Raw genomic sequence first — 40,980 nt, forward strand, 5'->3', positions numbered from 1 at the left:
CCAACTATTACAAGCTCACCATCTATTTCAGAGTCAGCATTGTATCAAAACTTTTACACAGGATTATGGACTTGACTCTTAGGACACTATTATAACCCAATCGTGTCCTAAGCTCTACTTTTATTCTAGTTAGTTCGTATGCCCCATCTTCCGTTGCACAAATTTAACAATTTCTACAATTGGAATGATGGCAAAGGCCGTTGCGAAAACTTTCAACCATTGATAGGTATCCAGATGGGCAACTCTAAATAAACTATTAAACCCAGGAACAACAATAGTTACGGCTAAAAGAACAGCAGAAGCTAAAATTGCCCAGTTAAAGGTTTTATTTTTGAAAAGTCCCACTTTAAAGATGGATTGATGGATTGATTTTACGTTGAAAGCATGGAATAACTGAATCAAGCCCAAGGTTGCAAAGGTCATGGTTAACGCGTCGGCGTGCATCAATTCTCCAGTATGCCCTGGTGCTGGGAATAAGAGGGCCATTTTATAGATGAATAAAGCTAAGGCTCCTTGTAAGATCCCTTGATAAACCACACTAGACATTACCCCACCAGAGAAGAAGTTGGATTCACGACCGCGTGGCGCGTGTTTCATCACGTCTTTTTCCGCTGGCTCCAAGCCTAAAGCAATGGCTGGGAAAGTATCGGTTACTAAGTTAATCCACAATAAGTGAACCGGTAGTAACGTGTCCCAAGCAAGCATCGTCGCGATAAATAAAGTTAAAACTTCGCCGAGGTTGGCTGACAATAAATATTGAATCGTTTTTTGAATGTTGGAGAAAACTTTACGGCCTTCTTCCACCGCTACGACAATTGTCGAGAAGTTATCATCGGCTAAGACCATATCAGAAGCGCCTTTAGAAACTTCCGTCCCAGTAATCCCCATACCAATTCCAATATCAGCAGCTTTAAGCGCTGGTGCATCATTCACGCCGTCCCCGGTCATGGCCACCACTTTACCAGCTTTTTGCCATGCTTTGACAATCCGCACTTTGTGTTCTGGTGAAACCCGTGCGTAAACGGAATAGTGGGTAACTTTTTGAGCAAATTCTTCATCACTTAATTCATTTAATTGGGCACCAGTTAACACTGCGCTATCATCGCCTGGTTTAATAATGCCTAAGCGTCCGGCAATGGCTTCAGCGGTATCCCGGTGGTCCCCAGTAATCATGATGGGGCGAATGCCGGCATCTTTAGCCACGCGTACTGCTTCGGCGGCTTCTTTCCGCTCAGGGTCAATCATCCCTACAAGGCCGGCAAAGATTAAATCTTTTTCGATAGCTTCAGAAGTCATTTCCGTTGGCTGTTGATCGGCGATACGATAAGCCATCGCCAACACGCGCCAAGCTTGTTTAGCCATTTGCGTATTGCTGGTTAAAATTTCTTGTCGTTTGCTAGCGGTCAAGGGAACTACTTCGCCGTTTAAATCAATTTCATTACAGCGAGCAATCAAAACATCAGGGGCGCCCTTAGTAGCAACCAAGAAGCGACCATCTGCCAAACGATGAATCGTCGACATTAACTTCCGATCAGAATCAAAAGGCACTTCAGCAATCCGTGGTTCAGCTGTTAATTTATCTTGTAAGGGATAATCGTGATCCATGGCGTATTGAATCATGGCCGTTTCTGTTGGGTCACCGATTAAACTTCCATCTTGTGCTAGTTTGGTATCATTAGCAAAAGTCATAACTTTTAAAGCCATATTCTCTTCAGAGACACTTTCATTTGCAGGAACTAATTGATCGTTAGTGTATAAACCTTCCACCGTCATTTGGTTTAAGGTTAAGGTACCAGTTTTATCCGAACAAATAATATCTGTTGAACCTAATGTTTCCACGGCTGGTAACTTGCGGACGATAGCGTTTCTCTTGGCCATTTTTTGCGTCCCCAAAGCTAAGATGATGGTAACAATAGCCGGCAACCCTTCTGGAATTGCGGCTACCGCTAAAGAAATCGCCGTTAAAAGCATTTCAATGGCGTCACGCCCTTGAAAGACCCCTACTGCAAACATGACTGCCGCAATAATTAAAATGACCCACGTTAAAAATTTACCTAATTGGTTTAAGTTAGCTTTTAAAGGCGTTTGGGTTTCATCAGCTTGCGCTAACATGCCAGCAATTTTCCCAACTTCAGTCGCCATTCCGGTTCCAACAACAACTCCGACACCACGACCGTACGTCACGTTAGACGTCATGTAAGCCATGTTGATGCGATCACCAATTCCGGTTTCTTGATCTTCTAAGACAATTAATTCTTTTTCAACCGGGACAGATTCCCCAGTTAAAGCCGCTTCTTCAATCTTTAAGCTAGCTGCTTCAACTAAACGTAAATCAGCAGGTACTACATCGCCAGCTTCCAATAAGACGATGTCTCCTGGGACTAACTCATCACTTTTTACCGTAACAATGTGACCATCACGTCGCACGCGGGCATTCGGTGAGGCCATTTCTTTTAAGGCTTCAATCGCTTGTTCTGCTTTAGCTTCCTGAATTACCCCAAAAACAGCGTTAACAATTACTACTAACAAAATAATAATTGCATCGGTTATTTCGTGACCGACAACCGCACTAATCACTGCCGCGACTAATAAAACTAAAATCATAAAATCTTTAAATTGGTCAAAAAATTTCGCCAAAAGCGTTTTTTTCTTGCCTTCGTCTAACGCATTTTTACCGTAATCGGCTAAACGTTGTGTAGCTTCGGTTTCCTTTAATCCTTCCTTAGATGTGGACACAGCTTTTAGGACGTCTTGTGTTGACATCGTATAAAAGGTGTCATGAACTTGTTGCTTCTTTTCCTCAGACATGATAGCCCTCCTAGTTTTTTTCTGACTCCACAAGTAAAAAAAAAGCGACTTGTGTACGTCATTGTTGACAATACATAAGTCTCACCGATTAAGACAACACCAGGAAAGGTTTCCACGATGATGATGTTGTCGCAGCGTTGCTGCCAGTTACTCCCCTATGAAAAAAATTCTTACACGTTTATTATACAGAAACATTTTATCAGAAACAATCTTTTTACTAAAAAAGAAACAAAACTTTTTCAGTTTTGCTTCTTTTCGTTATTAACCAGCTGGGTTCAGCCAAAAATTAGTCAATTCTCCCCGCTCCATGCCAGCGATAAATTTTTGTCGCACGTCTGGGTAAGTTGCCGCAATTTGACTAACGAAGTGTTTGACTTCTTCGCGTTTTGTTTTTTTATCTACGGGGCAAGGATTAAAAATCACTGGAATATTTTCAGCAGCCACAAATTGGCACACCGTTTGTTCTTCCAAATAAATTAACGGCCGAATCAAAGTGATATCCGTCTTTGCTAAATAACTTTTCGGTTCAAAGGAGGCCAAGCGCCCGTGAAACAAAAAATTCATAAAGTAAGTCTCAATGGCGTCATCTAAATGATGTCCTAGCGCCACCTTGCTACACCCTAGCTCTTTAGCGCGGCGATATAAAATCCCCCGCCGCAATTTAGCACATAGTGAACACGGGGAAGATTCTTGTCGGATGTCAAAAATTACTTCGGCAATATTCGTGGGAACTACTTCTAACGCATAGCCTAACTTTTGGCAAAAATCTTTGAGAGGCGTTAAGTCCATTCCTAAACCCATATCTAAACAAATGGGTACGATTTCAAACGTGTACCCTAAGCGCTCTTGCTTTTTTATCGTATCTAACCAAGACAATAAACTGGTAGAATCTTTGCCACCACTCAAGCCAATCGCTACTTTTTCGCCAGGAGCAATCATTTGATAATTTAAAATCGCGCGTCTAATGGGATTGTAATAGCGTTGATTTTCTTTACTCAAAGTTTACTCCTTTCCATCTTTAAAAAAGTCCAGCGCCGTGGCATATTGTTTGCCACTGACCGTATCATACTGAATTAATTTGTAGGTTTCATAAAGTTTTTCAGCGTCTGCATCAAAAGGATATTCACTAGCAAACGTCGTTCCCGTGTAATACATATTGCTTTCAAAGGCTGGCATTTTTTCCTGCAAAGCTTGTAGAAAAGCGTAAAAACCTGTTTCTTTGAGACCTGCTTGTTGCATCAGCTCACTAGCAAAGTAAAAAGGACTGGTGGTGACGTTGTGATCGTCACTGTCCACTAACTGCCCTTGGCTATCGAAAAAGAGAAATTCCGTGAGGTGCAAGTTAGCTGTCTCATTAGCAGCTTGAATAGCATCGCTATAAATACTCGGCAAATGGTCGCCCCAAAAAACCACGAGGGTTCGCTGATCACTGGTCTCCAGTTGGGCTAAAAAGTTCTGTAAAGCAATTGCGGCATAATGCACATCTTGATAATAATTTTCCATGGAAGTATTAGCCGGCGTCGTCGCAAAATCTAAGGTGTCATATTTACCACTATAAGGCATATGAGTTTGCATGGTAACTAAGTGGATAAATTGCGGTGTCGTACTGTCCAATTGGTCTAAGACTTGTTGATAAGCTGACGCATCCGAAATATATGGATTATTTTCTAAGGTATCGTCATAGTCAATCGTCTCTTGGGAGATAAATTGATCAAAACCTAAAACGTTGTAGACATCTTGCCGTTTATACATGGAGGTATTGTACGGATGAATTGCGGTCGTCTCGTAGCCGCGTTCAGCTAGTAGCGAAACAATGCTGGGAAAACTTTTAAAATTCGTCAGCAATTGCGTATAAGGGGTGGTTAATTGTGGATTAAAAAGCTCCATCCCAAAACTCGTCAAGGCTTCAAATTCAATATTAGCCGTGCCACCCCCATAGCCTGGGGACAACATCTGACCCGAATACGTTTGTTGAGCGACTTCCCGATATGGCGTTAAAGGATCGCCATCAATCGTAAACCCCTTTAAGCGCGTCCCATCGGAAAAGCTTTCTGACATGACAAAGACGATATTCGGCGTATCTTCACCACTAGTGAGGGTATCATTGTAGCTGGCCGCTTTTTTTTGGTAATCCGCCACAATGTCCGTCATGGTTTCTTTTGAATAATCCGCCGGCTGGTCCATGGCGGGCACATTCAAGTTAAACAAAAAACCACCCACAAAGCCAACGTTGTAATAGTTCATCTTTTGCGAATAAGGAATCCATAACGCACTGCGGTCGTAGGCTTTTTTCAAAAGATTACCGCTTTGATTAAAGTTGCCGGCATAAAATAAAGCAAAGCCGCTTAATAACAAGCCAGCAAAACGCAAAATTTGGATTTTTTGTCCTAGCTGAAAACTTAAAATAAAACGCCAAAGGGCAAAAAAGACTGCTAAGACAATTAAAAGAGCACCTAAAACAAAAAGTGGTGTACCCCCCATATCTTTTAGGAGACTCCACTGGGTTACCATTTTCAAATCATCGGGGTAAACTGGTTCCATCCGGTATTTCATTTTTAAATAGGTGGCAATGCCTAGTAAAAAGACACTGACGAGATAAAGACTCAAGCCTCCCCAATAAGAACCTAGGATACTGATGATAAAAAGAGCAAGCATCAATAAGACGCCCGTCCCTAATAAAAATTTTTCTGTGTGCCACGATAAGGCAAACTTCAATGCCAAATCTAGCGAGCGATCATTTTGCATGTACTGTAAATACAAATCAGAAAGATAAACGCAGACAACTAACAGTAAACCCAAGACAATACTTTTGCCTTTAGTCAGTTGGACTTTCTTTTTACGAATAAACATTTTTTTTATTTTTTGCAAGTCCAGGACTCCTTGTGCTGGGAAATTTACCAACAGTTTCCCTAAAAAACAAATAAGGAAAATAGCCTAAAGACCAGCGGATATTTTCCTTATTTATCTGATGAAATTTTTATTGCCAAAAATCATCAAAGACGGTAATGGGCAAATGTCGTTTATGTTGGGTCTTTAAGTACCAATTTTCGATTTTTTTGGCAGCATTTTCCGCGATGCTCTGACCTTCCAAGTAGTCATCAATTTCTTGGTAGGTTACCCCTAGCGCTACTTCGTCAGCAATTAAAGGTTTATCATCTTCTAAATCCGCTGTAGGAACTTTTTCATAAAGCGCAGCTGGGGCTCCCAGTTCTTTTAATAAAGCTTTCCCTTGTCGTTTGTTTAAACGAAATAGCGGCAACAAGTCAGCACCGCCATCGCCAAATTTTGTATAAAAGCCGGTGACATTTTCAGCAGCGTGGTCGGTCCCAATCACGGCCCCACTATTAGCTCCCGCTACCGCGTATTGCATAATCATCCGTTGCCGCGCTTTAATATTGCCTTTATTAAAATCAGAGAGCACAACCCCGCTCTCTTTTAAAATAGTCGCTGCTGCATCGACACTAGGGCGAATATCTAACGTTAAACTTTCATCAGGTTGAATAAAGTCTAAGGCTTTTTGGGCATCTCCTTCATCCTTTTGTACGCCATAAGGCAAACGGATGGCGATGAATTTAAAGTCACAGCCTTCTTTTTGTAGTTCAGTGGCGGCGATTTGCGCTAAGCGTCCTGCTAAACTAGAATCTTGACCGCCACTAATCCCTAAGACGAAACTTTTTAAAAATTTATTTTTTTTCACGTAAGCTTTTAAAAAGTCTACACTGCGGCGAATTTCTACTGCCGCATCAATTGTTGGTTGGACGCCTAATTCCTCGATAATTTCTTTTTGTAAGGGTCTCATCCTAAGCGTCTCCTTTCAAAGTCAGATTGGCAACACCTTGCCGTACTGTTTCAATTAATTTCATCTTGTGGTTCCACAGATCCGCCGACAAGTCTACTGGATATTTTTGCGGATTCAAGTCACGTTTGTATTCATCCCACAAAGAATCGAGATTCTCTTTGGCGTACTCTTTAATCGCTGGTAGCGTTGGTAATTCATAAACGCGCTTACCTGCCAAATAAATATCTTGTAACAAAGGTCGCGCTTCAAAATTCCGCACGCGCTTATTGATGAAAGTATGCACGGGATGGAACATATAAAGCTCTTCTTCTAAGCGAGGATCTTCGTCTAACAAAGTAATGTAATCCCCTTCAGATTTACCGCCATCTTTTCTAGTGATGCGCCAAACTTGTTTTTTACCTGGCGTCGATACTTTTTCAGCGTTACTGGAAAGTTTGATGGTATCCACTAACTGCCCATCTGCCCCTTCAATAGCAACTAGTTTGTAGACCGCCCCTAATGCTGGTTGGTCATAGGCCGTAATTAATTTAGTGCCGACACCCCAAACATCAATTTTAGCTTTTTGCATTTTTAAAGATAGAATCGTATTTTCATCTAAATCATTAGAAGCGTAAATCTTGGCGTTAATAAAGCCCGCTTCATCTAGTTGCGCCCGTACTTTTTTAGAAATATAAGCCATGTCGCCGCTATCAATACGCACCCCTAAGAAATTAATTTCAGCCCCTAGTTCTTTAGCCACGCGAATCGCAGAAGGCACACCAGATTTTAAGGTGTCATAAGTATCCACTAAGAAAACACAATCTTTGTGTGTCTTAGCATAGGCCATAAAAGCTTCGTAGTCGTTACCGTAAGATTGCACTAAAGAATGGGCATGGGTCCCAGAAGCAGGAATGCCAAAAATTTTACCGGCCCGCACGTTACTAGTCGCATCAGCACCGCCAATAAAGGCCGCACGCGTCCCCCAAATGGCCGCATCCATCTCTTGGGCACGACGAGAACCAAACTCCAACAAAGGATCGTCCCCAACTACGGATTTGATGCGGGAAGCTTTAGTGGCAATTAAGGTTTGGTAATTGACGATGTTAAGTAAAGCCGTCTCCACCAACTGACACTGCGCCAAAGGACCTTCTACTTGGACAATCGGTTCACCATTAAAGACTAAATCACCTTCCACGGCTGAGCGAATCGTACAGGCAAATTTAAAATTTTTTAAGTACGTTAAAAAGTCGGCTGGATAATCCAAACTTTTAAGATAAGCTAAGTCTGACTCCGAAAATTTAAGGTTGTCAAAATAATTAACTAAACGTTCTAAACCGGCAAAAATTGCATACCCATTTTGAAAAGGTAAATCTCTGAAGTAACATTCAAAAACCGCATGTAAATTTTCGCGACCTAGTTCCCAATAAGTTTGCATCATGTTAATTTGGTATAAATCCGTGTGTAAAGTTAAGCTATCATCTGGATAATTCATCAGTCTGCTCCTTTTTTTCATCAGATTCTTTAATAATGTAGTGGGGTCGATCTTTGGTTTCTAAAAAGATTTTGCCAATATATTTACCGACAATCCCCAAAGCAAATAATTGTAAACCGCCAACAAAAAGAACAATGGTGGCTAGTGATGGCCAGCCGCTAGTAGGATCACCGAAAATCAAAGTCCGTACCACAATAACAATCATAAAAATTGCCGCTAACAAACAAGAGATTATGCCGGTAAAAGAAGCAATCGTCAAAGGAAAATCCGAAAAATTCACAATAGCTTCTAAAGAGTAGCTAAACAAACTCCAAAAACTCCACGAAGTTTTCCCCGCGATCCGTTCGCGATTTTCATAAGGCAAGTAAGTTGTGCGATACCCGACCCAAGAAAAGATGCCTTTTGAGAAACGATTATATTCTTGTAAAGATAAAATACTATCTACTACTTGCCGCGTCATCATGCGATAATCGCGCACCCCAGAAAGCATGGGGGTTTTAGAAATCTTACTCATTAAGTAATAAAACATCCGGGAAAATAAACTGCGTAAGATAGGTTCACCTTTACGGTCCATGCGCCGCGTCCCCACCACATCAAAGTGTTCCTCTTGAATCAAGCGCAACATTTCTGCGAGCATTTCTGGCGGATCTTGCAAATCAGCATCCATCACTACCACGTAATCCCCTTGCGCTTGCGTCAGGCCCGCTAAAAGACCCGCTTCTTTACCAAAATTGCGGGAAAAAGATTGAAAGTGACAACGCGGATTCGTCGCTGCTAATTTTCTTAAGACGGTTAAGGTGCCATCCGTGGAGCCATCGTCCACAAAATAATAGGCGACAGTTAACGGGAGTGACGCTTCGATTTTGGTGAGAGCTTCCATAAAATACGGTAGTGCCTCTTCTTCATTGTAACAGGGCACCACGATACTCAATTCCATCAAGGTTCCTCCTCAAGTTTTCTTATGCTCTATTTTAGCAAATTCCCGCTACTTTGCAAAAAAAACTGAATGATTTTCAGATATTTTCAATAATTTCTATTAAAAAAATTTTTTCTCTAACTTTATTTTAAAATTTCTTTCCCTAAAATTTGTAAGTCAGGCGCCAATTCGTAAACAACTGGTGTCGCATTTGGCACCATAATATTTTTTACTTCTTCATCAGGCAAATCTTCCAAATATTTAATTAAACCCCGCAAACTATTGCCATGCGCGACTAAGAGGACATTTTCACCAGCTAATAAGTGCGGCACTACGACATCATGATAATAAGGTAAGACCCGCGCAGCACAATCTGCTAAACTTTCAGCTTGCGGCAAGTCTTTAGCGTCTAAAAATTGGTAGCGGCGATCTAAATAATCGTTGCTGCCTTTCGGTAAGGCCACCCGATAACCGCGACGCCACGCTTGCACCTGTTCATTCCCGTAGCGAGCCACCATTTCCTCTTTATTTACACCCACGAGGGCGCCATAATGTCGTTCATTTAAACGCCAAGTATGTTCTACAGGTATCGCCAATTGATCCAGGGCACTTAGCACCCGATTGGCGGTTTGAATGGTGCGGGTCAAAAAAGACGTCCCGCAAAAATCGACACTTAACTGGCGCTCCTTCATTAATTTTCCTGCCGCATAAGCTTGCTGCTTTCCTTTGGCGGTTAAAGGCATGTCCAGCCAACCGGTCCAATAGTTTTTCATGTTGGCTTCACTTTCACCGTGGCGCATTAAAATTAGTTTCACTGGCTCGCACCTTCATTTCTTTTCATCTTTGTTCAGACTTAAACAAAATTAGTATACTACAAATTTTTTAATAAAAGAACGCCAATCGCCGTCCATTTTCTTTAATGTCATGACAGTTAACTAATTTATAAAAAAAGACTCCGTCGTTAAACGGAGCCGTAAAGGTTAATTTTACATCATGCCCATGCCTGGGTCCATACTTGGAGCAGGTGCTGCTGGGGCAGCTGGTTCTGGTTTATTGGCTACGACGGCTTCTGTCGTTAAGAGTAAAGCAGCAACACTAGCGGCATTTTGTAAAGCAGAACGTGTCACTTTCGTTGGGTCCACGATACCAGCGGCAATCATGTCCACCCATTCACCATTAGCGGCATTAAAACCGGTGCCTAATTCAGCACGTTTTAATTTGTCAATGATGACGGAACCTTCGTAACCAGCATTTTCAGCAATTTGACGAACAGGTTCTTCTAAAGCACGGACGACGATTTTCACGCCGGTTGCTTCGTCACCTTCAACGTCAAGGGCGGCAACTTTATCAATCACGTTGACTAAAGCAGTTCCCCCACCGGCAACCATACCTTCTTCAACTCCGGCACGAGTAGCGTTTAAGGCATCTTCAATACGCAATTTCATTTCTTTTAATTCAGTTTCGGTTGGTGCACCGACTTTAATTACCGCAACCCCGCCAGCTAATTTAGCCAATCGTTCTTGTAATTTTTCCCGATCAAAATCAGAAGTTGTATCTGCAATTTGTTTTTTGATTAAGCTAACGCGGTTGGCAATCGCCTCTTTGCCGCCAGCACCTTCCACGATTGTCGTATTATCTTTATCCACAACAACTTTAGCGGTAGTCCCTAATTGTTCAAGGGTCGTTTCTTTTAATTCTAAGCCGAGGTCTTCAGTAATTACTGTCCCGCCAGTTAAAATAGCGATATCTTCTAACATGGCTTTACGACGATCGCCAAAGCCTGGTGCTTTAACGGCCACAACGTTGAAAGTTCCCCGTAATTTATTTAATACTAAAGTCGTCAAAGCTTCCCCATCAACATCATCAGCGATAATCAATAAAGAACGACTTTGTTGTAAAATTTGTTCCAACAATGGCAAGATATCTTGGATGTTAGAAATCTTTTTATCCGTAATCAAGATGTAAGGTTTTTCTAAAACAGCTTCCATCTTTTCGTTATCCGTTACCATGTATTGAGAAAGGTAGCCGCGATCAAATTGCATCCCTTCCACCACTTCTAATTCTGTTTCCAAACCTTTGGATTCTTCAATCGTAATGACACCGTCGTTTCCAACTTTTTCCATGGCATCGGCAATGTAATTCCCAATAGCTTCAGAACCAGAAGAAACAGCACCTACTTGAGCGATTGCTTCTTTAGAATCCACGACTGTCGAAATTTTGTGCAATTCTTCAACAGCAGTTTTCGTAGCTAATTCAATCCCCCGACGAATGCCTAAAGGATTAGCCCCGGCAGTAACGTTTTTCAATCCTTCCCGGACAATAGCTTGGGTTAAAAGCGTCGCTGTCGTGGTCCCGTCACCGGCAACATCGTTGGTTTTAGAAGCTACTTCGGAAACCAGTTTAGCTCCCATATTTTCAAAATGATCTTCTAATTCAATTTCTTTAGCAATCGTTACCCCATCATTGGTAATTAAAGGCGAACCATAGGATTTCTCTAAGACCACGTTACGGCCTTTAGGTCCTAAGGTTACTTTAACGGTATTCGCTAAGGTATCGACCCCGCGCAACATTGCGGCACGAGCGTCTTCTGCAAATTTAATTTCTTTTGACATAATTTTTTCACCTCATAAGTTTTTTAAAAATTATTCCACAATCGCGATGATATCTTTTTCATGAAGGATTAAAAATTCTTGGCCTTCATACTTCACTTCCGTACCGGCAAATTTTTCAAACATCACGCTATCGCCAACTTTTACGGAAAGTGGAGCTTTTTCACCATTTTCTTTCGTTAAACCGGCACCAACGGCAACAACTTTACCCGTTTGTGGTTTTTCCTTAGCGGCTGAAGCTAAAACGATTCCGCCAATTGTTTTTTCTTCTTCTTGTGCCACTTCAATAATGACACGATCTCCTAATGGTCTTAACACATGAATCCCTCCATCAAAGTTTTTCTAGCACTCTTAATCGTTAAGTGCTAACTGACAATATTTATAATAACATGTTTTAAAGAGAATGCAAGAATTTTGAATGGATTTTTAGCAGACAAATCTTGCGACTGCTAATTCTCCCTTTTAAAAATTTATGGTATACTGCTAACAAGAACGGAGGATGCTTATGTCCCTAACAAAATATGCTTTTTTTAATACTTTAACGTACGGTTTGGCGCTTTTTGGTCCTGCCTTACTGCTGACGCTTTTGCATGAATTTTTTGGTATCGCCTACAGCTGGCAAATACCGCTGATTTTGGTAGCTTATTGCCTAGGTGCTGGCTTGATGCTGGGGTTTATTCCACGATTAAAGACGCCATTAAAGGTTGAAGAAAAAGCGGTGAACAGTTCCAATAGAAAAGCCATTGTCGAAGGCTTAATCGGGATTGCCATTGTCATTTGTGTTCAAGGTGTGGCCAATGTTATCGAAATGTCCATCACTGGGCAGGCTCCTTCATCTGCCAATACTGATCAAATTATGGCGATTATCAAAAGTAATTTATTATTTACCATTGTGGTGAGTATCGTTGGCCCCATCATGGAAGAACTTTTTTTCCGGCGGACCCTTTTAGGATTGTTTGGCAACTACTTCGGTTTTTGGCCCGCAACAATTTTATCTTCTTTTTTATTTTTTCTAGCCCATCAAGATGGTCACTTTCTCGTTTACTTTGCCATGGGTTTAACGTTATCTCTTTTGTATCGGTCGACGGGAAAAATTACTACCTCCATCATCGCCCATTGTGGTATGAATACTTTTGTCATTCTCATGCAGCTTTTGTTACTGCCTTACTTAACGTGATAAAGATAAAAAACGACCAACTGACGACAATTTGTCAACAGTTGGTCGTTGCTCTTTAATTCACATAATGGTGTAAAAAGTAAATCAAGGTTTGCAACTCGTTGGTTAAGTCAACGTTTTGCACTTGCACATCTTTTGGCGTAACTAAGCGGACTGGCGTAAAGTTCATAATCCCTTTCACACCGGCTCTAACCAAACTATCCGTTACGGTTTGCGCATTTTCAGAGGGAACAGTTAAAATTGCAATTTCAATTTGCTGAATTTTAATTTGCTCCACCATGTCTTCCATAGGATAAACGGGAATACCATCGACAATGCGTCCTACTAAATCTTCCCGCACATCAAACGCACAAGAGACCCGAATGGAATTGCTGCGATGGAAGCGATATTTCAAAAGAGCGCTCCCTAAGTTCCCCACCCCAATTAAGGCGACATTGGTCAGCTCATCTTCACTTAAGGTCTTGGCAAAAAATTCAATTAAACTTTCCACATCGTAGCCGTAGCCCCGTTTGCCTAACTCACCAAAGTAAGAAAAGTCGCGACGAATCGTGGCACTGTCTACTTGCACGGCTTCTGAAAGTTCAGTGGATGAAACTTTTTCTTTACCGGCATTTTGTAAAACTTTCAAATATCTATAATATAAGGGTAACCGTTTCGCTGTGGCTTTGGGAATGATCTCGTTTTTCAACTTCCCGCCTCCTTAATCATTTTTCACAATCGTTACGCCCTCAATGATAACAGTATCCCTAGGCTTGTTGCAAGCTTTTCGCTTCAACTTGTGATTTTTTTCAGTAATTATTTTCTTCTTTTTTAAGAACAATATGGTAGACTACTAGAGAATACTTCAAGGAGGATTCCCATGATTATTTTACAAGCAGCAAACGTCGCCCGTTATTTCGGTGCAGACGTCTTATTTGAAAACATCCAACTGGACATTGATGAAAAAGCGCGCATCGCTTTAGTCGGTCGCAACGGCGTCGGCAAAAGTACGCTTTTAAAAATGATTACCAAAATTGAAACACCCGATGCTGGGGAAATTATTCAAAAAAAAGGACTAACGATTGGTTACTTAGCACAAAATACAGGTTTAAACAGCAATGGTACTGTCTATGAAGAAATGTTAGCAATCTTTGAACCGTTACAAAAAATGGAAGAACGAATTCATCAATTAGAACACTTGATGGCTCGCCCCAAAGAAAATCCGGATGAGTACCAAGCTTTGTTGAAAGAGTATGATCAGCTGCAACACGACTTTAAGGAGCAAAATGGTTATGGCTATGAGGCCGAAATTCGATCAGTACTCCACGGCTTTGCCTTTGATGAGCATTTTTATCACCAAAAAATTTCGGACTTATCCGGTGGTCAAAAAACCCGCCTCGCTTTAAGCCGGCTACTCTTATTAAAGCCAGAACTCTTAGTCCTTGATGAACCCACTAACCATCTAGACATTGATACCTTGACCTGGTTAGAAGGCTATTTGCAAGGCTACCAAGGAGCCCTTTTGATTGTTTCTCACGACCGCTACTTCTTAGACAAGTTAGCTACTGAAGTTTACGAGTTGTCTCGCCAGAAAATTACGCGCTACAAAGGAAACTATTCCAAATACTTAGATTTAAAAGCGCAACGCTTAGCTAGTGATTGGAAAGCCTACGAGAAACAACAAACAGAAATCGCTAAGTTGGAAGATTTTGTCGCCCGTAACATGGTGCGAGCCTCAACGACAAAGCGCGCCCAAAGTCGGCAAAAAGCGCTAGATAAAATGGACCGCTTGGATCGTCCCAATGGTAAAGAAAAATCGGCTAATTTTTTATTTCAAACAAAAGTCGTTTCTGGTAACGTTGTCTGCCAAGTGGAAGACGGGGCCATTGGTTACGATGGGCAAATTATTGCCGCTCCCATCAACTTGGATATTCGGCGCCAGGAAGCCATTGCTTTAGTGGGACCCAACGGAATAGGTAAGTCTACGCTCCTCAAAGGGATTACCACCGAGCATCCTTTATTAGCTGGTAGTGTGAAAATTGGTAGCAACGTCGAAATTGGGTATTACGATCAAGAACAAGCCCAGCTGAATAGTCAAAAAACCGTGTTAGCTGAGTTATGGGATGAACATCCTACCACCCCGGAAAAAGATATTCGTAGCGTTTTAGGTAGTTTTCTTTTTTCTGGCGACGATGTGCAAAAGCCCGTAAGTTTGTTATCGGGTGGTGAAAAAGCACGGCTAGCTTTAGCCAAACTAGCAATGCAAGCAGAAAACTTTTTAATCTTAGATGAACCTACGAACCACTTAGACATTGATAGTAAAGAAGTTTTAGAAAATGCCTTGATTGATTATGAAGGCACCTTGCTCTTTGTTTCTCATGACCGCTATTTCATTAACCGTATCGCCTCAAAAGTTGTAGAACTTTCCCCGGATGGCAGCAAAGTGTATCTGGGAGATTACGACTATTACTTAGAGAAAAAACAAGAAGAAAAAGAAATTGCCGCTTTACAAGCAGCAGCAACGATCACAACGACAACACTCCCTAAAAAGAATTTTCAATTGGATAAAGAGCAACAAAAGAAAGTCCGCAGTCTCACCCGACAAATTGAAAAAATTGAAGCAGACTTAGCTGTGCTAGAAACAGAGCTAACTCAAGTCAAAGAAGAAATGAGTCAGCCTGCTGTCGCCCAAGACCACACGCAACTTTTAAGCTTGACGGCAACGATGGAAGAACTAGAAACGCGCCAATTAGAACTTTTAGAATTATGGGAGAGCACTAGCCTAGCATTAGAAGAAGTTGAAGCAGAATAATGAAAAGAACAGCACCTTGACGGAACAAGTTAGCCGCCAAGGTGCTGTTCTTTTTTATGATTCTAGTGCTTTTGCTACCCGTTTGCGAAAATCTTCTTTGCCGTAAAAATCCGCGGCCAGCAACTCTGGAAAAATTTCGGCGAAAAAATACGTCACGCTAGGTAACTCATGATACTTTTGAATCGTCGTCACTGATTCAATAAACATCTCTGCAAAAACTTTTTCCGGATTATTTTTAGTGATTTCTTCAAACGACTCATAAAGTAAATCGACTTTATCTGCCACTGCCAGTAATTTTCCTTCCAAGGTTTCGTCTTTCCCATCACTTAAGCGCCGCCGATAAATCGCTTGTAATGGCAAAGGAATTTCTTCTTGGATAAAAGTTTCGGTCATTTTAGTTTCCACTGTCTGTAACATGTCCCGCAGCTGTTGGTTAGCGTATTTCACCGGCGTTTTAATGTCGCCAATGAAACGCTCTGTGTAGTCGTGATTCAGCGCTTTTTCATATAAAATTTTCCAGTCCACTTTATGCCCGGCAAGTTCTTCTAAATCCCCCAGCACTTGCGCAATGGTGGCTACCCGAAAAGAATGGGCCGCAACCGTGTGTTCCGTAAATTTGAAAAAGCCTGGCGCGCGATTAATTTTTTCTAGGTTGTTGGTTCCTTTAATAAATTCGTTTAAGCCCATGGTTTCCGCCTCCTGAAAAATTTTTTTTAAAAAAAGAGAAGGTTTGCCCTTCTCTTTTACCAAGCAAGCTTAGCTACGAGTAGTTCCGCTACTTGGTTTAAATATTTTTTATCTATTTCATCATAACTATTCGTAACCCCGGCATCTAAATCCAACACGCCGAGTAATTGTTCACCGCGATACATGGGAACGACAATTTCTGAACGCGCGCGGGAATCACAGGCAATGTAATTGGCATGTTGGGTGACATCATCTACGATTAGCGTTTCATTTTTAGCTGCTGCCTCACCACAAACGCCTTTACCTAAAGCAATGCGGGTGCAAGAAACGCTTCCTTGAAAAGGTCCTAAAATTAATTCGCCGTTTTCGTATAAATAAAAACCACTAAAAATTGTCGCCGGTAATAAATCGCGAAGTGCCGCCGATGCATTCCCTAAACTAGCAATGGGATGTTGTTCCATCTCTAAAAGTCCCGCTAATTGCAATAATAATAATTGGTAGCCGGCTTCTTTTTCACTTGTTGTTGCCACTTGAATCCCTCCTATTGGGAGAAATTATAGCGAAAAAAAGGGCGCTTGGCTAGTCATTCCCCTCAGAAATTTCTTTCTGCACTTTTTCTGCTTGTAATTCCTGATCATATTTACGGGTCACCGGTAAAAGCCATGTTAATAAACCACAAAAAAGTGTGCCGCAACCCGCCAAAATAAAAATTTTTTCCACACCAATTTGATCAGCTAAAGGACCGGCAAAAATTAAGCCAACAGGACCAGTGATGCTCATTAAAGAATTTAATACCCCTAAGACCCGACCTAAATGATTTGGGGGATAACTTTGCTGAATCATCGCCATCAATAAGGTATTAAAAAAAGGCGTTGCAATACCAGCCAAGGCGTTCAACAAAATAAAGTAGTGAAAGCCAGTCGCGTTGGGGGTCAAAAAACCACTTAAAGCAATAGTAACGCCAATCACCAAGTACGCTAGTAAAATAGGTTTCATTCGGTCACGCCAATTGCCAAACAAACCAATGACCGTCCCCCCCGCTAACATACCCACCGCGTAAACAACTTCAATTAAACCAGCTTGTCCCACGGTACCACCAAAGTAACTCATGGTCATTAAAGGATACAAGCTCGCCGCCGGCATAAAAATTAACGTAAAAAGCGCACCAATGAGCGTGATGTACCACAAGCCTTTTTTCCCTTGCAACTGCGCTAAGCCAAATTTAGTATCCCGCAACAAATGAATTTTTTCACCTTCTGATAAGACGCGGGGGATTTTGACTAAAAGCATTAGACTCACACCCAAGACAGCCCCCAAGACATCTAACAAAATTAAGAGATTCATGGGCATTAAGGCAAATAAAAATGCGCCTAAAGCAGGAGCAATGACAAAGTTTGCCGAATTGACCATCCCCAGTTGCCCATTGACGCGGGTCAGTTCATCTTCTGGGACCATGGTAGAGACGCTGGCTTGAATCGTGGGCATTTGAAAGGTCTGGGCTACGGAACGGACAAAAAGTGAAATAAAGACGAGCCATAAAGGAAAAGAAGCGGCTAGTGTCCCGACAATAGCTAAAATTAATGCACAACATGCCACCACCAGATCGGTGACAATTAATAATTTTTTCTTATTGACACGATCAATTAAGGGCCCCACAAAAGGACTCAAGACGACTTGGGGAATCATTCCCAAAAGTGTGGCCATACTTAGAATCGTGGCCGACCCTGTTAAGCGTGTTAAATACCAAATAATAGAATACTGCACAATCATACTGGTAATGCCTGATAAAAATTGACCACTGAGAAAAATATTAAAATTTCGCCGCCAATTGGGCGGTACCTCGACTGTTGTTTTCATAGATCTCCTCCTTTTTCTAGTGTACAAAAGGATTACACACGAGACAAGCAGGAATGCTCTTGCCATAAAAAAACTTTGTCAAGAAAATCTCTTTACAGGTAAAATTAGCTATGCTATAATAGTTCGGTGAGTGTAGTGCTCACACGATTACAACATTCCGCTGGAGTGGAACTTTATTGAATGTTGGAGAATAGGAGAGAAAAGAATGAATCCATTAATCGAAGAATTGACAAAAGAACAATTGCGGACTGACATCCCAGCTTTCCGTCCTGGTGACACCGTAAAAGTTCACGCAAAAGTTGTCGAAGGTACACGGGAACGTATCCAGTTGTTTGAAGGTGTAGTTATCAAACGCCGCGGCGCTGGCATTAGCGAAACTTATACAGTTCGTAAAATTTCTAACGGTGTTGGGGTTGAACGTACTTTCCCATTACACACACCACGTGTTGCCAAAATCGAAGTTGTTCGTTACGGTAAAGTTCGTCGTGCTAAATTGTACTACTTACGTGCCTTACACGGTAAAGCAGCTCGGATCAAAGAAATTCGTCGTTAATTCATATTATCTGATGAAACGAAAACCCTCGCTTGGCGAGGGTTTTTTCTTTTCTTTAAAAGCACAGGACACTGTTTGACGAGTTTACGACTTAATGTTTTAATAATGGTAAATACACAGTAAAAGGAGATTAGCATGGCTGATTTTACCCAACTAAAAAAAGAATTTGCTGCCGCCAGCGATTTTCTCATTGCTTTAGGCGATGAAAAACGACAAGCCATCATTATTCGCTTATTGGAAAATGGTTCATGTAAAGGACTACGTGTCAACGAATTAACGGAAGCTACCCAATTGTCTCGTCCCGCCATTTCCCACCACTTGAAAATTTTACGAGATGCTAAACTCGTTGATTATCAGCGTGAAGGCACCAAAAATTATTATTACCTAACCCATGAAACGTCAAAAATTGTTGAAATGAAAACCCTCTTGGAACACGTGATGGCCGCGATGGACACCGAAACAAAATAAAAACTACCGTCAACATTTTTTTGTTGGCGGCTTTTTTTCTAAATGATATGCTAAACGATAAAAGTGGTCGCTAAAACATCAAGTGAAAAAATTCTACGAGTTGTAAGCTAATGCTGTAAAGGAGGAAGAAAAATGTTGTCGGAGTTAAATCATTTAATGGCTTATATTGAGGAGCATTTATTAGCTGACCTCTCTCCTGCTCGCTTAGCCAAAGAGATTGGTTTTTCTGAATATCATTTGAAGCGGACCTTTCGTTTTATCGCTGGTCTATCTTTAAGTGAGTATATTAAACGCCGTCGTTTAGCTAAAGCGCAAAAAGAACTACTGAAAGGCGTGAGTGTCACCACTGTTGCTTTTAAGTATGGCTATCAATCAGTGGAAGGTTTTTCTCGTGCTTTTCATACTTTCACAGGGCAAAAACCTTCAGAGATTATTAAAACGCAACAACAACTTGCCTTTCCCCCTTTAACATTTTATTTAACAGTACACGGGGGTACAACGATGGAATTTAAAATTCAAGAAAAACCAGCCTTTACGTTAGTGGGTGTCACGAAACGCGTCCCCTTACAATTTAATGGCGTCAATCCTGCAATTAGTGAGCTGGCCCAAAGTATTACACCTAAACAACGAGACGAACTCCACACGTTAGACGATCTCTATCCCCATCAAGTGTTAAATGCTTCTTACGATTTTACTGAGGAGCGCTTGACTGGTGGCGGCCAACTCACGCACTTAATTGGCTTTGCTACAAGCCAAGATAATCCTTATCCTGATTTGACTAGCTATCAAGTTCCTAGTCATACGTGGGCCATCTTTCCTAGTACAGGACCTTTCCCAGTGACGTTACAAGAAACTTGGGGCAAAATTTACAGTGAATGGTTACCCACTGCTAACTATGAATTAGTAGCCGCACCAGAAATTTCTTTTACGCGCTTCAGTGAAAATCCCGAAAGCACATACAGCGAAATTTGGTTAGCGGTTAAAGAAAAATAAATAGCAGGAAGAGTTGCCCTAAGACGTAACTCTTCCTGCTATTTTCTATCTTAATTAAGCGTTGTAAGCTTGTTCAAATAAGGCAACAATGTCGGCTTGCGTTCCTTTACGCGGATTAGAAAAAGCATTGCCGTCTTTTAAAGCATTAGCGGCCATCAATTGAAAATCTTGAGGGTCTGCGCCAATGGATTTAATGTTAGCCGGAATACCCACATCTTCAGAAATTCTTTCTAAAGCAGCGATTCCTTTTTCCGCCGCTGCCATTTTTCCCAGGCCTTCAATATTTTCCCCTAAGAAAACTGCAATGTCGGCAAAACGTTCTGGACTAGCAATCATGTTCCAACGTTCAACCGTTGGCATTAAGACGGCACAGCAAACGCCATGAGGAGCATCGTATTGGCCCCCCAATTGATGAGCCATCGCGTGGACATAGCCAAGGTCAGCATTGTTAAAAGCCATCCCAGCCAGTAATGAGGCATAGGCCATATTGGTCCGAGCTTCTAAATCATGACCGTTAGCAACCGCCCGCCGTAAATATTGACCAATTAATTTAATTCCTTTTTCAGCTTGGGCGTCAGTAATGGGATTACGATTTTCAGAAACGTAGGATTCCACACAATGACACAAAGCGTCCATCCCGGTAGCCGCAGTTAGTTTCATGGGAACATCTAACATTAACAATGGATCATTAAAGGAAACTAAAGGCACATTACGCCAAGAAACCACCACAAATTTCAAATACGTTTCTTCGTTAGTTAAAACAGCGTGACGAGTAATTTCAGAAGCAGTCCCGGCAGTAGTATTAACGGCCATCAATGGGGGCAATGGATTTTCTAAAGTTTCAATCCCCGCGAGTTTCGTGACATCTTCGCCGTTAGTTAAAACAATACCAATCCCCTTCCCGCAATCGTGGGAAGAGCCCCCACCAATCGTAATAATGGAATCACATTGATTTTCCCGGTAAATTGCTGCCCCTTCCATGACATTGCGAATTTTAGGATTAGGTTCTACGCCATCAAAAAAGACATAGTTCACGCCACTTGCTTGCAGACTAGCTTCGGTTTGTTTCACAGGACCATTTTCTAAATTCCGCAAAAATTTATCGGTAACTAATAAAACTTTTTTCATCTTTAACATTTCAGCACGTTCGCCGATTTTTTCAATTACACCTGGGCCAAAAAAATTAACGCTAGGCATCATAAAATCAAAATTATTTTTCATTGCAACCATCCTTCTTATACTTTGACAAGTGCGATACTGCACTTACTTTGCGACAATTACGACTACAGCAGAAGCATACCTTTTTCTTTTAAAAAAAGCATGACACTTAAACGGCTATTTTTCGTTGATTTAAACAGGACTTTCTAGCAAAATAGGACTATTTGTCAAGATGGAGGAAAAGCGTTATACTCAGGCCAAAAGCATAGTGGTAATAAGTCAAGATAAAAATCAATAACTTTTTCCACTGTTCTTAAGAAAGTGGGTGCACTAAACTAAGCCTATGCAAATGCAACACTTTCATAGGCTGATTTCCAAAGCATGCGCAATAACAGTTTTGTTATTTCTCTGTCACGCTCCTTGGTGGCGTGTAGAGTTGGCGATTACGTAGTAGCGTATCCACCAAGCGCACTAATTTTCTTGCAGTTAAGACGATGGCTCGTTTGTGTTGATGTTTTGGTGTTTCCGCATATTTCTTTTTGTAAAAGTCTTTGTATTCGGGCAATTCCTTTTTTACCGAGTTGGCGGCTTCAACTAAGTAGTATCGGAAGTACCGATTACCTTTTTTAGATAAAGGTGTTTGTTCAGATTCTCTGTTTCCAGATTGGGACCTCTTCCAAGCTAAACCAGCGTATTTCGCTAGTTTTGTTTGGTCATCAAATCGTTCGATTTGACCAATTTCAGCAAGCATGCCTGCGGCATAAACTGGTCCGATGCCTGGAATGCTGGTGAGACACTTGTACTCGGGAATCGCCTGTACAAGATCAATAATAGCTTGGTCATAGTCTTTAATGGCTTTTTCTAAGCCGCGTATCTCTCGAGCGACGATGCCAAGAACGACATCAATTGAATCTGCCATTACTTGGCCAAGCCGATAAGAGCTACGAATAGCTTTCTTAATGGTTTTACCTAATTTTTCAGGGTCTGAGAAACGCCCATGTCCCTTCTTTTGCAAGAAAGCAGCGAAATCTTCTAAAGGCATCTCGGCCATCGTATCTAGCGTCATTTCCTCAGTCATCAAGGACAGTAGAGTAGCACTAAAGACCGAAGTTGACAGTTCGGCATCACGAAGCTCTTTTCTTAAGGTGTTACATTTATAAGAAAGATTTTCGATGAAGTGTTGCTTCGTTGTCACTAGCTGTTGAACCATTTGATAACGGGCGCGCGTTAGGCGCTGAAGCGCCATATACTTCTCTTCTCGAATGGGAGAATTAGTAAAGCGTTGGATGCGTAGGTAGTCGGCAATCATAAAAGCGTCAATTGTGTCCGTTTTATCTGTATCAAACATTTTTGTGTATTGCTTGATACGATGAGGATCTTCAATCGTGGTAATGGCACCAATGCCTTGTAAGTCATCATCAAACTGAAAATACATGGCTGGATGAAAACTGTACATGGATGTCGATTCCATGCCAATCACGATTTGGTCAAAGTGATGTTCTTTATGAAGTGAAAGAAGTTCCTCTTTCAAGTCTAAGGCACCAATTGTGTCATTGGTATACATTGTCTCTAACAGGACGACTAAGTCATCCGTGAGAAAGCAAGTGTCCAATTTTTCAGAACTAACATCTATCCCTACAAATAATTTCATAATGGAAGGACCTCCTTTCATGAATTTTGGAAAATACTTCGATACTGTGGGCTTCCCAAGATACACGCTGCGTAACCACAACCTCGTCTACAAGAATACTTTGACTTTCGTAGGGAGCCGCATTTCAATCCTTCTACTAGAGAAAAGCCCTAAGAGAGTCGAAACAGATAGTGTGTTGGCAGTGATATCAACGGTCTGGGTTGCAGGCTTCAAAACGTAGACATACTACAGGAGGTCAAAGCACAATCCCATGTGGATCCATTCCACCGACTATTGTATCTCAGAAACCACACAATATCGAAATGAGTTCCAAGTACCTTCGCTGGTTCAATAATCACCAGCTGCGCGTCACTTCGCTCCTTGCTTATCGGGCTACGCCCGGTCACTAGGGGAATTAAAGTAATAAAATCTTTTAGATTAGTTATTTATTCAATTTTCAATGAACAAGTTAAAGTGCATCAATTTGATGCTTACAAAATATATTTTACGAGGAGGTGTAGCGATGGAAAAGGACTTTGCTTTAGATACTGTGCTAGATTTAACAAAATGGGAAAAACTGCAAGAGACCATTGCGGCGACCACTCACCTTGCGCTTTTGTTAGTTGATTATCGCGGAGTTCCCGTTACACCTCATAGCCAAGTGAAGCCTTTTTGTCACTTAGCCCGGACCCATCCAAAGCTGGGGAAGTATTGTGAGAAATGTGATGTTCGTGGTGGCTTAGAAGCGGCGCGTTCTTATCAGCCTTTTATTTACCGCTGTCACTTTGACATTATTGATATGGCCATTCCCATTACGATTGAAAGGCGTTACGTCGGAGCGATTATGGCTGGGGAAATCATGTTGACGCAAGGACAGCATGAACTGGAGCAAGTGTTAAGCTTGCCTGATGTCCCGGCTGTTACGGCTTTTAAAATTGAGCATCAAGGATTATTAGACGCTTATCCCCGCATTCCTTTAGCTGACCTCAAGCAAACTGCGGCTTTGTTACAGGAATTAAGTGAGTACATCGTTAGTGAAGCCATCAAAAAAGATTATTACGTTACAGCTTATGAACAAGCTCTCCATTTCACGAAACACGCGACTCTAGCTCCTACAACCCCTTTACTTTCCCAACAATTGACACAAAGCAACCCAACTTACACAGCTAAAAATAAATTGTTACAACCGGTGATTGATGCTATTTTTGCTAATAAAGAGCAACATCTTAGCCTGCAAACTTTGGCGCCCTTGGTGAACCTTAGTCCCAATTACTTGAGTCGCCTTTTACGAAAAGAATTCGGTGAGCCCTTCAGTCAAGTCTATACTCAGCTAAAAATTGATTGGGCGCAAGAACTTTTACAAACGACAACTTTATCCATCAATGAAATCAGTGATGCCTTGGGCTTTCTTGAACCGAGTTATTTCATCCGCTCTTTCAAAAAAATAACCAAAACTACGCCTTTAAAGTGGCGCCAACTACAAACGGACAATCCAAACAAAAAAATAATCACGCCGCAAGAGTAAGTTCTTACGACGTGATTATTTTTTTAACGACTCAGCACGATATCCACGAGGGCTTGAGTCAAGCCCGCACCAAAACGATCATAGTACTTTTGAAAACGTTCATCTGAAAGATACATCGCCACCAAACCTTGGTGGGCGGCTAAAGAGTAATCAGGCCAAGAATAGGTAAGCCACTGGCGATGCAGCTGATAAATTTCTTCGGCCACCTCACTAGTCACCGCCAAATTTTCGGCGACGAATTTTTGCAACTGTTCCATTAATTTGCCTTCAATTGCTTGCATCTCTTGATAAGTAGTTAGACTCATTCCCCGCAACTTAGCGTTACTCTCATCAATTGTCGTTTCCCCATACTTAGCACGAATCTCGGCGCCAAACTTTTTCTCATTGTCGGCAATTTGTTGTTCTTTAAAAGCTGCAAATTTTGCTTCATCGGTCATTTTTTCTTCTCCTTTGTAATAACGAATAGTTTGTTCCACGGTGGCCAGCATCTGGTTGAGTACTTCTCTTTGGGCTTCCAGCTGGACTTTCTGTTGGCCCAAGACCGTTACAAAGTCAAAATTATCAGCAGCTAGAGCAACTTTTATTTGAGCTAAAGAAAAGCCCATTCTTTTAAAAAATAAAATTTGTTGCAAGCAATCAACTTCTTGGGGGCCATAATACCGATAACCATTGGCCCCCACCCGTTGCGGCAACAATAAGCCTTGCTGATGATAATAGCGCAATGTACGGGAACTGACTCCACTTAAGCGGGCTAGCTCTTCAATAGAGTATTCCAAGATACCACCTCCTATTCACAGGATAAGCCTTGACGCAACGTCAAGGTCAAGAAAAAAATTTCCCTTTTTTCACTTTAAGGTTGGCCCCATAAAAAGTCAGCGACAGTTGCATCAACTTCAGTATTTTCATGGAGTTGTGAGTGCTGAGTATTCGCTCCGACAAAAACGTGTTCTTCATAGGTCAGACCAGCATTTTTAGCAGCCGCGGCCATACTCACCGCGCTCGGCAGCGGCACATTGCCATCCCCGGCATTAGGGTCATTGGGATCAGACTCACCAGCGAGGTTTAACCATTGTAAGTTGGGGGACAATTGATTTAATTTGTGTCCTAAATCTTGAAAACGCGGTGATTCGTTGCTGGGGCCATTGGCTGCTAAACTTGCTAAGGTCTCCCCACTGGCTAAAGTTACAAACTCGTTAAACGGCGCGGCGATAGAAATAAATTTTGCGACTTCCGGCACACTGTCATCTTGAGGAAAGGTCGTTAAGTAACGTAAACTACAAACGCCCCCCATGGAATGACCCACTAGGTTCACTGTCTCTACACCCTGCGTTTTTAAAAACTTAAGACAGTTGGCTAACCATTGCGCTTGATTCCATTCATTATTTTTACTATCGGTAAATAAAACTTGGATAAAGGGATTGTTGCCGGAAAGCTCCCCTTGACTTGCCACGGTACCATCACTAGCCACCGTTAAGGTCAGTTGCAGACTCCCAGCTTCATCTTGCGTTAAGCGTTGTAACACCCCACGAAAACTCCCCACCGTACCAGCATAACCATGAATAAAAAGCGTTGGTGTGTCGGAATAAGCATACGGGGCGGCTGCACTACTAGCAGTAGTTGAACTGGTAGCCGTGGTTGTGCTAACGGACGCTTCATTTGTGTTATTCGTTGTTTTCGAAGTATTCCTCTGGCATCCTACTAAAAGTAGCACACTTACAACTAACAAACTGGTGAGATATTTTTTCATCGTTTTGCTCCTTTCAAAAAAACAGGACTCCACTTGCGTGAAATCCTGTTTTACTTTTTAAATATGGTCTACTTGATCAAAGTCTAACTCGGTAGAAGTTTCCCGACCAAACATGTTGATGTTGACTTTTAATTTTTCTTTTTCGTAATCGACTTCGGTAACTTCCCCAGCTAAGCCGCTGAAAGCACCTTCGATGATTTGTAACGTATCCCCAACACTAACTTCTAGTTCTGTCGTCCGCGTACTCATCCCAATTGATTTTAAGATTGAATTAATTTCTTCTGGTAAAAGTGGCGCTGGTTTACTGCCGGCCCCATGAGAGCCTACAAAACCAGTTACCCCTGGCGTATTCCGTACAACATACCAAGAATCATCAGTCATGACCATTTCTACTAAAACGTAACCTGGGAAAGTTTTCCGCGTGGTTTCTTTCGTTTTTCCGCCCTTAACCTCGGTGTCTTGTTCTTCTGGTACGACTACCCGAAAAATTAAGTTACTCATCCCCATACTCTGAGCCCGAGATTCGATATTCGTTTTTACTTTATTTTCATAACCTGAGTAAGTATGTAAGACATACCATTGTTTTTCAAAAGATTCCATTGGTGAACCTCCAATTTATTTGTCAAAATAAAAAAACCTCGGCGACGCACGAAGTTTTTTCAGCACATTGATTATAGCATCTTCAAAAATAAAAGGCAAAGCCCTTTATTAATTTTTAATGACTAAGCCGATTGCTTTAGTGATGACAGTATCCATCAACCAGAACATGACGGCAAATAAAATAGAAGATTCAATAACCACTAAGGTATCTTTCCGTAATTGTTTTTTGCTAGGCCAAGTCACTAATTTCATTTCGTTAAAAACACTTTTAACAAAACCAACTTTTTTTTCGCCTGTTGCTTTATCTTTAGCCATAAGTACTCCTCCTTACTTTGTTTCTTTGTGCAATGTGTATTGATTGCAGTATTTACAAAATTTATTTATTTCTAGTCGTTGATCTTTTTTACCTTCAGAGACCGATTTTGTGTAGTTTCGCGAACCACACACGGTACATGCTAAGGCGACTTTTTTGGCAGCCATGAAAAACCTCCCATTTCGATAACTTCACAAGGATAACATTACCATTAATTAAAAAAAGTGTCAATTCGGGTTTTGCTTTAAAATGAGAATATGTTAAGATGGAATCAGAAAAACTGTTTTTCATTGGAGGGAATGTCTATGCTTATTAAATCGTTGGTGATGACCAAAGATCGTTTGACCACCGTGGATGAAACGGCCACCTTACAAGAAGCCTTGGAAATTTTAGAAGAATCCGGTTTCCGTTGTGTGCCAATTCTCGACGAGACGGGAGAAATTTTCCGGGGAAATATTTACAAAATGCACATCTACCGGCATAAAGCCAACGGTGGCGATATGAATTTACCGGTAACTTATTTATTAAAAAATGCTACGAAGTTTATCTATACTGACTCATCTTTCTTTAAAGTATTCTTTACCATCAAAGAGTTGCCTTATATCGCTGTATTAGACGAAGACAATCACTTCTATGGCATTTTAACCCACTCCAAACTTTTAGGGATGCTTTCTGAATCTTGGAATGTGGGGGCTGGTAGTTATGTCCTCACCATCGCCTCTTCAGGCAAACAAGGAGATTTAGCAGCGATTGCTAAAATTGTCGCCAAATATTGTAGCATTGAAAGCTGTATCACTTTAGATATTGGTAAAACCGATAAATATCGGCGGACCCTCATGACTTTACCGACAGATGCCGATGAAGAAGTGGTGGAAAATATCAAAACGCGTTTAGAGAAAAAAGGGTTTGAAGTCGTGGACGTTGAAGACTTGCGGAATCCTGATTAAACGATTGCCAAAAAGACTCGGACAATTCGGCTGAGTCTTTTTTTGCGTCCTACTCACAAAAAAACAGACCGCCTGTTAAGACGATCTGCTTTTTTGTTCTCTTAAAATCGTTCAGCAAAATGAATTTTTTGGTTAACAAAATACATGACTGGTGCTGAAAGTGCCATAATGATAAACTCACTAATGGCTAATGAAGCATAAGTAGCCCAAAATGGTGCATCAGCAGTAATGTTAAGCATAATGGCAATCAGAAACATGCTCCCTGTAAAGAAAAGCACATTTAAACTTAAACGCAGGTAGACATTTTTAATTTTCTTTTGCAACAAGGCACTTAAACCTAATGCCAAGAAAGTTTGGCCCCCACCGAATAAGGTGTCCATTAAGCCATAACCAAAAAATTGGTTAAAAATCACGACCCCTAGCAAAACACCCCAGATTAGTTTGCGGTTAAAGACCACCACGTGATTCAAACTTTCCGATACACGAAATTGAATCGCACCACTGGCTGGCCCCACAAAACATAAAGCCACGTATAAGGCGGCGATCATGGCATTGGCCACTAAGACCATCGTTTTTTGCGTCGATTTGGTTTGTGATTGACTGACTTTCATTTTCTTTTCCTCCTCCTAGTTTTGTTAACGCAGGATGGTTGATGAACTGCGCGGATAAATCCTTATTCATTCTACCGAAAAAAAATCGTTTCGTCTACCTCCCTGACGAATTTAGCAGTCCTTGTAGGCAGGCATACCGCCAAATTTTCAGCCGCTACCGAACTTTGAGCTGCTGATTGTTAAAAAAATTCAGCAAAAAAATATTTTCAACTTTTTAATTATCAGACACTTTGCTATAATGTCCCAGAGAGGAGGTCATTATGAGTATTCATTATCATTTTATTATTAACGAGCACGCCGCTAGTGGCAATGCGAAAAAAAATGCTGAACTCATTTTAGGACTAGCAAAAGACAGTGTGACGTATACTAGCCACTATTCTGAGTATCCCGGCCATATATTAACGATTATTCAACAATTAAAACCCCAACTACGTCCTTTCGACGCTAGCTTTCATACAGACAATCCCGAAGAAGAAATTCCTTTGTTAGTGGTGATTGGCGGTGACGGCACCTTACATGAGGTGATGAACGCCTTGTACCCTGACGGTTTAAAAATTCCCGTGGCTTATATTCCCTCTGGTTCCGGTAATGATTTTTCCCGCGGTGTGGGAATTTCTCGCAATCCAAGAACAGCTTGGCAACAAATTTTACAGGCGACGACACCTAAGACGGTCCAACTTTTGCAATATCAAGAAGGCATCACGGGTAAAAGTGGTGTGGTAGTGAATAACCTAGGCATTGGCTTAGATGCTAGTATTGTTAATGCCACTAACGATTCTGCTTCTAAAAGCACGCTGAATAAATTTCACTTAGGAAACCTCGCTTATACGTTATCCATCGTGGAGCAACTTTTCCGCCAGAAAGGTTTTCCCATTACCGTCCACGCCAATGGTCATGAAGATGGTTTTAATAAAGCTTATCTTTGTACCATCACCAACCACCCTTATTTTGGCGGAGGGATTAAAATTGCACCAATGGCCGATGCGTATGAAAAAAATTTAGATTTAGCGATGATTGAAAAAGTGAATCCCTTTAGTATTATCTGGCTGATTATTTTACTCATTCAGCAAAAGCATACCCGTCATCGCCTCTTTCACCACTATAAGACGGAAAATTTACGTTTAGTCAGTACGATTCCGCAATACGCCCAATTAGATGGTGAAATTTGGTCGAAACAATCGTATGACTTTACCTTTAATGTGACAGAAGGTTTATTTTGGTTTTAACATCAAAGAAGAGCTGCCCTCCTTTAAGGAAAAGCAGCTCTTCTTTCTTTTTACTTTTATTTTGCGTAAAGTTCACTGACTGGCGCCATAATGATGCCGTTTAAGTCATTGACAATGATACTAAAAGCTCGTTCTTTTTCCATCATGCCAGCGATTAATTCGTCGGCTTGCACCCGCGTGGAAAGATCATTACCACGGGAAATATCTTCATCGGAAAATTGAGCTCCCGTCATTTGTTTTTCTTGTAACATCATTTGAAACGCCCGGAACTCTTCAAAAAGTTCGTTGCTCTCTTTATTAGCCGTTACTTTTTCATGGGCTTCCTTCAATGTTTTAAACTCGGGTGTATCTCGTAATTCTCTTTCTAATTGGTGGGCCGTATCGTAGATATTGGTCACGTGAGTCACTCCTTAGATATTTTTTCTAACTGTTAATAAGTGTAGCATTTTTTGCGACAGATGAAAATCTTAATCCCCCAGTAAGCCATCGAAAAAGTTTTTCACTGAGTCTGTCGCTTTATCAAAGCCCTCTTTCAAGCGGCCCCCCCAGTAATCTGCGCCTTCTTTGACTTTATCGCCAAATTCTTGCCAATTACTGTTACTATTGTCACTTGCTTCTTTTTCATTATCTTTTTGGCTAGCATCAGCTACCGCAAAATCTTGCCCGCTAGTGTATTGTAAAAGCTCATTGGCTTCATTACGGAAAATTCGGGCTAAACCACCGCTACTGCCACTAGTGGTAGCGAGATAATGATCTTCAGACGTATTATCATAGCCTAGCCAAGACGCAATCACCACGTCTGGTGTATAACCCACAATCCATTGATACTTCGTGCCTTCACCAAACGTTGTCTCGGTGGTTCCTGTTTTTCCAGCCATCGTGTAATTATCCGGTTGTGCATTGACACCTGTTCCGGATGAGAAAACACCTTGTAACATGGAGGTCATCTCTTCGGCAACTTTAGCTGTCGTCACTTGCGTCGTTTCTGGATTAGCTTGGGCCACTACGGCGCCGGTGGAGTCGACAATTTTTTTAATATAATGGGGGGTAATCCGTTTTCCTTCATTAGCAAAAACAGTATAAGCCGAAGCCATCATTTGTGGGGAGACCCCGGTGGTTAAACCACCTAAGGCTAAGCCCCAATACTTATCTTCTTCCGCTAATTTCAAACCGAATTGCTCAGCCTTTTTAAAGCCAGTTTCTAGTCCCACTTTGTGTAAGAGCCAGACGGCTGGCATATTGACACTATGGGCTAAAGCTTCATACATGGGCATCTCCCCCGTGTATTCCCCTCCGAGGTTGGTCCCATCAGGATAATATTCTTGTAACTTGTCTTCCACCATACTATCAGGTGTCATCCCCGACTCTAGGGCTGGTGTATAAGAGACAATCGGCTTAATCGTTGATCCTGGGGAAATTTTAGACATGGTGGCCCGGTTGAAGCCCAAAAAGACGTGCTCATTACGGCCCCCTACAACACCTAAGACCCCGCCAGTTAAAGGATCAATGGCGATGGAAGCCGATTGGACCATCGTGCCATCAGCGGCATCAGCCGGGAAAAGGCTACTATTATCATAAGTATTTTGCATGGAACTTTGGATATTTTGACCTAACGTCGTGTAAATTTTATACCCTTTATTTAATAAGTCACTATCAGAAATTCCATACAGATTCTCTGCTTCCCGAATCACTTCATCAAAGAACCACGGATACTTGTACCCTTTATCGGAATTAGAATAATTGTCATGGAGTAAACTGGCTACTGCAATATTTTTTTGCGCTTGCGCCTCTTCATTAGAAATAACATTATTTTCTACCATCACAGAAAGGACAGTATTGCGGCGTTCCGTGGCGTTGTCGGGATTATCAATAGGATTATAAATGCCTGGCCCTTTTAGCATCCCCGTTAAAATTGCTGCTTCACCGGCGGTCACTTCTTTAGCTGAATGACCGAAATATTTTTGACAAGCGTCTTCTACGCCCCAAACACCGTTGGCAAAGTAAGAATTATTCAAGTACATCGCTAAAATTTCATCTTTGGAATAATTTTTTTCAATTTCGATGGCTAAAAAAAGCTCCCGCGCTTTGCGGTCAAAAGTTTGCTTTTGCGTTAAGTAAGCATTTTTGGCTAACTGTTGAGTGAGGGTCGAACCGCCCCCTGTAATGTGACCACTGGTGAGAATCCCCACCGCCGCTCGGGCAATCCCTTTCAGGTCGTAACCGTGGTGTTGGTAGAAACGCTTGTCTTCAGTGGCGACGACTGTTTTTTGAATTAACGGCGAGATTTCCGTTAGTTCCACGTAAGTCCCTTTTTGACCATATAACGTTCCAGCTTGATCCTCATCTTTATCATAGACGGTGGTCACTTGTTCGAGGGAAGACTTTAAAGTAGCCACATTGGCTTGTTTGGCGAGATAAAATAAATACGCGCTAGTGACTAAGACGACTAACAAGACCGCCAGTAAAAATATTTTATGAATATGATACTTTTTCCAAATTCGTTTTCGTGCTTGGTGGATATTTTTTAAATGAGGCTTGAGCCACTGCCAAAACTGCCCCAATTTTTCTTGTAAAACTTTCATGGTAAACTCCTTTTCAACTTAGGAAATTTCTATGTTATAATTGCCTACTGAACGTAGCATAGCATGCTAGAAAACAAATGACAAAACCCTGACGAAAATTTAAAAAAAGTTTGGGGAAGCTTAAGAAAATTTAAAAGAAAAGGAGTACAACATGGAACTCACGGTACAAGTGGCAGCAAACGTCCCTGTCCAACCCATCACGGAATATTTGCAAAATGAATTATTATTACCGCGGAAAGTCCGCCACTTTTTACGTACGCGGCGTAATGTTTTAGTGAACGGGGTGAGCCAACCTTTTCATACGCTATTACAGCCTGGTGATACCTTGCAGCTAACTTTTTTAGCTAGCGACTACCCAGAAGCTCATATTCTTTTAGGAAATGCCGCCTTGGTCCACGTGCTTTATGAGGACCGAGACATCCTGATCGTCAATAAACCAGTAGGAATTAAAACTCATCCCAATGCCCCACAAGAAAATGAAACGATGCTCAACCACGTCGCTGCCTACTTAGCAGGCCAACAACAGGCTCCTTATGTCGTTCATCGTTTAGACCAAGAAACTTCTGGTGCTTTGCTTTTTGCCAAAAATCCTGTAGTCTTACCGATTTTAGGGCGCCTCTTAGCAGAAAAAAAAGTCTATCGCACCTATCAAGCTCAAGTGGTCGGCAACGTAGCAAAAAAAGAATTCGTCATTGATGCTCCTCTTGGTCGCCATCGCCACGACCGCCGCAAACGAGTGGTGGATGAAAAAAATGGTCAGTCGGCCCGCACTCACGTTACAGTATGTTACCATACGCCCCATGAAAGTGGCCTTATGTTGCAATTAGAAACCGGCCGCACCCACCAAATTCGCGTCCATCTGGCCAGTATTCAGCATCCGATAATTGGCGATCCTTTGTATAATCCCCACGCTAAAAGCGGTGAGCGCTTAGCCTTACACGCCGTGGCCCTTGACTTAACGCATCCTTTTACGCAAGAAAAAATCCACGTTGAAGCCTTACCTAGTTTATTTTAAATAAAAAGCACCTGTTCGTGGCTGTTTTGCTAACTCCTTTGTTGAGCCGCAAATGCCAAGAGCAGGTGCATTTTTTATTTAGGGATAACCAAGGCAAAGCGCTGTAAGAACTTCGTTAACTCCTTCAAGACTACTTGATTTTTTCCTTGTTGATCATTTTCTAGTTGTAATACTAGTAAGGGTTCATGGAGGCTTTTCCGTAACAAGAACCACCCCGCACCAAAGCGCCCCGTAACATTAACGCGAACGCCTTCCGCATTAGGCAAAACTTCTTGCCATTCAGGAAAATCGGCGACAAAATCAGGCAACGTATTTAAAACCTGCTCCCCTAAAGAATCATCTGCTGGGTTTTCGTAAGCATAACGATATTCGTGAGCTTCTTGTGGTTGTTTTAAATCAGCAATCAAACTGAGTAACGTCTTCTTTTCTTTTTTTAATTGCGGCAAAGCCATTAAAATTTTAGCCACCACGTAGGCGCCGTCATCGAGAAAATAGTTTTCTTTAAAGGCAGCGTGCCCGCTAGTTTCAATGGCTAAAGGGCAATAGGTGCCCGCGGCATTTAAGGCAAGCCCGCGATTAATGACATTGCGATAACCAGAAATATAGCGATCTTGCTGACCACCTAAAGTTTGAATAAAATCTTCCAAATGGGCTGACGTCGGCGAGTTTGTCACAATCGTGCCTCCCGGGTGATTTTTTAACAACAAGACACTAAGTAACGCAATTAAATTATTGCGATTAATCGCCACGCCGTCATGCGTAATGACCGCCCCACGGTCCACATCGGTATCAAAAATAATCCCCAAGTCGGCGCCTTGAGCCAAAACAGCCGCTTGAATGCTGGCAATTGCTGCTGGATTATCTGGATTAGGGACGTGATTAGGAAAATGACCATCTGGATCTAAAAATTGCGAACCTGAAGTATCGGCACCTAAGGGTTGTAACACTTTTTCGGCAAAGAAGCCCCCGGCACCATTACCGGCATCAACGATGATGTGATAGCCGGCTAAAGGTCGTTCATTTGTTAATCCGGTGCCTACTTTAATTTTACGAACTAAATCAGCGCTATATAAAGACATCAACGCACTCGTGACGACTTTAGGCATACCGCTTCCTTGCGGAGTTTCAGCTTTTTCTAAAATAAAAGCGATATCATTTTTTTCAGCACCACCTGTGGCAGTAAAAAATTTTAAGCCGTTATATTCAAAGGGCAAGTGACTAGCACTAATCATCACGCCACAATCCGCTGCTACCTCTTTAAATTGCGTTGCCATAAACAGCGCCGGTGTCGTTGCTAGGCCCACTTTTAACACCGTCACTTGCGCCGAAAAACCTAAGAGTAGCGCTTCGTATAAGCTCGGCCCGGTTAAACGCGAGTCCATCCCAATGGCAATTTTTAAATTGCCAGTTAAGTGTTTACTTTCCCGTAACCACTTTTCGATCCCCACAGCAATTTTCGTTACGGCTTCTGGGGTTAGAGTGGCGACGTGTTTTAGCGTAGTTAAGGCTACGCCGCGAATATCTGAACCATTTTGTAAACGAGTAAGTTCCATGGTTGTGCTCCTTATTTTTTGGCAATCATTTCATTAATTTTATCGTAAATAGCTTGCGCTGCTGTTTCATCTGGGGAAATTAAAAGCGCCGTATTGGTTCCTGCCAAAGTGGCGACAATTTCTGGTGAATTCAAAGCGTCAAGTAAATCAGCGATTAAGTCCGCTGTCCCCGTCGTCGTGTGGATGATGGTCATGAATTGCACGCGATCCACTTTAGAAACCATGTCTTGCATCATCTCAGTTAAGTGTTGATCTGCATCAATGGCTTGTTCTTGGTAAAGATGATAATACGTTTGCCCTTCTGCATTACGTGCTTTAACAATGCGCAGTTCGCGAATATCGCGGGAAATCGTCGCTTGGGTAGCTTGGACGCCGGCACTAGCTAAAAGATTTAGTAACTCCTCTTGGGTTTCCACCGTATTTTGCGCTACAATTTGGGTTAAGAGTGCTTGCCGATCACTTTTTTTCATGAGTATCCTCCATTTCGCTTGCATTGAGTTAATTATACCAAATTTCCCAGCAAAATTTAGTAGAAATTTTTTTGGTACTTTATTTTTTGTAAACTCCCACTTATCAAGGAACACAACTAGTATTTACTGCTTTTTTTTGCTATAATGTTCTATGAATTTCACAATCTGGACAGGTTCTTCTTAGGAAGCCTGTTTTTTATTATGGAGGAAATTATTTATGGAAGAAAAAACACTGGTGGCTAGCGCCATTTACACCCTTTTAAAAGACCAATTAGACCTAGCAACAATTGAAAATTTATTAGAACGTCCCAAAGTTAAAACCCATGGCGACTGGGCTTTTCCAACTTTCGTCTTAGCCAAAAGTTTACGACAAGCTCCACAAAAAATTGCGGCTGACTTAGCTGAAAAAATGGTCAGTACAGACTTTGAACAAGTCGTAGCAGTCGGCCCTTACTTAAACTTTTTCTTAGACAAGGGACAAGTTTCTAGTCACGTCTTACAAAAAATTATTACTGCCGGTACACATTTCGGTGATGCCACCATCGGTAATGGCGAAACCATTACCATTGACATGTCTTCACCTAACATTGCTAAACCTATTTCCATGGGTCACTTACGCTCCACTGTCATCGGCAATGCCTTAGCCAACATTACCCAAAAAATTGGCTACACTCCTTACAAAATTAATCACCTGGGGGATTGGGGTACCCAATTTGGTAAACTGATTGTAGCCTATAAAAAATGGGGCACAGCAGACGCGGTGAAAGCTGCACCAATCAAGGAATTACTACGTCTTTACGTAGATTTCCACGAAAAAGCAGAAAACCAACCAGAATTAAATGATGAAGCACGGGCTTGGTTTAAAAAACTAGAAGAAAATGATAGCGAAGCCCTCGAACTTTGGCAATGGTTCCGCAGCGAATCTTTAAAAGAATTCCAAAAAATTTACGACATGTTGGAAGTTTCCTTTGATTCCTACAATGGCGAAGCTTTTTACAATGACAAAATGGACAAAGTCGTGACGCTGTTAGAAGAAAAACACCTCTTAAAACTTGATCAAGGCGCGGAAATCGTCGACCTCAGCGCGTATGACTTGAATCCAGCCCTCATTAAAAAATCAGACGGGGCCACTCTTTACATGACTCGGGACTTAGCTGCCGCTCTTTACCGCAAAGAAAATTATAACTTTGCTAAATCTTTATACGTGGTGGGCAACGAACAATCCATCCACTTTAAACAAATGAAGGCTGTCTTAAAAGAATTAGGCTTTGACTGGGCTGATGATATCTACCATATTCCTTTTGGTTTAATTACAAAAGACGGCAAAAAATTATCCACCCGTAAAGGGAAAATTATTTTACTAGAAGAAGTTTTAAACGATGCCATCGCTTCTGCGAAAGAACAAATCCAAGCTAAAAATCCTAATTTACCGAACCAAGATGAAGTTGCGCACCAAGTCGGCGTAGGCGCCGTTGTCTTCCACGACTTGAAAAATGATCGTCTCAACAACTTCGACTTCAATCTAGAAGAAGTCGTCCGCTTTGAAGGCGAAACCGGGCCTTACGTCCAATATACTCATGCCCGCAGTGCTTCTATTTTACGGAAAGCTAACTTCACGCCAGCTGCCGACATCACCTACGCCCTCACTGACGAAAACGCTTGGGAAGTCATCAAACTTTTACAAAGCTATCCAGAAACCGTCTTGCGGGCTAGCAATAACTTTGAACCTTCCGTCATTGCTAAACATGCCATTCAATTGGCCCAAGCTTTCAATAAATATTACGCCAACGTAAAAATTCTCGTGGCTGATGAAGAACAACCAGCGCGCCTCGCTTTAGTTTACGCTGTGAAGACTTTATTAAAAGAAGACTTGCGCTTACTCGGCATTCACGCACCCGAAGAAATGTAATCGTAAAACTTTCTTAAGATTTCAGCCTTTAGTCTGATGTACGTCAGCTAAAAATCAGGTATTCTTTTCTTAAGAGCAAAAGAAAAGGAGGTTCAAAAATGCGCTTGGTTTTAAAAAATTATCGTCCATTGTGGATTGCTGGTGTCTTAGGCACCCTTTTGGTTGGGCTTGTCACTTGGCAGCTCTATTTCCACCAAACTTTTTCTGAACGCCTCTTTCTTGATGCCACCTTTCTTTTTTTGATTGGTGCCATCATTGCCTTAAAAAAATATCATCAAAGTTTCCGTAGCCAACAAGTACTCTGGTCACTATCTTTGGGGCTACTCTCTTTAGGCAGCCTGATTAGTTGGCTTGTCTTATTACCTAATTAAAAAATGATGGAGCTCTCCTTTATTGTCGAGTATACACCAAATAGGCAATCACAGTTCTACAATGTATGTAGCTGTGGTTGCCCCTTTTATTTACAAGCAATTCTAACTCTGTCTGCCCATGGTAACTAGGCCTCAAGATTTGATAAATCTGAGAGGTTGGGCACTTACCATTATGAAAGCACATAGTTAGTTAAACCAATAACAATCCACGAAATAATTAAGATAGCATTCCCAGTAAACATTATTTTTTTTGCCCTAATCGAGCTCTGCCATTCATGGTCGATAAGTCCCCAAATACTACTGATAATTAACGCTAAAGCATTAAATCCAATCCACCCTACAACAGTTCCGTAATTGCCTAACAAGAATGTAGCTTTTCCATAAAAACCTAAAGCTGCGAACCAAATCATTCCAGTAGCCATCACTTTAAAGAAACCTACCTTAGCCCCTAATGATTTGTAATCAGAGAACTTATGATTTTTAAATAAAAGAAACAAAGGATACGTAAAATTAGCGATAAAACCACCTAAAAAGATAATCAACCAACCTAATAAGCTAGCACTCTTTCCACTGACTCCATCAGCTATTGCCAACTTAGAAGTGTAATCAGCGTATGAAAAACCTATGTTTTGTGCAGCTGAACCAATACCCGAAGCTAGTGCAATTACTAACCCTAAATTAAATTTACTACGATTTAAAGTATTATTCTTTTTTGTAGCTTGCTCTCTTACTAAACCAGCTTTCGTCAAAAAGACAACTCCGCATAGCATAATACATAATCCTAGCAAAAAAAATACTAAAAACAAACTAGTCGGTTTTGAAGAATTCATAAATAGCGGGACAAGCGAACCAATTGCAGCCGAACTTCCCATTGATATTCCGTAGGTTAAACTCATGCCAATAGTATCAATAGCTTTACCAAAACCGATAGCCGTTATGCCCCAAATAAAACCACAAAATACCACAGGCAAAATTATTTCCACAGGGGTAGAAATCAGATATTCCCCAAAATTGGGTATTTCTATGGAAATCCAGATTAGTGGGACTAGAATCATGGAAACTACTGAAAATAGTGCCCAAAAAGCTTCCCAACTAAAAGGGGTATACTTTTTCATTCCTAAACCAAAGGTCCCTTGAAAAAAACCAGCGGTAATTAATACTAGTAAACCTTGAATCATTTTTCTATTCTCCAATAATAAATATTTATTTTTATTTAATAACTTTAAGTATGAGACTAAATTTTTTTGCTTAAAGAGCTTGCAATCAAGTCATGACCGAAGTCAGATGGATGCAATCCATCGATAGATAATCCTTGATACGACGATAACAAATCATAACCATTCATATATTTAATCTGTGGATATTCATTTGACTCTTGTTCTAAAATCTGTCTAAACTCCTGATTTTTTAGATTCTTCGATAAATCGTTTTCTTTACGATACAGTCCAATGCAATAAATTGGCCCCACATTACGTGTACTGCTTATAATTTCCAAAAAATTTTTAGTTTTTTGTTGAAAATATTTATTTTCCCAAGAAAGTACGTTAACTCCCAGTTCTAAGATTAAAAAATCCCATTTTTATCTCTTAGAAACTCTGCAATTTCTTTATCAAGCTGACAACTTCCTGCAAATCCAAGATTGTAATAATCCTTTTTTAATTTCTGACTCAACTTAAAAACATAGCTATTGCTACTCAATGTAGCGCTACCCCCATGTGTGATGGATGAACCATAAGCAATAAATGAATCAGGAGGATAGTCTGCTTTACTTGGCAAACGCACCAGGCCTTCTACTCCTAAATATTCGTGAGCCCAATCATAAGGTAAAATGACTCGTATTAATTCTGGATTAAACGATTGCGAAATTTTTTGCAATCCATTTTTGAACAAATATTTCTTTTTAAGGGTAATTTCACTTTCACTTAAAGAAATAATTTGATTAGACAGCTCATAAGAAGTTTGAATATCCCCTTGATATACAGTGACGATGCCGTGGTTTAGTATGTTATCTCCACCTATGTGCCTCGAAAATTTAAGCTTAACTTCTTCCGACTCCATAAAAAATCGAAGTTCTACGCCGCAAGTATTATAGGCCATCCCTTGAGCTTTTTCATTTAATTTTTCACGAATATTTCCAGGAACTCGGGATAACTTATAGCCATGTGTTTTAGGATTATAAACAAATTCTTCTACGTTGTGAAAATCAATATTGTCTTTTATCATTTTTCTCCTTTTCTTATTGAAAAAAAAGAATATAAAGAAGTGTCCTACTTCCTTATATTCTTTTTTTATTAATGATAGATAACTAAAATTTTAATTTTAACTTATTTTACAAGAAAACTCCTTATAAAATCTGCGTACCATTTGTTATTTTTTAGTGACCAATCCTATTTTGCCTTTATTAGTTATTCACAAGGTATCTTTTTAAATCTAAGGAGCTTTTGGCTATTTCATTTGCCGCTATTTCAGCAACTTTAATGGCACCTTCTTCATTCAGATGAGTGTCATCATCTACTCCATCAGGATAGTTTAGTAATTCTCCAGACTTCCCTTTTAAAAAGAATTGCTTTGTTTCTACTTGGGTGTGCCCTTCTAACCACTTTTGGGTGTCTAAAAAAGTATCTAGAAGAACAAAAGAATTTTCTTCACAAAATTTTCTAACTGCCTCAGGATAAAGGCCTAAACTATCCGGATTAAGAAGGCCATTTGCTAAATAATCACGCCGTGAAATAGGCGTTAGTAATACCGGTGTAGCACCATTTTTTTTTGCTACTTCAGTAAAAGTACGAAGATTATCTAAGTACTCACCAAATGGCTCAGTTCCTCTAGTTGGATCTTCCAGTTTCTGATCATTATGGCCAAACTGAATAAAAAGAAAGTCGCCCTGTTCTAGCTTTTCATCAATTGTTTCAAGTCGCTTTTCTGCAATAAATGATTTCGTACTTCGACCATTTACTGCACAGTTTTCAAACTTAATTTTTGAATCAAAAAAGAGAGATAACTTTTCCCCCCAACCTGTTTCGGGTCTTTTTTTTCTTGTTTAGGAGCTGCGGTTGAATCTCCTGCTGGAATGGCAACACTTATTTTGACAAATTTTATAAGGTGTACCTTTTGTGTGTCTGTTATCCGTCCGATTGCCCTTGACAATGAGCCTTCAGGGTCATGACTTCCTACGGCAGAAGCGCACTATGAAA

Annotated in this window: 39 protein-coding genes; 11 read left to right on the forward strand and 28 right to left on the reverse strand. The window is 41.1% G+C overall.

What is annotated here, in order from left to right:
- Positions 1–129 precede the first annotated feature (129 nt).
- The 9 genes from FFM57_RS06465 to groES form a co-directional block, all read right to left on the reverse strand.
- On the reverse strand, positions 130–2,763 hold the full coding sequence (locus tag FFM57_RS06465) for a cation-translocating P-type ATPase (RefSeq protein WP_371851247.1): 2,634 nt from the start codon (positions 2,761–2,763) through the stop codon (positions 130–132).
- A gap of 306 nt (positions 2,764–3,069) precedes the next feature.
- Positions 3,070–3,747 carry a PP-loop family protein gene (locus FFM57_RS06470; protein WP_137599751.1) on the reverse strand — a complete coding sequence of 226 codons (678 nt, stop codon included), beginning with the start codon at positions 3,745–3,747 and terminating at the stop codon, positions 3,070–3,072.
- Positions 3,748–3,810: 63 nt separating this feature from the next.
- Positions 3,811–5,658 (reverse strand): LTA synthase family protein, encoded by a 1,848-nt coding sequence (locus tag FFM57_RS06475; protein WP_137599752.1) that lies wholly within the window; start codon positions 5,656–5,658, stop codon positions 3,811–3,813.
- Positions 5,659–5,785: 127 nt separating this feature from the next.
- Positions 5,786–6,607 carry an NAD(+) synthase gene (nadE, locus tag FFM57_RS06480; RefSeq protein ID WP_137599717.1) on the reverse strand — a complete coding sequence of 274 codons (822 nt, stop codon included), beginning with the start codon at positions 6,605–6,607 and terminating at the stop codon, positions 5,786–5,788.
- A gap of 1 nt (position 6,608) precedes the next feature.
- The gene (locus FFM57_RS06485; RefSeq protein WP_137599718.1) at positions 6,609–8,078 is read right to left on the reverse strand and encodes a nicotinate phosphoribosyltransferase; all 1,470 of its coding nucleotides are present in this window, start codon (positions 8,076–8,078) and stop codon (positions 6,609–6,611) included.
- Positions 8,062–9,015: a glycosyltransferase family 2 protein gene (locus tag FFM57_RS06490; RefSeq protein WP_137599719.1), complete on the reverse strand. Its 954-nt coding sequence runs from the start codon at positions 9,013–9,015 to the stop codon at positions 8,062–8,064. Before FFM57_RS06490 ends, FFM57_RS06485 begins: the two co-directional genes overlap by 17 nt.
- A gap of 122 nt (positions 9,016–9,137) precedes the next feature.
- The gene (locus tag FFM57_RS06495; RefSeq protein ID WP_137599720.1) at positions 9,138–9,809 is read right to left on the reverse strand and encodes a 2,3-bisphosphoglycerate-dependent phosphoglycerate mutase; all 672 of its coding nucleotides are present in this window, start codon (positions 9,807–9,809) and stop codon (positions 9,138–9,140) included.
- 171 nt (positions 9,810–9,980) lie between these two features.
- On the reverse strand, positions 9,981–11,606 hold the full coding sequence (groL, locus tag FFM57_RS06500) for a chaperonin GroEL (protein WP_137599721.1): 1,626 nt from the start codon (positions 11,604–11,606) through the stop codon (positions 9,981–9,983).
- A 30-nt stretch (positions 11,607–11,636) separates the two neighbouring features.
- Positions 11,637–11,921, reverse strand: coding sequence for a co-chaperone GroES (groES, locus tag FFM57_RS06505; protein WP_137599722.1), 285 nt, complete (start codon positions 11,919–11,921; stop codon positions 11,637–11,639).
- A gap of 187 nt (positions 11,922–12,108) precedes the next feature.
- On the opposite strand from groES, the gene FFM57_RS06510 reads away from it, so the two are divergent.
- Positions 12,109–12,780 carry a CPBP family intramembrane glutamic endopeptidase gene (locus FFM57_RS06510; RefSeq protein WP_170999918.1) on the forward strand — a complete coding sequence of 224 codons (672 nt, stop codon included), beginning with the start codon at positions 12,109–12,111 and terminating at the stop codon, positions 12,778–12,780.
- A 55-nt stretch (positions 12,781–12,835) separates the two neighbouring features.
- On the opposite strand, the gene FFM57_RS06515 is transcribed toward FFM57_RS06510, so the two are convergent.
- The gene (locus tag FFM57_RS06515; RefSeq protein WP_137599724.1) at positions 12,836–13,468 is read right to left on the reverse strand and encodes a redox-sensing transcriptional repressor Rex; all 633 of its coding nucleotides are present in this window, start codon (positions 13,466–13,468) and stop codon (positions 12,836–12,838) included.
- Between the two features lie 171 nt (positions 13,469–13,639).
- On the opposite strand from FFM57_RS06515, the gene FFM57_RS06520 reads away from it, so the two are divergent.
- On the forward strand, positions 13,640–15,571 hold the full coding sequence (locus FFM57_RS06520; protein ID WP_137599725.1) for an ABC-F family ATP-binding cassette domain-containing protein: 1,932 nt from the start codon (positions 13,640–13,642) through the stop codon (positions 15,569–15,571).
- Between the two features lie 54 nt (positions 15,572–15,625).
- Here the strand turns inward: FFM57_RS06520 and FFM57_RS06525 are convergent, their stop codons facing one another.
- From FFM57_RS06525 to FFM57_RS06535, 3 genes are read right to left on the reverse strand one after another with little or no spacing between them, the layout of a single operon-like run.
- Positions 15,626–16,258: a YfbR-like 5'-deoxynucleotidase gene (locus FFM57_RS06525; RefSeq protein ID WP_137599726.1), complete on the reverse strand. Its 633-nt coding sequence runs from the start codon at positions 16,256–16,258 to the stop codon at positions 15,626–15,628.
- Between the two features lie 56 nt (positions 16,259–16,314).
- Complete coding sequence (gene msrC, locus FFM57_RS06530; RefSeq protein WP_503825944.1) at positions 16,315–16,788, reverse strand: free L-methionine (R)-S-oxide reductase MsrC; 474 nt, start codon at positions 16,786–16,788, stop codon at positions 16,315–16,317.
- A gap of 49 nt (positions 16,789–16,837) precedes the next feature.
- Complete coding sequence (locus tag FFM57_RS06535) at positions 16,838–18,115, reverse strand: MFS transporter (protein WP_137599727.1); 1,278 nt, start codon at positions 18,113–18,115, stop codon at positions 16,838–16,840.
- Between the two features lie 205 nt (positions 18,116–18,320).
- Here FFM57_RS06535 and rplS point away from each other — a divergent pair, with 205 nt between their 5' ends.
- The 3 genes from rplS to FFM57_RS06550 all read left to right on the forward strand — a co-directional run bounded on the left by rplS (position 18,321) and on the right by FFM57_RS06550 (position 20,129).
- Positions 18,321–18,668: a 50S ribosomal protein L19 gene (rplS, locus tag FFM57_RS06540; RefSeq protein ID WP_137599728.1), complete on the forward strand. Its 348-nt coding sequence runs from the start codon at positions 18,321–18,323 to the stop codon at positions 18,666–18,668.
- A gap of 135 nt (positions 18,669–18,803) precedes the next feature.
- On the forward strand, positions 18,804–19,136 hold the full coding sequence (locus FFM57_RS06545) for an ArsR/SmtB family transcription factor (RefSeq protein ID WP_137599729.1): 333 nt from the start codon (positions 18,804–18,806) through the stop codon (positions 19,134–19,136).
- 132 nt (positions 19,137–19,268) lie between these two features.
- Complete coding sequence (locus tag FFM57_RS06550) at positions 19,269–20,129, forward strand: AraC family transcriptional regulator (RefSeq protein WP_137599730.1); 861 nt, start codon at positions 19,269–19,271, stop codon at positions 20,127–20,129.
- A 54-nt stretch (positions 20,130–20,183) separates the two neighbouring features.
- Here the strand turns inward: FFM57_RS06550 and FFM57_RS06555 are convergent, their stop codons facing one another.
- Complete coding sequence (locus FFM57_RS06555; protein WP_137599731.1) at positions 20,184–21,350, reverse strand: iron-containing alcohol dehydrogenase; 1,167 nt, start codon at positions 21,348–21,350, stop codon at positions 20,184–20,186.
- A gap of 337 nt (positions 21,351–21,687) precedes the next feature.
- On the reverse strand, positions 21,688–22,938 hold the full coding sequence (locus FFM57_RS06560) for an IS110 family RNA-guided transposase (RefSeq protein WP_137599732.1): 1,251 nt from the start codon (positions 22,936–22,938) through the stop codon (positions 21,688–21,690).
- A 502-nt stretch (positions 22,939–23,440) separates the two neighbouring features.
- Here FFM57_RS06560 and FFM57_RS06565 point away from each other — a divergent pair.
- Entirely contained in the window at positions 23,441–24,442 is a 1,002-nt protein-coding gene (locus FFM57_RS06565; protein WP_137599733.1) for a PocR ligand-binding domain-containing protein, read from the forward strand.
- Positions 24,443–24,465: 23 nt separating this feature from the next.
- On the opposite strand, the gene FFM57_RS06570 is transcribed toward FFM57_RS06565, so the two are convergent.
- From FFM57_RS06570 to rpmG, 5 genes are all read right to left on the reverse strand, one after another.
- Positions 24,466–25,218, reverse strand: coding sequence for a MerR family transcriptional regulator (locus tag FFM57_RS06570; protein ID WP_137599734.1), 753 nt, complete (start codon positions 25,216–25,218; stop codon positions 24,466–24,468).
- 74 nt (positions 25,219–25,292) lie between these two features.
- Complete coding sequence (locus FFM57_RS06575; RefSeq protein ID WP_137599735.1) at positions 25,293–26,189, reverse strand: alpha/beta fold hydrolase; 897 nt, start codon at positions 26,187–26,189, stop codon at positions 25,293–25,295.
- 57 nt (positions 26,190–26,246) lie between these two features.
- Entirely contained in the window at positions 26,247–26,789 is a 543-nt protein-coding gene (gene nusG, locus FFM57_RS06580) for a transcription termination/antitermination protein NusG (RefSeq protein ID WP_137599736.1), read from the reverse strand.
- A 108-nt stretch (positions 26,790–26,897) separates the two neighbouring features.
- Positions 26,898–27,104 carry a preprotein translocase subunit SecE gene (secE, locus tag FFM57_RS06585; protein ID WP_137599737.1) on the reverse strand — a complete coding sequence of 69 codons (207 nt, stop codon included), beginning with the start codon at positions 27,102–27,104 and terminating at the stop codon, positions 26,898–26,900.
- Positions 27,105–27,116: 12 nt separating this feature from the next.
- Positions 27,117–27,269, reverse strand: coding sequence for a 50S ribosomal protein L33 (rpmG, locus tag FFM57_RS06590; protein WP_137599738.1), 153 nt, complete (start codon positions 27,267–27,269; stop codon positions 27,117–27,119).
- 138 nt (positions 27,270–27,407) lie between these two features.
- On the opposite strand from rpmG, the gene cbpA reads away from it, so the two are divergent.
- Positions 27,408–28,049: a cyclic di-AMP binding protein CbpA gene (gene cbpA, locus FFM57_RS06595; RefSeq protein WP_137599739.1), complete on the forward strand. Its 642-nt coding sequence runs from the start codon at positions 27,408–27,410 to the stop codon at positions 28,047–28,049.
- 101 nt (positions 28,050–28,150) lie between these two features.
- Here the strand turns inward: cbpA and FFM57_RS06600 are convergent, their stop codons facing one another.
- On the reverse strand, positions 28,151–28,660 hold the full coding sequence (locus FFM57_RS06600; RefSeq protein WP_137599740.1) for a QueT transporter family protein: 510 nt from the start codon (positions 28,658–28,660) through the stop codon (positions 28,151–28,153).
- Between the two features lie 260 nt (positions 28,661–28,920).
- Here FFM57_RS06600 and FFM57_RS06605 point away from each other — a divergent pair, with 260 nt between their 5' ends.
- A complete protein-coding gene (locus FFM57_RS06605) occupies positions 28,921–29,886 on the forward strand; it encodes a diacylglycerol/lipid kinase family protein (RefSeq protein WP_137599741.1) in 966 nt (321 codons plus the stop codon).
- Between the two features lie 56 nt (positions 29,887–29,942).
- Here FFM57_RS06605 and FFM57_RS06610 read toward each other — a convergent pair whose 3' ends face one another.
- Together FFM57_RS06610 and FFM57_RS06615 are read right to left on the reverse strand one after the other, a co-directional pair.
- Positions 29,943–30,284 (reverse strand): YlbF/YmcA family competence regulator, encoded by a 342-nt coding sequence (locus tag FFM57_RS06610; protein ID WP_137599742.1) that lies wholly within the window; start codon positions 30,282–30,284, stop codon positions 29,943–29,945.
- Positions 30,285–30,353: 69 nt separating this feature from the next.
- Positions 30,354–32,468: a PBP1A family penicillin-binding protein gene (locus FFM57_RS06615; RefSeq protein WP_137599743.1), complete on the reverse strand. Its 2,115-nt coding sequence runs from the start codon at positions 32,466–32,468 to the stop codon at positions 30,354–30,356.
- Between the two features lie 151 nt (positions 32,469–32,619).
- Here FFM57_RS06615 and FFM57_RS06620 point away from each other — a divergent pair, with 151 nt between their 5' ends.
- The gene (locus tag FFM57_RS06620) at positions 32,620–33,483 is read left to right on the forward strand and encodes an RluA family pseudouridine synthase (protein ID WP_137599744.1); all 864 of its coding nucleotides are present in this window, start codon (positions 32,620–32,622) and stop codon (positions 33,481–33,483) included.
- A 74-nt stretch (positions 33,484–33,557) separates the two neighbouring features.
- Here FFM57_RS06620 and FFM57_RS06625 read toward each other — a convergent pair whose 3' ends face one another.
- Positions 33,558–35,036 (reverse strand): phosphohexomutase domain-containing protein, encoded by a 1,479-nt coding sequence (locus tag FFM57_RS06625; RefSeq protein ID WP_137599745.1) that lies wholly within the window; start codon positions 35,034–35,036, stop codon positions 33,558–33,560.
- An 11-nt stretch (positions 35,037–35,047) separates the two neighbouring features.
- The gene (gene argR / locus FFM57_RS06630; protein ID WP_137599746.1) at positions 35,048–35,506 is read right to left on the reverse strand and encodes an arginine repressor; all 459 of its coding nucleotides are present in this window, start codon (positions 35,504–35,506) and stop codon (positions 35,048–35,050) included.
- Positions 35,507–35,723: 217 nt separating this feature from the next.
- Here argR and argS point away from each other — a divergent pair, with 217 nt between their 5' ends.
- Both argS and FFM57_RS06640 read left to right on the forward strand, forming a co-directional pair.
- Positions 35,724–37,415 carry an arginine--tRNA ligase gene (argS, locus tag FFM57_RS06635; protein ID WP_137599747.1) on the forward strand — a complete coding sequence of 564 codons (1,692 nt, stop codon included), beginning with the start codon at positions 35,724–35,726 and terminating at the stop codon, positions 37,413–37,415.
- 98 nt (positions 37,416–37,513) lie between these two features.
- Positions 37,514–37,786 (forward strand): hypothetical protein, encoded by a 273-nt coding sequence (locus FFM57_RS06640; protein ID WP_137599748.1) that lies wholly within the window; start codon positions 37,514–37,516, stop codon positions 37,784–37,786.
- Between the two features lie 170 nt (positions 37,787–37,956).
- Here FFM57_RS06640 and FFM57_RS06645 read toward each other — a convergent pair whose 3' ends face one another.
- From FFM57_RS06645 to FFM57_RS06660, 3 genes are all read right to left on the reverse strand, one after another.
- The gene (locus tag FFM57_RS06645; protein WP_137599749.1) at positions 37,957–38,964 is read right to left on the reverse strand and encodes an L-rhamnose/proton symporter RhaT; all 1,008 of its coding nucleotides are present in this window, start codon (positions 38,962–38,964) and stop codon (positions 37,957–37,959) included.
- 385 nt (positions 38,965–39,349) lie between these two features.
- A complete protein-coding gene (locus FFM57_RS06655; RefSeq protein ID WP_137599750.1) occupies positions 39,350–40,009 on the reverse strand; it encodes an SGNH/GDSL hydrolase family protein in 660 nt (219 codons plus the stop codon).
- Between the two features lie 178 nt (positions 40,010–40,187).
- Positions 40,188–40,763, reverse strand: a complete 576-nt coding sequence (locus FFM57_RS06660) for a GDSL-type esterase/lipase family protein (RefSeq protein WP_246023439.1) — start codon at positions 40,761–40,763, stop codon at positions 40,188–40,190.
- Positions 40,764–40,980: the final 217 nt, after the last annotated feature.

Origin of the sequence: Enterococcus nangangensis (genome assembly GCF_005405245.1) — a bacterium.
In the GTDB taxonomy this organism is placed as follows: Bacteria; Bacillota; Bacilli; order Lactobacillales; family Enterococcaceae; genus Enterococcus_J; species Enterococcus_J nangangensis.

Coding starts and splice junctions, on each gene's coding strand:
- FFM57_RS06465 (WP_371851247.1), bottom strand. CDS start 2,763: ATGTCAACACAAGACGTCCTAAAAGCTGTGTCCACATCTAAGGAAGGA.
- FFM57_RS06470 (WP_137599751.1), bottom strand. CDS start 3,747: ATGATTGCTCCTGGCGAAAAAGTAGCGATTGGCTTGAGTGGTGGCAAA.
- FFM57_RS06475 (WP_137599752.1), bottom strand. CDS start 5,658: ATGTTTATTCGTAAAAAGAAAGTCCAACTGACTAAAGGCAAAAGTATT.
- nadE (WP_137599717.1), bottom strand. CDS start 6,607: ATGAGACCCTTACAAAAAGAAATTATCGAGGAATTAGGCGTCCAACCA.
- FFM57_RS06485 (WP_137599718.1), bottom strand. CDS start 8,078: ATGAATTATCCAGATGATAGCTTAACTTTACACACGGATTTATACCAA.
- FFM57_RS06490 (WP_137599719.1), bottom strand. CDS start 9,015: ATGGAATTGAGTATCGTGGTGCCCTGTTACAATGAAGAAGAGGCACTA.
- groL (WP_137599721.1), bottom strand. CDS start 11,606: ATGTCAAAAGAAATTAAATTTGCAGAAGACGCTCGTGCCGCAATGTTG.
- FFM57_RS06510 (WP_170999918.1), top strand. CDS start 12,109: ATGTCCCTAACAAAATATGCTTTTTTTAATACTTTAACGTACGGTTTG.
- FFM57_RS06520 (WP_137599725.1), top strand. CDS start 13,640: ATGATTATTTTACAAGCAGCAAACGTCGCCCGTTATTTCGGTGCAGAC.
- FFM57_RS06525 (WP_137599726.1), bottom strand. CDS start 16,258: ATGGGCTTAAACGAATTTATTAAAGGAACCAACAACCTAGAAAAAATT.
- FFM57_RS06535 (WP_137599727.1), bottom strand. CDS start 18,115: ATGAAAACAACAGTCGAGGTACCGCCCAATTGGCGGCGAAATTTTAAT.
- rplS (WP_137599728.1), top strand. CDS start 18,321: ATGAATCCATTAATCGAAGAATTGACAAAAGAACAATTGCGGACTGAC.
- FFM57_RS06545 (WP_137599729.1), top strand. CDS start 18,804: ATGGCTGATTTTACCCAACTAAAAAAAGAATTTGCTGCCGCCAGCGAT.
- FFM57_RS06550 (WP_137599730.1), top strand. CDS start 19,269: ATGTTGTCGGAGTTAAATCATTTAATGGCTTATATTGAGGAGCATTTA.
- FFM57_RS06555 (WP_137599731.1), bottom strand. CDS start 21,350: ATGAAAAATAATTTTGATTTTATGATGCCTAGCGTTAATTTTTTTGGC.
- FFM57_RS06560 (WP_137599732.1), bottom strand. CDS start 22,938: ATGAAATTATTTGTAGGGATAGATGTTAGTTCTGAAAAATTGGACACT.
- FFM57_RS06565 (WP_137599733.1), top strand. CDS start 23,441: ATGGAAAAGGACTTTGCTTTAGATACTGTGCTAGATTTAACAAAATGG.
- FFM57_RS06575 (WP_137599735.1), bottom strand. CDS start 26,189: ATGAAAAAATATCTCACCAGTTTGTTAGTTGTAAGTGTGCTACTTTTA.
- nusG (WP_137599736.1), bottom strand. CDS start 26,789: ATGGAATCTTTTGAAAAACAATGGTATGTCTTACATACTTACTCAGGT.
- secE (WP_137599737.1), bottom strand. CDS start 27,104: ATGGCTAAAGATAAAGCAACAGGCGAAAAAAAAGTTGGTTTTGTTAAA.
- rpmG (WP_137599738.1), bottom strand. CDS start 27,269: ATGGCTGCCAAAAAAGTCGCCTTAGCATGTACCGTGTGTGGTTCGCGA.
- cbpA (WP_137599739.1), top strand. CDS start 27,408: ATGCTTATTAAATCGTTGGTGATGACCAAAGATCGTTTGACCACCGTG.
- FFM57_RS06600 (WP_137599740.1), bottom strand. CDS start 28,660: ATGAAAGTCAGTCAATCACAAACCAAATCGACGCAAAAAACGATGGTC.
- FFM57_RS06605 (WP_137599741.1), top strand. CDS start 28,921: ATGAGTATTCATTATCATTTTATTATTAACGAGCACGCCGCTAGTGGC.
- FFM57_RS06615 (WP_137599743.1), bottom strand. CDS start 32,468: ATGAAAGTTTTACAAGAAAAATTGGGGCAGTTTTGGCAGTGGCTCAAG.
- FFM57_RS06620 (WP_137599744.1), top strand. CDS start 32,620: ATGGAACTCACGGTACAAGTGGCAGCAAACGTCCCTGTCCAACCCATC.
- FFM57_RS06625 (WP_137599745.1), bottom strand. CDS start 35,036: ATGGAACTTACTCGTTTACAAAATGGTTCAGATATTCGCGGCGTAGCC.
- argR (WP_137599746.1), bottom strand. CDS start 35,506: ATGAAAAAAAGTGATCGGCAAGCACTCTTAACCCAAATTGTAGCGCAA.
- argS (WP_137599747.1), top strand. CDS start 35,724: ATGGAAGAAAAAACACTGGTGGCTAGCGCCATTTACACCCTTTTAAAA.
- FFM57_RS06640 (WP_137599748.1), top strand. CDS start 37,514: ATGCGCTTGGTTTTAAAAAATTATCGTCCATTGTGGATTGCTGGTGTC.
- FFM57_RS06645 (WP_137599749.1), bottom strand. CDS start 38,964: ATGATTCAAGGTTTACTAGTATTAATTACCGCTGGTTTTTTTCAAGGG.
- FFM57_RS06655 (WP_137599750.1), bottom strand. CDS start 40,009: ATGATAAAAGACAATATTGATTTTCACAACGTAGAAGAATTTGTTTAT.